The 44,986-nt window shown below is 72.5% G+C and carries 39 protein-coding genes and 1 pseudogene; 19 read left to right on the plus strand and 21 right to left on the minus strand.

Going from position 1 to position 44,986, the window contains the following annotated elements; translation table 11 throughout:
- The first annotated feature begins 365 nt into the window (after positions 1 to 365).
- Together ACFV20_RS31360 and ACFV20_RS31365 are read left to right on the plus strand one after the other, a co-directional pair.
- A complete protein-coding gene (locus ACFV20_RS31360) occupies positions 366 to 1,493 on the plus strand; it encodes an aminopeptidase P family protein (protein WP_385662826.1) in 1,128 nt (375 codons plus the stop codon).
- Positions 1,494 to 1,539: 46 nt separating this feature from the next.
- A complete protein-coding gene (locus tag ACFV20_RS31365; protein WP_385662943.1) occupies positions 1,540 to 2,511 on the plus strand; it encodes an aminoglycoside phosphotransferase family protein in 972 nt (323 codons plus the stop codon).
- 462 nt (positions 2,512 to 2,973) lie between these two features.
- Here the strand turns inward: ACFV20_RS31365 and treZ are convergent, their stop codons facing one another.
- Entirely contained in the window at positions 2,974 to 4,719 is a 1,746-nt protein-coding gene (gene treZ / locus ACFV20_RS31370; RefSeq protein ID WP_385662829.1) for a malto-oligosyltrehalose trehalohydrolase, read from the minus strand.
- A gap of 173 nt (positions 4,720 to 4,892) precedes the next feature.
- On the opposite strand from treZ, the gene ACFV20_RS31375 reads away from it, so the two are divergent.
- Both ACFV20_RS31375 and ACFV20_RS31380 read left to right on the plus strand, forming a co-directional pair.
- A complete protein-coding gene (locus ACFV20_RS31375) occupies positions 4,893 to 5,444 on the plus strand; it encodes an FHA domain-containing protein (RefSeq protein ID WP_385662832.1) in 552 nt (183 codons plus the stop codon).
- Between the two features lie 143 nt (positions 5,445 to 5,587).
- The gene (locus ACFV20_RS31380) at positions 5,588 to 6,952 is read left to right on the plus strand and encodes a M14 family zinc carboxypeptidase (protein ID WP_385662835.1); all 1,365 of its coding nucleotides are present in this window, start codon (positions 5,588 to 5,590) and stop codon (positions 6,950 to 6,952) included.
- A 184-nt stretch (positions 6,953 to 7,136) separates the two neighbouring features.
- Here the strand turns inward: ACFV20_RS31380 and ACFV20_RS31385 are convergent, their stop codons facing one another.
- Together ACFV20_RS31385 and lpdA are read right to left on the minus strand one after the other, a co-directional pair.
- The gene (locus ACFV20_RS31385) at positions 7,137 to 8,387 is read right to left on the minus strand and encodes a M14 family zinc carboxypeptidase (protein ID WP_385662838.1); all 1,251 of its coding nucleotides are present in this window, start codon (positions 8,385 to 8,387) and stop codon (positions 7,137 to 7,139) included.
- Positions 8,388 to 8,497: 110 nt separating this feature from the next.
- Complete coding sequence (gene lpdA, locus ACFV20_RS31390) at positions 8,498 to 9,943, minus strand: dihydrolipoyl dehydrogenase (RefSeq protein ID WP_385662841.1); 1,446 nt, start codon at positions 9,941 to 9,943, stop codon at positions 8,498 to 8,500.
- Positions 9,944 to 10,028: 85 nt separating this feature from the next.
- Between lpdA and ACFV20_RS31395 the strand changes: the two genes are divergently transcribed.
- Positions 10,029 to 10,967 carry a LysR substrate-binding domain-containing protein gene (locus ACFV20_RS31395; RefSeq protein ID WP_385662843.1) on the plus strand — a complete coding sequence of 313 codons (939 nt, stop codon included), beginning with the start codon at positions 10,029 to 10,031 and terminating at the stop codon, positions 10,965 to 10,967.
- Between the two features lie 2 nt (positions 10,968 to 10,969).
- Here ACFV20_RS31395 and treY read toward each other — a convergent pair whose 3' ends face one another.
- On the minus strand, positions 10,970 to 13,339 hold the full coding sequence (gene treY, locus ACFV20_RS31400; protein ID WP_385662845.1) for a malto-oligosyltrehalose synthase: 2,370 nt from the start codon (positions 13,337 to 13,339) through the stop codon (positions 10,970 to 10,972).
- A 102-nt stretch (positions 13,340 to 13,441) separates the two neighbouring features.
- The gene (gene glgX / locus ACFV20_RS31405) at positions 13,442 to 15,610 is read right to left on the minus strand and encodes a glycogen debranching protein GlgX (RefSeq protein WP_385662848.1); all 2,169 of its coding nucleotides are present in this window, start codon (positions 15,608 to 15,610) and stop codon (positions 13,442 to 13,444) included.
- A 180-nt stretch (positions 15,611 to 15,790) separates the two neighbouring features.
- Here glgX and ACFV20_RS31410 point away from each other — a divergent pair, with 180 nt between their 5' ends.
- The 4 genes from ACFV20_RS31410 (at position 15,791) to ACFV20_RS31425 (ending at position 20,244) form a co-directional block, all read left to right on the plus strand.
- On the plus strand, positions 15,791 to 16,615 hold the full coding sequence (locus ACFV20_RS31410; protein ID WP_385662851.1) for a Tat pathway signal sequence domain protein: 825 nt from the start codon (positions 15,791 to 15,793) through the stop codon (positions 16,613 to 16,615).
- A gap of 57 nt (positions 16,616 to 16,672) precedes the next feature.
- Positions 16,673 to 17,989, plus strand: a complete 1,317-nt coding sequence (locus ACFV20_RS31415) for a copper amine oxidase (RefSeq protein WP_385662854.1) — start codon at positions 16,673 to 16,675, stop codon at positions 17,987 to 17,989.
- A 72-nt stretch (positions 17,990 to 18,061) separates the two neighbouring features.
- Positions 18,062 to 19,333: an SAV2148 family HEPN domain-containing protein gene (locus tag ACFV20_RS31420; RefSeq protein ID WP_385662946.1), complete on the plus strand. Its 1,272-nt coding sequence runs from the start codon at positions 18,062 to 18,064 to the stop codon at positions 19,331 to 19,333.
- Between the two features lie 131 nt (positions 19,334 to 19,464).
- Complete coding sequence (locus tag ACFV20_RS31425) at positions 19,465 to 20,244, plus strand: 3'-5' exonuclease (protein WP_385662857.1); 780 nt, start codon at positions 19,465 to 19,467, stop codon at positions 20,242 to 20,244.
- Here ACFV20_RS31425 and ACFV20_RS31430 read toward each other — a convergent pair.
- Positions 20,204 to 21,067 (minus strand): phosphotransferase enzyme family protein, encoded by an 864-nt coding sequence (locus ACFV20_RS31430; protein WP_385662859.1) that lies wholly within the window; start codon positions 21,065 to 21,067, stop codon positions 20,204 to 20,206. The two genes, ACFV20_RS31425 and ACFV20_RS31430, sit on opposite strands and share 41 nt — an antisense overlap.
- Before the next feature lie 159 nt (positions 21,068 to 21,226).
- On the opposite strand from ACFV20_RS31430, the gene ACFV20_RS31435 reads away from it, so the two are divergent.
- The 4 genes from ACFV20_RS31435 to mgt are packed head-to-tail and all read left to right on the plus strand — an operon-like array spanning position 21,227 to position 25,550.
- Positions 21,227 to 22,186 carry a carbohydrate ABC transporter permease gene (locus ACFV20_RS31435; protein WP_385662861.1) on the plus strand — a complete coding sequence of 320 codons (960 nt, stop codon included), beginning with the start codon at positions 21,227 to 21,229 and terminating at the stop codon, positions 22,184 to 22,186.
- On the plus strand, positions 22,183 to 23,016 hold the full coding sequence (locus ACFV20_RS31440) for a carbohydrate ABC transporter permease (protein ID WP_385662864.1): 834 nt from the start codon (positions 22,183 to 22,185) through the stop codon (positions 23,014 to 23,016). The genes ACFV20_RS31435 and ACFV20_RS31440 overlap by 4 nt, the downstream gene beginning before the upstream one ends.
- On the plus strand, positions 23,016 to 24,290 hold the full coding sequence (locus ACFV20_RS31445; protein WP_385662867.1) for an ABC transporter substrate-binding protein: 1,275 nt from the start codon (positions 23,016 to 23,018) through the stop codon (positions 24,288 to 24,290). The genes ACFV20_RS31440 and ACFV20_RS31445 overlap by 1 nt, the downstream gene beginning before the upstream one ends.
- Before the next feature lie 57 nt (positions 24,291 to 24,347).
- A complete protein-coding gene (gene mgt, locus ACFV20_RS31450; protein ID WP_385662870.1) occupies positions 24,348 to 25,550 on the plus strand; it encodes a macrolide-inactivating glycosyltransferase in 1,203 nt (400 codons plus the stop codon).
- A 113-nt stretch (positions 25,551 to 25,663) separates the two neighbouring features.
- Here the strand turns inward: mgt and ACFV20_RS31455 are convergent, their stop codons facing one another.
- Complete coding sequence (locus ACFV20_RS31455) at positions 25,664 to 26,614, minus strand: zinc metalloprotease (protein WP_385662873.1); 951 nt, start codon at positions 26,612 to 26,614, stop codon at positions 25,664 to 25,666.
- Positions 26,615 to 26,814: 200 nt separating this feature from the next.
- On the opposite strand from ACFV20_RS31455, the gene ACFV20_RS31460 reads away from it, so the two are divergent.
- From ACFV20_RS31460 to ACFV20_RS31470, 3 genes are all read left to right on the plus strand, one after another.
- Positions 26,815 to 27,132 (plus strand): hypothetical protein, encoded by a 318-nt coding sequence (locus ACFV20_RS31460; RefSeq protein WP_385662875.1) that lies wholly within the window; start codon positions 26,815 to 26,817, stop codon positions 27,130 to 27,132.
- 186 nt (positions 27,133 to 27,318) lie between these two features.
- A complete protein-coding gene (locus ACFV20_RS31465) occupies positions 27,319 to 27,711 on the plus strand; it encodes a hypothetical protein (protein ID WP_385662877.1) in 393 nt (130 codons plus the stop codon).
- Complete coding sequence (locus ACFV20_RS31470) at positions 27,708 to 29,648, plus strand: caspase domain-containing protein (RefSeq protein WP_385662880.1); 1,941 nt, start codon at positions 27,708 to 27,710, stop codon at positions 29,646 to 29,648. Before ACFV20_RS31465 ends, ACFV20_RS31470 begins: the two co-directional genes overlap by 4 nt.
- Positions 29,649 to 29,764: 116 nt before the next feature.
- On the opposite strand, the gene ACFV20_RS31475 is transcribed toward ACFV20_RS31470, so the two are convergent.
- Positions 29,765 to 32,038, minus strand: a complete 2,274-nt coding sequence (locus ACFV20_RS31475) for an MMPL family transporter (RefSeq protein WP_385662883.1) — start codon at positions 32,036 to 32,038, stop codon at positions 29,765 to 29,767.
- Positions 32,039 to 32,376: 338 nt separating this feature from the next.
- Between ACFV20_RS31475 and ACFV20_RS31480 the strand changes: the two genes are divergently transcribed.
- The 3 genes from ACFV20_RS31480 to ACFV20_RS31490 all read left to right on the plus strand — a co-directional run bounded on the left by ACFV20_RS31480 (position 32,377) and on the right by ACFV20_RS31490 (position 34,334).
- Positions 32,377 to 32,925, plus strand: a complete 549-nt coding sequence (locus tag ACFV20_RS31480) for a DUF1697 domain-containing protein (protein ID WP_385662886.1) — start codon at positions 32,377 to 32,379, stop codon at positions 32,923 to 32,925.
- The gene (locus tag ACFV20_RS31485; RefSeq protein WP_385662889.1) at positions 32,918 to 33,292 is read left to right on the plus strand and encodes a DUF4440 domain-containing protein; all 375 of its coding nucleotides are present in this window, start codon (positions 32,918 to 32,920) and stop codon (positions 33,290 to 33,292) included. The genes ACFV20_RS31480 and ACFV20_RS31485 overlap by 8 nt, the downstream gene beginning before the upstream one ends.
- 214 nt (positions 33,293 to 33,506) lie before the next feature.
- A complete protein-coding gene (locus ACFV20_RS31490; protein ID WP_385662892.1) occupies positions 33,507 to 34,334 on the plus strand; it encodes a GvpL/GvpF family gas vesicle protein in 828 nt (275 codons plus the stop codon).
- Between the two features lie 21 nt (positions 34,335 to 34,355).
- On the opposite strand, the gene ACFV20_RS31495 is transcribed toward ACFV20_RS31490, so the two are convergent.
- The 13 genes and pseudogenes from ACFV20_RS31495 to ACFV20_RS31555 all read right to left on the minus strand — a co-directional run.
- Positions 34,356 to 35,108, minus strand: a complete 753-nt coding sequence (locus ACFV20_RS31495) for a sirohydrochlorin chelatase (RefSeq protein WP_385662894.1) — start codon at positions 35,106 to 35,108, stop codon at positions 34,356 to 34,358.
- 5 nt (positions 35,109 to 35,113) lie between these two features.
- A complete protein-coding gene (locus ACFV20_RS31500; protein ID WP_385662896.1) occupies positions 35,114 to 36,010 on the minus strand; it encodes an ABC transporter permease in 897 nt (298 codons plus the stop codon).
- Entirely contained in the window at positions 35,997 to 36,785 is a 789-nt protein-coding gene (locus ACFV20_RS31505) for an ABC transporter ATP-binding protein (RefSeq protein ID WP_385662949.1), read from the minus strand. The genes ACFV20_RS31500 and ACFV20_RS31505 overlap by 14 nt, the downstream gene beginning before the upstream one ends.
- Positions 36,786 to 36,831: 46 nt before the next feature.
- The gene (locus tag ACFV20_RS31510; RefSeq protein ID WP_385662899.1) at positions 36,832 to 37,935 is read right to left on the minus strand and encodes an aliphatic sulfonate ABC transporter substrate-binding protein; all 1,104 of its coding nucleotides are present in this window, start codon (positions 37,933 to 37,935) and stop codon (positions 36,832 to 36,834) included.
- Positions 37,936 to 38,158: 223 nt separating this feature from the next.
- On the minus strand, positions 38,159 to 39,493 hold the full coding sequence (locus tag ACFV20_RS31515) for a sulfate adenylyltransferase subunit 1 (RefSeq protein WP_385662902.1): 1,335 nt from the start codon (positions 39,491 to 39,493) through the stop codon (positions 38,159 to 38,161).
- 2 nt (positions 39,494 to 39,495) lie between these two features.
- Positions 39,496 to 40,434, minus strand: coding sequence for a sulfate adenylyltransferase subunit CysD (gene cysD, locus ACFV20_RS31520; RefSeq protein WP_385662905.1), 939 nt, complete (start codon positions 40,432 to 40,434; stop codon positions 39,496 to 39,498).
- Entirely contained in the window at positions 40,431 to 40,967 is a 537-nt protein-coding gene (gene cysC / locus ACFV20_RS31525; RefSeq protein ID WP_385662907.1) for an adenylyl-sulfate kinase, read from the minus strand. The genes cysD and cysC overlap by 4 nt, the downstream gene beginning before the upstream one ends.
- Positions 40,968 to 40,990: 23 nt before the next feature.
- Positions 40,991 to 41,701 (minus strand): phosphoadenylyl-sulfate reductase, encoded by a 711-nt coding sequence (locus tag ACFV20_RS31530; RefSeq protein ID WP_385662909.1) that lies wholly within the window; start codon positions 41,699 to 41,701, stop codon positions 40,991 to 40,993.
- The gene (locus ACFV20_RS31535) at positions 41,698 to 41,877 is read right to left on the minus strand and encodes a hypothetical protein (protein ID WP_385662911.1); all 180 of its coding nucleotides are present in this window, start codon (positions 41,875 to 41,877) and stop codon (positions 41,698 to 41,700) included. The genes ACFV20_RS31530 and ACFV20_RS31535 overlap by 4 nt, the downstream gene beginning before the upstream one ends.
- Positions 41,874 to 43,571: a nitrite/sulfite reductase gene (locus ACFV20_RS31540; RefSeq protein WP_385662914.1), complete on the minus strand. Its 1,698-nt coding sequence runs from the start codon at positions 43,569 to 43,571 to the stop codon at positions 41,874 to 41,876. Before ACFV20_RS31540 ends, ACFV20_RS31535 begins: the two co-directional genes overlap by 4 nt.
- A gap of 127 nt (positions 43,572 to 43,698) precedes the next feature.
- Positions 43,699 to 43,782 (minus strand): putative leader peptide, encoded by an 84-nt coding sequence (locus ACFV20_RS31545; protein WP_311241247.1) that lies wholly within the window; start codon positions 43,780 to 43,782, stop codon positions 43,699 to 43,701.
- A gap of 126 nt (positions 43,783 to 43,908) precedes the next feature.
- The gene (locus ACFV20_RS31550) at positions 43,909 to 44,481 is read right to left on the minus strand and encodes a GNAT family N-acetyltransferase (protein WP_385662917.1); all 573 of its coding nucleotides are present in this window, start codon (positions 44,479 to 44,481) and stop codon (positions 43,909 to 43,911) included.
- A gap of 66 nt (positions 44,482 to 44,547) precedes the next feature.
- Positions 44,548 to 44,986 (minus strand): annotated as a pseudogene (locus tag ACFV20_RS31555) (hypothetical protein); the annotation flags it as partial.

Consider the following 44,986-nt stretch of genomic DNA (forward strand, 5'->3'; position numbering starts at 1 on the left):
GTGAGACGCACCCGCACGGCACGACGCGATCACCGTGCCCTGCGCCCTCACGACGCCGCGGTCACGGTGCGCCGCACCCCGCTCCCGTCCGTGAGAGCAGGAGCGCGTCCGAGTGCGTGAGACGCACCCGCACGGCACGACGCGATCACCGTGCCCTGCGCCCTCACGACGCCGCGGTCACGGTGCGCCGCACCCCGCTCCCGTCCGTGAGGGCAGGAGCGCGTCCGAGTACGAGTTCTCATGCTCGGGTGATCCACTGGCGTTGCACAGGCCCGTCGGGGCGAATGACCGCAGACGGCTCGCGCCGCCCCCCTCGGCCGGGCAGGATGCTGCCCGTAGCCCTTCGTCCGTCCTGGGAGGCCCGGATGACCGGAAGCACGGCATCGCCCTTCACCGCCGACGACTACCGGGCCCGCATGGAGCGCGCCGCGCGGACGGCCGCCGAAGCCGGTCTCGCGGGCCTGCTGGTCGCCCCGGGGCCCGACCTGGTGTGGCTCACCGGCTACACACCCCCCGCGGTCACCGAGCGGCTCACCCTGCTGGTCCTCGCCGCCGGGCAGGACCCCGTCCTCGTCGTGCCCGCCCTGGAGGCCCCGGACGCGCACCGGGCGGCCGGCGCGGCCGCCCTGACCCTGCGCGACTGGACCGACGGCAAGGACCCCTACGCCGCCACCGCCGCCCTCCTCGACTCCTCCGGCCGGTTCGGCGTCAGTGACAACGCCTGGGCGCTGCACCTGCTGGCCCTCCAGCGGGCCGTGCCCGGCAGCTCCTACGTCTCGCTCACCGAGGCGCTGCCGATGCTGCGCGCCGTCAAGGACGCGGCCGAGCTGGACCTCATGGCGGCCGCGGGAGCCGCCGCCGACGCGACGTTCGAGGAGATCCGGAACCTCCCCTTCGCCGGACGCCGGGAAGCCGAGGTCGCCGCCGACCTCGACCGGCTGCTGCGTCGGCACGGTCACGAGCAGGTCGACTTCACCATCGTCGCCTCGGGGCCGAACGGCGCCGACCCGCACCACGAGGCCGGTGAGCGTGTCATCGCCCGCGGCGACATGGTCGTCCTCGACTTCGGAGGCCTGCGCGACGGCTACGGATCCGACACCTCCCGCACGGTCCACGTGGGCGAACCCACCGACGAGGAGCGCCGCGTGCACGACCTCGTCCGCGAGGCCCAGGAGGCAGGCTTCCGCGCGGTGCGGCCCGGGGCGGCCTGCCAGGACGTGGACCGCGCCGCCCGCCGGGTCATCGCCGACGCCGGTTACGGCGAGTACTTCATCCACCGCACCGGACACGGCATCGGCGTCACCACCCACGAGCCGCCGTACATGATCGAGGGCGAGGAACGGCCCCTCGTGCCCGGCATGTGCTTCTCCGTGGAACCCGGCATCTATCTGCCCGGCCGCTTCGGGGTCCGCATCGAGGACATCGTGACCGTCACCGAGGACGGCGGGCGGCGCCTGAACACCACCCCGCGCGAGCTGGTCATAGTGGAGTGAGGCCCCGATGTCCCCAGCACGCCTCCCGAACGGCAACGGCGCGACCATGACCCAGGCACCCACTCCCACCGCGGACGTCGTCCGACGGCTGGTCCAGTCCCTCCTCGACGACGCCAAGGAAGGCAAGAACGCCAAGAGCGGCAGAGGCGGCACGGGGAACCTGCGGGGCGGGGGCGGCCCCGACGTCCGGCCCGCCACCCCGGACGCCGAGCCCGTCACCTGGTGGGTCGGCACCCGCCACGTCCTGCGCCTCGCCCCCGACCGGGAGGCCACCGTGCGCCAGCGCCGCGAACTGCGCCTGCGCGACCTCGTCCGCCCGCACGTCCCGGTGACGGTGCCGGTCAGCGTCGCGCACGGCGAGTGGGCACCCGGGCTGAGCTTCACGCTGGACACCAAGGTGCCCGGCGGCTCGGGCGAGGATCACGACGTCTCCGCCGTCGGCGAGGCCGACCTCGCCGGGCTCCTCACGGGGCTGCGCGAGGTGCCGGTACGGCAGGCCGAGACGCTCGGGGCCCCGCGTGAGGCGCCGCGCTCCCTGGAGGCGCTGCGCCGCGCCGCCGTACGCGCCGCCGAACGCCTCGGCAGGGCCGACGAGTTCGACCCCGCGCGCCTGCACCAGCTGACCCCGCCCGCCGCGTCCCAGCTCGCCGCCCAGCCCGGCTCGGCGGTCCTCACCCACCACGCCCTCACGGGCGGCCACCTCGTGGTCAGCGCCGACGGCAGGGTGCGCGGTGTGCTGGGCTGGGCGGGGACGGTCGTCGGCGACCCGGCCGAGGACATCGCCGGTCTCGCGCTCGCCGTCGGCTCACCCGCCGCCGTACGCGCCGCCACCCTCGCCGGCTATGGCGCCCGCCCCTGCCTGCGCGGTCTGTGGCTCGCCCGCTGCGACACCGTCGTCCACCTCGCCGAGGACCTCGCCGGCCAGGACGCCACCCTGCTGCGGACGCGGCTGCGCCGCGCCTGGGAGCCGATCCTGCTGGAACGGGTGACGGACCTGGGGGACGCGGACGACGCGTAACCGGGGCCGCCCCGGGAGCGAGGGGGCGCGTGCCACGGGGCGCCGGTCGGTACCGCGCTCCGCCACGGCTACGTGCCGCCATGGGGACGAGGGGGCGCGTGCCGCCGAGGGGGTCGGTGGGCGCCGCGCTCCGTGGCACGGGTAGGTGCCGCCCCGGGGGGGCGAGGGAGCGTGTGCCGCGACAGACCCGTCGGCGCCGCACTCCGTCGCACGGGTACGTGCCGCCCCGGCGGCGAGGGCGTGTGTGCCGCGGGGGCCCCTCGGGGCGGTACGTCCTCGCACGGGTACGTGCCGCCCCGATCACGAAGCGGGCCAGTGCCGGGGCGGGCCCGTCCGCGCCGCGCACGCGGGCGGCTGTTCTCCGCCCGTCCAGCGCGCCTTCGCCGCGTTCTTCGGGCCCGTCCGAGCACCATGACCGGCCCACGACGGCGACGGGACGCGAAACCCCGCCGCCCCCGGGCCTCAGTCCTGCATGAGCACCACGGCCGACTCACCGGGAAGCCGTACCACGCCGTCCTCCCCGGGCTTGTCCACCGGCTCCCACGCGGCCAGCACCCGCGCGTGCGGCACGCCGAGCGGCAGGGCGGCCGGCTCGGCGGCCAGGTTCACCGCGACCAGGACGTCGCCGCGCCGGAAGGCGAGCCAGCGGCGCTCCTCGTCGTAGGCCACCTTGGTGTCGGCGAGGTCCGGGTCGGTCAGATCCGGCTGCTCGTGACGCAGGGCGAGGAGCTTTCGGTACCAGGCCAGCACGCGCGCGTGCGGCTCGCGTTCCGGCTCGGACCAGTCGAGGCAGGAGCGGTCCCGGGTCGCCGGGTCCTGCGGGTCGGGCACGTCCTCCTCCCTCCAGCCGTGCGCGGCGAACTCCCGCCGCCTGCCCCGGCGTACGGCGTCCGCGAGCTCCGGGTCGGTGTGGTCGGTGAAGAACTGCCAGGGTGTGCCCGCCGCCCACTCCTCGCCCATGAAGAGCATCGGTGTGAAGGGCGCCGTCAGGATCAGCGTGGCCGCGCACGCCAGCAGCCCGGGGGAGACGAGGGCCGAAAGCCGGTCGCCCTGGGCACGGTTGCCGACCTGGTCGTGGGTCTGGCCGTAGCCGAGCAGCCGGTGCCCGGCCACCCGCGTGCGGTCCAGCGGACGCCCGTGGTGCCGTTCCCGGAAGCTGGAGTACGACCCGTCGTGGAAGTAGCCGCCGGTCAGGGTCTTGGCGAGGCCGCCGAGCCCCGCGTGCGCGAAGTCGGCGTAGTAGCCCTGCGACTCGCCGGTCAGCGTGGTGTGCAGGGCGTGGTGGAAGTCGTCGTTCCACTGGGCGTGCAGCCCGAGGCCGCCCTCGGCGCGGGAGGTGATGAGCCGCGGGTCGTTCAGGTCCGACTCGGCGACCAGGAACAGCGGCCGGTCCGTCTCCGCGGCCAGGGCGTCCACGGCCTCCGACAGCTCCTCCAGGAAGTGGTGCGCGCGTGTGTCCACCAGCGCGTGCACCGCGTCCAGCCGCAGCCCGTCGATCCGGTAGTCGCGCAGCCACGCCAGCGCGCTGCCGATCAGATACGCGCGCACCTCGTCCGAGCCGGGCGCGTCCAGGTTGACCGCGGCGCCCCAGGGGGTGTGGTGGGTGTCCGTGAGGTACGGGCCGAAGACGGGCAGGTAGTTGCCGGACGGCCCGAAGTGGTTGTGCACCACGTCGAGCACCACGCCCAGGCCGAGTTCGTGGGCCCGGTCGACGAAGCGTTTCAGCGCCTCGGGCCCGCCGTACGGCTCGTGCACCGCCCACAGCGACACCCCCTCGTAGCCCCAGCCGTGCGTGCCCGGGAAGGGGCACAGCGGCATCAGCTGCACATGCGTGACGCCCAGTTCGGCGAGATGGCCGAGCCGCCCGGCGGCCGCGTCCAGGGTGCCCTCGGGGGTGTACGTCCCCACGTGCAGCTCGTAGAGCACCGCGCCGGGCAGCGGCCGCCCCCGCCACCGCGCGCGCCACGTGTACCGCTCGTGGTCGACGACCGCGCTCAGCCCGTCCGGGCCGTCCGGCTGCCGCCGCGACCGCGGATCGGGCAGCACGGGCCCGTCGTCGAGCGCGAATCCGTACCGGGACCCCTCGCGCGCCTCGGCCTCACCCCGCCACCACCCCGCCCGTTCCGGATCACGTTCCAACGCGTGTGTGACGTCGTCGCACCGGAGCGTCACCCGGCTGGCCAATGGTGCCCACACCTCGAACTGCACGGACGGTTCCCCTTCGTCTGCTCACCGTGATGTAGCCCGTCCATGGTGCGCCAAAAGAGATCAGTCCGCTGGAGCATCCACCCATTTGCGGCGGGTCCCACCGGGTACGCGCGCGGGGCGGACGATTTCCCGTTTTCTGGACAGCCCGCCCGTGCTGCCCGACAATCACCAGCGTGACGTCGTCCTTCGAGTTCAACACGTCCCCCGCGCGGCTCTCCGACGCGGAGCGCGACCGGGTGCTCAAGGTGCTCCGCGACGGCGTCGCCGTGGGCCGCCTCTCCCACGACACGTTCGTCCGCCGCATGGAGCTGGCGCTGGCCGCCCGCCGCCCCGACGAACTCGCCGTGCTCACCGCCGATCTGCGCGCCGAGGGCCGTCTGTCACGCGTGGTGTTCGGCACCGTCGAGGCGGTCTCCGGGTTCTCGCAGCGGCTGCGCGGGGCCTGGCGGGCCGAGCGGCTGCCCAAACTGCAGCTGCCCCACCCGTCGCACGCTCATCCGCTGCGCATAGGGCGCGACCCCGCCAGCGGACTGCGCCTCAACCACGAGACCGTCTCGCGCGTCCACGCCGAACTCCGTCACCAGGGCGGCCTGTGGGTGCTTCGGGACCTCGGCTCCACCAACGGCACGACGGTCAACGGCAGGCGCGTCGTCGGCGCGGCCGTCGTCCGCGCGGGCGACCAGGTGGGCTTCGGCCGGATGACGTTCCGGCTGTCGGCCGGCTGACCGGAAACGCCGGTCACACCTCACCCCTGGCCTGGCCCTTGCCGATGGCCGGTCCGGTGACCTTGGCCGAAAACCCGTTGCGGTCCACGGTGTTGACGCGCCCCCGAAGTCGTGACTGACTGTGTGTACGCCATCTACACCTGGTGAACCGACGGCACGCATCGGGGAGGTGTGCCCTGCCGCCCCTGCCGCGCTACCCGACCGTCGACGAACTGGGCACCCGGGCCGCCGCCCTCGTCGTCCGCCACCCCCGTGAAGCCCGGCTGCGCCGGATCGGCACCTCCCGCGCGGGCACTCCCATGTGGCTGCTCTCCGTGGGGCACGGCAGCCGTCAGGCCCTGGTCGTCGCCGGCCCCCACGCCAACGAACCGGTGGGCGGCGCCACCGTGCTGCGCCTGGCCGAGCGGGCCCTGGCCGACCCGCGGCTCACCGAGGGCGCGGACGCCACCTGGAACCTGCTGCTGTGCCTCGACCCGGACGGCTCGCGCCGCAACGAGGGCTGGCTGCCCGGCCCCTACACCCTCGGCCACTACGTCCGGAACTTCTTCCGGCCCGGCTTCCTCGAGCAGCCCGAGTGGCTGCCCGACGGCGCGGCCGGCGCAGCCCTGCCCGAGACCCGAGCCCTGCTCGGCCTCCAGGACGAGCTGCGCCCGTTCCTGCAGTGCTCCCTGCACGGCGTCGACGTCGGCGGGGGCTTCGTCGAGCTCACCCACGACCTGCCGGGCCTCGACCGGCGCCTCGCCCACATCGCCGCCCGGCTCGGCGTCCCCCGCGAACTCGGCGCGTACGACGCCCTGTACTGGCCCGGCCTCGGACCCGCCGTCTACCGGATCCCGCCGCCGCGCCGGGCCGATCTGGTCGCGGCCATGACCGAGGCCGCCGTCGAGTCCACGTGGTACCACCCCTGCCGGCACGGCACCGTCACCGCGGTCGTCGAGGCGCCCATGTGGGGCGTGACGGCCGTGGCGGACGGCTCACCACCCGCCGACCGGGACGCCGTGCTCCGGGCCGTCAGCCGCACCCTGCGCCACGACGCGGGCCTCCTGCGGCACCTGCTGACCCTGATCCGGCCGCACCTCGCCACGGTGCCCGACGCCGCCCGCCTGCTCGCCCCGGTCGACGACTACCTCCTGGTCTGTCCCGGCCTCGCCGACGCCTGGGATCCCGACACCGGCGACAGCCCGGAGCATCCCCTCCCGCCCCTGAGCACCGCCCACCTGGTCGCTCTGCGCATCTCCGGGCGGCGGCTCGCGCTGCGCACGGCGGGACTGCTGCACCAGCTCGTCCGGGCCGCCGGCCGCGACCCGGCCGGGGTGCTGCCGGACCTGGACCGGCTGATCGACCGGTGGTGCGCCGACTACCGCGACGGCTGCGGGGCGCGCTGGATCCCGGTCGCCCGCCAGGCGGAGTACCAGGCCCGCGTGGTGATCGCCGCGTTCGAACTCGCCGGCCGGCACGCGGACGCGTACCCGGGGCCGGGCGAGCCGGTGCGGATGCGGCGCGACTGAGTACGCGCGCGCGTACGCGGGGCCGGGCGAGCCGGTGCGGATGCAGCGCGACTGAGCCGCGCGTCCGGTGGCCGTCGTGCCGTCCACCGGCCCTGGTTCCACCGGCCCTGGTTCCACCGGCCCTGTTTTCAGCGGTCGGCCCACCCGCAGGCTGCGGCGGTGCCCTCCTGCCCCCCTGTGGGCCCTACCACGCCCTCTCACGGGCGTGCAGCGCCGCCGCGACGACCGTGCGGGACTGGTGCTCCACCTGGTGCTCCAAAGGCACCCAGCGGGCCCGGAAACGCTCCGCGAAGGCGTCGCTCCACGTCGACACGAGTTCTTCGAGCTGCTTCGCCGCCCGGTCGTCGGTCCCGCGCAGCACCCGCAGCAGCATGGCCGCAGCCCGCAGCGGCACCCGACGCGCGAACGCGTCCACACTGCCGACGTACGCCCGCGTGAGATCGGCGGGCGGGGTGTGCAGCAGGTCGGAGGCCAGCCCCGGCACCAGCTCCAGCCCCCAGCGGGCGGCCCGCAGCAACGGACCGTCCAGATCCGCCAGTCGTGGCAGCGCCTGGTCGAGCACGCGCGTCACCTCCAGCGCGTCACGCTGCAGCCGGCGGGCCAGCCGCCCGATCGCCGCCGCCGGAGCCGGATGCGGAGCCGGGTCGTCCACCAGGTCGCTCGCCCACATCGGCACCTCCACCACCGCGGTCAGCCCGCCGTAGCGATGGGCGTGGAACCAGGTGCTGTGCCGCGCGTCGTCCGGCAGGCTCGGGTACGCCGGCCCGATCCCCGGCGCCGGCATCACATGCACGCCCGGCCCGGACGCGGGCCAGCCGGCCGCGTCCGAGGCACCGGTCTCCACCGGGATGTGCAGCTCGGCCGCCGACTTCGCGAAGGGCTCGGCCAGCCCGGGCACGTCCCTCGTCAGCTGCACCCAGCTGCCGCCCAGGTCCGTGCCGTGCAGGGTGACCTGGAGGTAGGGGCGCAGCTCGTCGATGACGCCCGTCAGGGCCCGGGTCTCGGGCGGCAGCCGGTCCGGCGGCAGCACCGAGGGCGCCCACTCGGGCTGCTCCGGGCCGGCGGGCCGGAAGAACCCCAGGTGGTAGTCGAAGAGACTGCGCGGCGCCGGCGTCACGTGCAGGCTCGCCCCGTCGGGGTCCGCGCACAGCAGGAAGTGCCAGGAGACGCCGTCACGCAACTCCCGCTGCTCCAGGACCCGCCGGGCGAGGTCGAGCTGAGTGCAGGAGCCGGTCGGCTCGTTGGCGTGGGCGCCCGCGACCACCAGCACGGCACGGCGGGCGCGGCCCACGGACAGCAGGTGCAGGGGCCTGCCCGCGCGTGAGGCACCCACCTGCCGCAGGGTGCACACGCCGGGTCGCTGAGCGGTCAACGCCCGGGCAGCTGTGACCTGTTCGGTCACCGTCGGGTAGCGCAGCTCCGGCAGGACACTCACCCCCGTCACATCCGCCCGAGTTCGCCATCGCAGTACCCCACGGCCATGGTGCGGTGTCAAGGGCGCGACCGGGGAGCCCCCCGGGGGCGCCCGGAAGCACGGCCCGCCGTTCACTGCTGGTGCAGCCCCCGTCCCGCCAAGGTGAGGAACACCTCGCCGACGGCCTCGGACAGGGTCGGGTGCGGGTGGACGTGCCGGGCCACGTCGGACGGCTCGGCGTCCCAGCCGACGACCAGCTGGCTCTCGGCGATCATCTCCGACACGTGCGGACCCACCAGGTGCACGCCCAGCACCCGCCCGCCGGCCGCACGGACGACCTTCACCGTCCCGCCCTGCCCGTGCACCATCCCCTTCGCCACGGCCGTCAGCGGCATGGAGACGGTCTCCACCTCGTACCCCCGCGCGCGTGCCTCGGCCTCGCTCAGGCCCACGGCCGCCGTCTGCGGCGACGAGTACGTGACCCGGGGCACGGCCGCGTAGTCGACGGGCGGGGAGGGGACGCCCGCCAGCGTCTCGGCCACCAGCAGGCCCTCCGCGAACGACGCGTGGGCCAGTCCGAGCGACGGCGGCGGCAGCAGGTCGCCCACCACGTGGACACCGGGCACAGCCGTCTCCAGCCGGTCCCAGTCGGCCGGTACGACGAACCCGCGCGCGTCCGTGGCGAGCCCGGCGGCGGCCACGTCCAGGCCGTCGGTGACCGGGACCCGCCCGACCGCCACCAGCAGCCGCTCGGCCTCCACCGTGACGGTCTCGCCGCGGGCGCCGCGCACGCGGGCGCGCACCCCGTTACCGAGCACCTCCGCGTCCAGCAGCCGGGCGCCCGCCCGCACGTCGACGCCGCGCTTCTTGAGACCCCGGGTCAGATGACGGCTCACGTCCGCGTCCTCCAGCGGCACGATCCTGTCGGCCGCCTCCACCAGCGTGACCTCGGCGCCCAGGGAGCGGTGGAACGAGGCGTACTCCACGCCGATCGCGCCACCTCCGAGCACCAGCACGGACGCCGGGAGCCCGGGGGCGAAGAGGGCGTCGTCGCTCGTCACCACGCGCCGCCCGTCCGGTTCGAGCCCCGGGAGTGTGCGCGGCCGTGAGCCGGTGGCCAGAACCAGCCCACGGCGCGCGGTGAGTTCGCGCACGCCGGGTTCGCCGTGCGGGCCCGTGCGGCCGCCCCGGGTGTCCGTGTCCGTCACGCGTACCGAACGCGCCCCGGTGAGGTGCGCGTGCCCCGCGACCACCCGCACCCCCGCGTGCGCCAGATGCGCCTGGACGCCCCGGTGGTTGCGGGCCACGATGTCGTCGCGGGTGGCCACCAGGGCGGACCAGTCGACCGCCTCCAGGGTCGCCTTCACCCCCCAGCGTTCGCGGGCCTCGGCGATCCCGTCGACGAGTTCGGCGGCGTGCAGCATCGCCTTGCTCGGGACGCAGCCGCGGTGCAGGCACGTCCCGCCGACCTTGTCCCGTTCGACGAGCACGACCTCCAGACCGAGGGCCGCGGCGCGCAGGGCGGTGCTGTAGCCGCCCGTGCCGCCGCCGATGACGATGACGTCCGATGAGTCCATGCCCTCAGCCTCCGCCCGGCCCTTGCCATGCGTCCAAGGCAATGTTCTTGTGGGTTCGATGCAGGGTGTTTATGGGGGAGGGGCCGTGAGCCTGCGCCAGATGGAGTACTTCCTGACGGTCGTCGAGGAGGCGTCCTTCACCCGCGCGGCGGAGCTGCTGCACGTCTCGCAGCCCGCGCTCTCCCACCAGATCAAGGCCCTGGAACGGACCGTGGGCGGGGCCCTGTTGGAGCGTCTGCCGCGGGGCGTGCGCCTGACGGCCATGGGGCGGGCGTTCCGGCCGCACGCCGAGCTCGCGGTGCGCAGCGCCGAACAGGCCCGCCGCGCGGCCCGCGCCGCGGCCGGTGCCGAGGGCGGTGAACTCCACATCGCCGCCGTCCACTCCGTCGCGGTCGGCGTCCTCCCGGACGTCTTCGCCCGCTGGCGCGCCGCCCACCCCCGCGTGCTGCTGCACCTCCACGAGTACGCCACCTCCGCGGCGCTGGAGGAGCAGATCGCGCGCGGCACGGTCGATCTCGCCGTCGGCCCGGCCCCCGCCGCCCCGCCGGGCCCCGTCGTGCCGGTCGGCGAGGAGGAGATCGTGCTCGTGGTGCCCTTCGACGACCGCTTCGCGGGCCGGACGACGGTGACCCTGCCGGAGCTGGCCGACCGCCCCTGGATCCGCTGCGCCATGGAGCCGGTCGTCCACGGGGAGCGCTTCCTCGACTGGGCGTGCGGGCGCGCGGGCTTCACCCCGCGCACCGCCGTGTTCACCGAGCACACCTCGACGGCGGTGCGGATGGCCGCCGCCGGTGTCGGCGTCTGCGCCGCCCCCGCCCACCTGGTCCGCGACGCGGTCGGCGCGGGCTGCGTCGTCCTCACCCCCGACCCGGCCTGGCGGCGCACCCTCACGGTCTTCTCGCGCCTGCCGCCGACCGGCGCGGCGGAGCGGTTCGTCGACCTGCTGCGCACGGCCTGGCCGCGCCCGCGGGCCCCGCTGCCCGTCTTCGAGGACTGCCCCGAGAGCGGCCCCGCGGTCGCCTGACCTCAGTCACCCACCCGTTCCAGCAACGCCACCGGCAGCTCGGCGAACAGCTCCGCCACGCGCGCGTGCCCCGAGAACGCGCGCTCCGGCCGCAGCACGTCCGCCCAGCGGCCCGGCGGCAGCGGCAGCCGCGTGTCCCGCCAGCCGCCCGCCTCCGCCAGCCGCAGGGACAGCCGGGTCACGGCCGTCAGCACCGCACCGGAGCGGACGAAGGCCAGGCAGTGCGCCGCCGCCGGTCCCTCAGCCGGCAGCGGCATGTACGTCGCCGTGTCGCCGAAGGAGCCGGGCCGCCGGGCCCGCAGCCCGAGCGCCGCCCGCGTCAGCGCCGTCTTCTCCCCGGAGGTGCCGCCCGACTCACCGGGCGGGAAGTCCACCGCCCGCCGGTTGTCCGGGTCCACCAGCGCCCGGTACTCCGCCTCCGTGCCCTGGTAGACGTCCGGGACGCCCGGCATCGTCAGCTGCACCAGGGCCGTGCCCAGCACATTGGCCCGGATGTGCGGCGCCAGCGACGCGCGGAACTCGGCGATCCGCTCACCCGGCGCCCCGCACGGCCCGGCCGCCACGAACGCCTCCACCGCCTCCTCGTACGGCGGCTCCTGCTCGGTCCAGCTCGTATACAGGCCCGCCTCCCGCACGTGCTTCAGCAGCGCCCCCCGCACCCGCTCCAGCGCCTCCGGGGCCGGTCCCAGCCCGAACACCGTCTGCCAGGCCGCCCACGCCAGTTGCGCGTCCGGCGCACCCTCCCCGGTGCGGGTCACCTCCGTGAGCACGTCCGCCCAGCGGTCCGGGCACTCGGTGAGCACGTGCAGCGCCGCCCGGACGTCCGCGCTGCGCTTGGTGTCGTGGGTCGTCGCGACCGTGCCGGTGACCGGCCAGTCGCGCTGCACGCGCGCGCAGTACGCGTGGAACTCCTCCGGCGACAGGGCCGGAGCGCCCGGGTTCCCGCCCACCTCGGTCGCCGACAGCAGCGGCACGTACCGGTAGAACGCGGTGTCCTCCACGGACTTGGCCCGCAGCGCCGACGAGGTCTGCGCGAACCGCGTCCGGAACTCCACCTGCGCGGGTTCGTCGCCGTAGCGCCCGAGCACCAGGTCCCGCACCACGTCCACCGCCCCGGCCTCCTCGGGGACGGCGAAGGCGTGCCGGGCCTCGGCGGCGGCCTCCTCGGTGACCACGGACGCGGCGTCCACGGACTCGTAGGGCCGGTAGACCTCCATGCGGACCAGGAGCTCCTGGAGGGCGGTGCGCAGGGCCCAGGGGGCGCGGTCGCGCAGGGCCGGCTCCGGGGAGGTCGCGCACAGCCGGCTGACCACCCGGACGAGCCGGTCGGTCTCGGTCGCCAGCTCGTGGGTGAGGACCTTGTACGCCGCCCTGCGCACCGTCGCCTCCCACTGCCCGCCCCGGTCCGTCTGCGGGGCCGCGAAGCGCCGGTACCGCCCCAGCAGGTCCCCGAACCCGGCCGGGTCCGTGAACACCCCGTCCACGTGCCGCAGGGCGTCGTAGCCGGTGGTCCCCGCGACGGGCCAGGACGCCGGCAGGCGCTCGCCGTCGGCGAGGATCTTCTCCACGACCGTCCAGCGGCCCCCGGTCGCCTCGTGCAGCCGCCGCAGGTAGCCGTCGGGGTCGGCGAGTCCGTCGGGGTGGTCGACGCGCAGCCCGTCGATCACGCCCTCGTGCAGCAGCCCGAGGATCTTGTCGTGGGTGGCCTCGAACACCTCCGGGTCCTCCACCCGCACCCCGATGAGCTCCGAGATGCTGAAGAACCGCCGGTAGTTGAGCTCGGTCCGCGCCAGCCGCCACCACACCGGGCGGTACCACTGCGCGTCCAGCAGATGCGGCAGCGGCAGGTCCTCGGTGCCCTCCCGCAGCGGCAGGACGTGGTCGTAGTAGCGCAGCACGTCGCCGTCGACGCGCAGCTCGTCGAGCACCTCGGCCAGCGGCCCGCCGAGGACGGGCAGCAGCACCTGGCCGTCCTGCGCCTCCCAGTCGATGTCGAACCACCGCGCGTACGGCGACTTCGGGCCCTCCCGCAGCACCTCCCACAGGGCGCGGTTGTGCCGGGGGGCCATGGCCATGTGGTTCGGGACGATGTCCACCACGAGTCCGAGACCGTGCTCGCGCGCGGTGCGCGCCAGCGCCCGCAGCCCCTCCTCGCCGCCCAGCTCCGCGCGCACGCGCGCGTGGTCGACGACGTCGTAGCCGTGCGTCGAGCCCGGCACCGCCTCCAGCACGGGGGACAGGTGCAGGTGCGAGACGCCGAGCGAGGCCAGGTACGGCACGACGGCCGCGGCTGCTCCGAACGGGAACTCGGGCTGCAGCTGCAGCCGGTACGTGGCCGTGGGCACCACCGGGTCAAGACGCTCAGGTGTCATGGAAACGTACGTACCCGCCCTGCCGCCGTTCGTGTCATCCCCCGCGGCAGGTGCGCCGCGCGTCGCCCGGACGGGTGGTCTCCGGACGACGCGCGCGGGCGGTCAGACGGGCCGCTGGAGCACCGTCATGCTCCGGTCCGCCAGGGTCAGCCGGTCCCCGGCCTGCACCTTCGGGCCGGTGTCGGAGGGCACCCCGTCGGGGAGGGCGGTGTCGACCACGACCTCCCACTGCCGCCCGTGGTTGACCGGGACGACGAACTCCAGCGGCTTCGGCGAGGCGTTGAACATCAACAGGAACGAGTCGTCGGTGATGCGCTCCCCGCGCGCGCCCGGCTCGGAGATCGCGTTGCCGTTGAGGAACACCGTCAGCGCCGACGCCTGCGCCGAGTCCCAGTCCCGCTGGGTCATCTCCCGGCCGTCCGGGGTGAACCAGGCGATGTCGGACAGGTCGTCGTGCGTGCCCTCCACGGGCCGTCCGTGGAAGAAGCGCCGGCGGCGGAAGACGGGGTGGTCGCGGCGCAGCCACACCATCGCGCGGGTGAAGTCCAGCAGCCCGGTGCTCACACCGTCCTGCCCGCCCTGCCCGCCCTGCCCGTCCTGCTCGGCCCCCTCGCCCTCGGAGTCGTCCGGCCAGGCGACCCAGGAGATCTCGTTGTCCTGGCAGTAGGCGTTGTTGTTGCCGTGCTGGGTGCGGGCGAACTCGTCGCCGTGGCTGATCATGGGCACGCCCTGGGACAGCATCAGCGTCGCGATGAAGTTCCGCATCTGCCGGGCCCGCAGCTTCAGCACCTCGGGGTCGTCGGTCTCGCCCTCGACGCCGCAGTTCCATGACCGGTTGTGGCTCTCGCCGTCCCGGTTGTCCTCGCCGTTGGCCTCGTTGTGCTTGTCGTTGTAGGACACCAGGTCGTGCAGCGGGAAGCCGTCGTGGCAGGTGACGAAGTTGATCGAGGCCAGCGGCCGGCGCCCGTCGTCCTGGTACAGGTCCGAGGAGCCGGTCAGCCGGGAGGCGAACTCCGCGAGCGTGCGCTGCTCGCCCCGCCACAGGTCGCGCACGGTGTCCCGGTACTTGCCGTTCCACTCGGTCCACAGCGGCGGGAAGTTCCCCACCTGGTACCCGCCCTCGCCCACGTCCCACGGCTCGGCGATCAGTTTGACCTGGGAGACCACCGGGTCCTGCTGCACCAGGTCGAAGAACGACGACAGCCGGTCCACCTCGTGGAACTGCCGGGCCAGCGTCGCCGCCAGGTCGAAGCGGAACCCGTCGACGTGCATGTCCGTGACCCAGTACCGCAGCGAGTCCATGATCAGCTGGAGCACGTGCGGCGAGCGCATGAGCAGGGAGTTCCCGGTCCCTGTCGTGTCCATGTAGTAGCGGGGGTCGTCCGTCAGCCGGTAGTAGCGCGGGTTGTCCAGGCCCTTGAAGGACAGGGTCGGGCCCAGGTGGTTGCCCTCGGCGGTGTGGTTGTAGACCACGTCGAGGATCACCTCGATCCCCGCCTCGTGCAGCGCCTTCACCGCGGACTTGAACTCCAGCACCTGCTGACCCCGGTCGCCCCAGGACGCGTAGGCGTTGTGCGGGGCGAAGAAACCGATCGTGTTGTAGCCCCAGTAATTGTTCAGGCCCATGTCGACCAGCCGGTGATCGTTCACGAACTGGTGCACGGGCATCAGCTCCAGGGCCGTGACCCCGAGCTCCGTGAGGTGCTCGATGATCGCCGGGTGCGCGAGGGCCGCGTACGTGCCGCGCAGCTCCTCCGGGAGGCCCGGGTGCCGCATGGTGAGGCCCTTGACGTGGGCCTCGTAGATCACCGTGTGGTGGTACTCGGTGCGCGGGCGGCGGTCGTCACCCCAGTCGAAGTAGGGGTTGACCACGACCGACGTCATGGTGTGCGGCGCCGAGTCGAGATCGTTGCGCCGGTCGGGATCGTCGAAGTGGTAGCCGTAGACCTCCTCGCCCCAGCGGATCGAACCGCTGATCGCACGTGCGTACGGATCGAGCAACAGCTTCGCGGAGTTGCACCGCAGCCCGTGCTCCGGTGCGTACGGCCCGTGCACCCGGAACCCGTACCGCTGCCCGGGCATGATGCCGGGCACGTACGCGTGCCGGACGAACGCGTCGCTCTCGCGGAGCTCGATCGCCGTCTCCGAGCCGTCGTCGTGCAGCAGACACAGCTCTACTCGGTCCGCGGCCTCCGTGAAGACCGCGAAGTTGGTACCGGCGCCGTCGTACGTGGCACCGAGTGGATACGCCTCGCCAGGCCAGACCTGCATGTCTACGACTCTTTCAGGTGTGCGGCGCCGGTGGGGACGCCTTGGTCCCGAGTCTCCCCGAAAGTGAGGGAACCTCCCATGACTTATCTCCCTCTTACCGAGTGACCAGTGCATACGCGGTATGCCAAAACTTTTGGGGCAGACACATACTCCCGGGGCTTGGGGGAGTAGGGGGAAGACGTGCGCAACATAGTGCACCGCCACCTGGGCAAGATGGTCGCCGGTACGGCCATCGCGGTGGCCGGGACCGCCGTCATGGTGGCGGTGACCCTGCCCGGCACGGCGGGAGCGGACGACAGCGGGACTCCGGCGGGGCGGACCGCCGCGCAGGAGGCCGGCGCCGCGGGGGCGGGCGCGGGCGGCCGGGCCGTGGCACCGGGCGTCGTCGAGGCGGCCCCCGCCGAGGGGCAGAAGGGCGAGGGCAGCGATCCGCTGACCGACGACGAGCTGGAGCGGGCCGGGAAGATCGCCCTCAGCCGGCAGCTGTTCCGCGGCAGCGAGAGCGTCGACGGGGAACGCGGCCCGCAGCGCCTCGGCATCGACCTGGCCGAACCCGAGTCCGACGACGGGGCCGCCGGGACGCACGCGCCCCGGCGCGCCGACGTGACGTTCTACGACTACCGGGACGACACCCTCGTCACCCGGACCGTCGATCTCGGCACCGGCAAGGTGGTGCACACCGACACCCGGCACGGCGTCCAGCCGCCGCTGAGCCGCGCCGAGAAGGCCGAGGCGGCCGGCCTCCTGATCGCCGACCCGCTCGGCGCGGGCCTCAAGGCCGACTACCGGGACGCCACCGGCAAGGCGCTCACCTCGCCCGACCAGCTCCAGCTCAGCGGAGCCGTCTACCGTGCCGCGCCGGGCGCCCAGCCCGCCGTGCTCGACCGGTGCGGAGAGCACCGCTGCGTCCGGCTGTTCCCGAAGATCAAGAACGGGCCGTGGGTCGACGCCAGGTCGCTGGTGATCGACCTGAGCGCCCGCGAGGTCGCCCGGCTCGGCCGCTGAGCCGCCCGCCTCACCCGCCGTCCACGTCCCTCCTCCTCGTCCGGGAGTCATCTCGTCATGCGTGTGAACAGCAACACCAGGGCCCGCACCCGGGCGGCCGTGGGCCTGACCGTGGCCGCGCTGGCCGCGGGCGTCACGGCCGGGGCGGGACCCGCCACCGCCCGGCCGCAGGCCGCCCCCGCCCCGGCCGCCGACTGCAGCGCCGCCTACCGCATCGAGCAGAAGCTGTCCTCCGGCACCACCTGGCGGATGTGCTGGCGCTACGACGGCAAGGCCGGCCTCGTGCTGGACGACATCGCGTACCGGCCCAAGGGCGAGCCCAAGCCGATCAAGGTCCTCAACAGCGCCCGACTCGGCCAGATCCACGTCCCCTACGACGACGGCAACGTCGAGTACGACGACCTCACCGGCTTCGACTTCGCCCAGGGCCTGATGAACCTGGCGCCCGGCGAGTGCCCCGGTGGCACCATCAAGACGGTCAAGGTCCCCGACTCCTGGAACGAGGACCCGAACGTCAAGGGCCTGTGCACCACCACCCGCTCCCGCGGCCACGCCTACCGCATGCAGGGCGACACCGCGCACAAGGTCTACCAGGCCGAGGGCAAGGACCTGCTCGTCTACACCGTGAACCAGGTCGGCTGGTACGAGTACATGACCGAGTGGCGCTTCCAGGACGACGGCACGATCACCATGAACGTCGGCGCGACCGGCAGTCTGTCCTGGGACGACTACGACGCCGGCGACGGCCGGGGCTGGCCCATCGGCAAGGGCGCCGGCGCCAAGGCCACCAGCCACAGCCACAACGTCTTCTGGCGACTCGACTTCGCCCTGGACGGCTCCACCAGGAACAAGGTCGAGCAGTACGACTCCACCGTTGCCGCGCCCACCCGCGGTCAGCGCGCGCCCACGGTCAGGACGACCCGCACCAAGGTCACCAAGGAGCTGGCCGGAGACAGCAAGAGCTACCGGTGGTGGCGCATGGTCAGCGCCACCGGCAAGAACAAGGACGGACACGCGCGCTCCTACGAGATCGTCCCCGGACCCACCACCAGGTACCCGGGACGGGGCTACACCAAGCACGACGTGTACGTCACGCAGTACAACAGGTGCGAACTCTTCGCCAGCAACAACCCGGGGGGCTGCGGTGCGGGCGCCGGGAAGTCCGTCGACACGTGGGTGAACGGGCAGACCCTGACCCACCCGGTCCTCTGGACGAACATCGGCTTCCATCACATCGCCCGGGACGAGGACCAGCAGCCCATGCCCGTCCACTGGCAGGGATTCTCCATCGTCCCGCGCGACGTCACGGCCATGAATCCGCTCACTCCGGCCGAGCTCGGATGGCAGAACGGGCACTGGCGGCCCAGGGGTTGAGAATCAGCCTGCCCATCCGGCTGCACCGCCGACCGCTCCCGGAGTACCCTTCCTTGATCGTTGACAAGGGCAGTGTGCGGGGGAGCGGAAGGCGGTGCGCGGGTGGGCTCGGGAGGGCTGGAGCTGCCCCCTGGTGACGAGGGTCACGAGGGGAACTCCACAGACGTCCCGACCGGAGCCGTGTCCCTGGCGCGGCCGATGGACGCGACGGGCTCGATCGGCCCGGAACTGGACTGGAACGCCGACGCCTGGCGTGAGGTGCGCACCCGCGCCCAGCGGGCCGGCCGCGCCTACATCTGGCTGAACCTCGTCGAGCAGCGGCTGCGCGCGGTCGTCGCCGCGGTGCTGCGGCCCGTGTACGAGCCCGTGCACGGCGAGGACTGGGTGGTGGCCGCCGCCGGGCCGGCCGGTCAGGAGTGGGTGCAGCGCGCGGTGGCGGTCCGCGAGGTCAGCCGCCGCAAGGGCTATCTGCTCGACCCGGCCGACGACAACGTCCTCTCCTTCCTCACCCTGCCGCAGCTGCGCGAGCTGATGGTGCAGCACTGGCCCTGCTTCGAGCCGTACTTCGACGACCGCCGGGACGTCGAACTCGCCCTGGACGAGCTGGAGGTCACCCGCAACGTCGTCTCCCGCAACCGGGCCCTGTCCGAGGCCGTGCTGAACCAGGCCGAGCGGGCCTCCGCCCGGCTGCTGGAGATGCTCGGCGCGGGCGGTGACGTGCCCTCGGCGCGACGGCTGCCGATCGACGCGGTCGAGGACCTGGTCGGTGACCGGTACGCCGACGTCGTCGCCGTCCATCCGGACCGGGTACGGCTGATGCGGCAGTTCCCGGCCGAGGACATCTTCGGCGGCGCACGCCGTCTCGACGCGATCGGCATCGGCCTCAACCTGCTCGTGCAGAACTTCTCCGGCCGGCGCCTGGTGCGGCTGGCCGAATCCGGCTGCCGGGTCAGGCTGCTGTTCCTCAACCCGGCCTCCAGCGCGGTCAAGCGCCGCGAGCGCGAACTGGGCATCAAACGCGGCGAACTCAGCCGGGCCGTCGAGATGAACATCCTGCACATGCGCCGGGTGCGGGCCCGGCTGCGCGACCCCGGCGCCTTCGAGATCCAGGTCTTCGACGAGACGCCCCGCTTCACGGCGTACCTGGTGGACGGCGACGGCGCGGACGGCATCGCGGTCGTCCAGAACTATCTGCGCCGCACCCGGGGCATGGAGGCACCGGTGTTCGTGCTGCGCAACGGCAGCAAGGTGGTGAAGTCGGGCGAGGCGGACGAAAGCGGCCTCTTCCCCACCTATCGCGAAGAGTTCGAGGTGATGTGGGCGGATTCGCGGCCGGTGTCCTGAACCGCGCCCCGGTGGACGGTGGTTCTCCGGTCCGCGGCCGGGGGGGAGCGGAACGCGATCCTCTGATTGTCAGTGGTGCGTGCGAAGGTGGGGACCACTGGGGGAACGAACCACAAGAAGGGGGACCGCCCATGGGCTGGCACCGGGAGCTGCTGGTCGGCTTCGACCTGGAGACGACGGGTACGGATCCGCGCGAGGCGCGCATCGTCACGGGGGCCGTGATCGAGGTCAGGGGCGGAGAGCCGATGGGGCGCCGCGCGTGGCTGGCCGACCCGGGAGTGCCGATCCCCGAGGACGCGGTGGCGGTGCACGGCATCAGCAACGAGCGGGCGGCGGCCGAGGGCAGACCGGCCGACCAGGTGGCGGACGCCCTGGCGGACGTCCTCACCTCCTACTGGACGTCGGGCGTACCGGTCGTCGCCTACAACGCCACGTTCGATCTCACCCTGCTCGCCGCGGAGTTGCGGCGCCACGGGCTGCCGTCCCTGCGGGACCGTCTGGGCGGCGTGGACCCGGCACCCGTGATCGACCCGTACACCATCGACCGCCAGGTCGACCGCTACCGCCGCGGCAAACGCAACCTGGAAGCGGTCTGCGCCGAGTACGGCGTCGTCCTCGACACCGCGCATGACGCCATGGCCGACGCCCTCGCCGCGGCCCGACTGGCCGGTGCAATAGCCGACCGCCACCCCAAGATCGCCATGCTCGGGCCGGCGGCCCTGCACCACCGTCAGATCGAGTGGTACGCGCAGTGGGCGGCGGACTTCCAGAGCTTCCTGCGCGGCAAGGGCGACCCCACCGCCTCGGTCGACGGGACCTGGCCCCTGCGGGAGCCGGCCGGCGAACCGGTCCGGGAGGGCTCGCCTGCCGTCAGAACGGGTACCACCGCACCGTCTCGTCCCCGTCCCTGAGGGACCGCACCCGCCGCTCGAACTCGGCCAGCGCCTTCGGGTTGCCCGGCGCGTGCTGAGCCACCCACGCGCAACTGGCCGTCTCCCGGGCCCCCCGCAGCACACCGCAGCCCTCCCAGCCGCGCACGTCCCAGCCGTAGGCCTCCGTGAACGACGCGTACGCCTCGTCCGGCATCCCGTACCGGTCGTGGGACAGCGCCATCACCACGAGATCGTGCTCCCGCAGATCCGCGGACACCGTCTCCAGATCCACCAGCACGGGCCCGTCGGGTCCGATGTGCACATTGCGCGGCAGCGCGTCCCCGTGGATCGGCCCCGGCGGCAGATGCGGTGTGAGCGCGGCGGCCCGGGCGGCGAACCCGTCCCGCCGCCGGCGCAGATACGCAGCGTCCGCGGGGTCGATCGCGTCCCCCGCGAGCCGCAGCCACCGCTCCACACCGCCCAGCAGATCGCGGGCCGGGAGCTCGAAGGGAGGAAGCGGCGTGGCGTGCACGACCCGCAGCAGTTCGGCCAGATCCCGCGGCTCGGCGGGCCGTACGGCATCCGGCAGCCGGTGCCACACCGTCACCGGATGCCCGTCGACCAGCAGCGCCTCCGGCTCGGCCGCCCGCACCGCCGGCACCCCGGCCCCGGCGAGCCACCGCGCCACCTCCAGTTCGTGGCGCGCCCGGTCGAGGAGTACGGCGTCCCGGCCGACCTTGACGACCAGGTCACCGGCGGCGAACACCGCGTTCTCGCCCAGGGCGAGCAGCCGCGCCTCGTGGACCGCACCGGGCAGCACCCCCGCCGCGTCCAGTACGTCCCGTGCGCGCGCCTCGTCCATCGTCAGCCTCCGTCGTCCACGCCCCGGCCGTCAGGTTCCGGCCATCCACCGGCCAGTGTCGCATCGGCACAGGTCGGACGGTGTACGCGGTGTCTTGACGATGCAGAAGGCCTGCACGAGCATGACCGGGCCGGCGAGCCGTGCAGAGGGGCTGATTCCGTGACATCGGTGACCGAGGCCGCACCCCCCACGCCGCCCTCGCCGCCGGGGCGGGCCCGACGCGGACCCGGCCCCGACCGGCCCGGGCCGGCCGTCGACCACGGTGCCTGGTTCCTGGTGCTGCCCGCCCTGATCCCCATCCTCGTCCTCAGCGTCGGGCCGCTGCTGTACGGCATCCTGCTGGCCTTCACCGACGCCCAGTCGGGCCGCACCGAGCCCACACAGTGGATCGGCGCCCTCAACTTCCAAGACCTGCTGCACGACACGCTGTTCTGGGAGTCGTTCCGGGTCGGACTGGTGTGGGCGGTGGGCGTGACCGTGCCGCAGTTCCTGCTCGCGCTGGGCCTCGCGCTGCTGCTCGACCAGGACCTGCGGCTGCGCTGGCCGGCCCGCGCCCTCGCGATCGTCCCCTGGGCGATGCCCGAGGTCGTCGTCGGCGTGATGTGGCGGCTCGTCTACCACCCCGACGCCGGCATCCTCAACGAGACCCTGCGCGACCTCGGCCTGGGCGAGGGCCGGGACTGGCTCAGCGGACTGGCGACCGCGCTGCCCGCGGTGATCGTGGTCGGCGTCTGGGCGGGCATGCCGCAGACGACGGTCGCGCTGCTCGCCGGACTGCAGAACACCCCGCGCGAACTGCACGAGGCGGCGGCGGTCGACGGCGCCGGCGCCTGGCGCCGCTTCCGCACGGTCACCTGGCCCTCCCTCAGGCCCATCGCCCTCGCCGTCACCGCCCTGAACCTCATCTGGAACCTCAACTCCTTCGCCCTGGTCTACGTGCTGACCAGCGGCGGCCCCGGCGGCCGGACCCGGCTGCCGATGCTCTTCGCCTACGAAGAGGCCTTCCGGTACGGGCAGTTCGGCTACGCGGCGGCGATGGGATGCGTGATGGTGGCCGTGATCTCGATCGCCCTGGCCGTCTTCCTCGCCGGCCGCCTCAGGGGAGGTGACGACGCGTGAGGACCCGCACACCGGCCCGCGTCGGCCAGTACACCGCGCTGCTCGCCTACCTCGTCTTCCTCGCCTTCCCGTTCCTCTGGCTGCTCTCCACCGCGTTCAAGCCGCCGCGCGAGCTCGGCAGCCTGCACCCGTCGTGGATCCCCGAGGACCCCACCCTCGCCAACTTCCGGCAGGCCTTCGACGAACAGCCGCTGCTGCACGCCGCCGTCAACTCGCTGGTCACCGCGCTCGCGGCGGCGGTCGTCGCCGTGCTGATCGCGACGCCGATGGCCTACGTCCTCGCCCGGCGCCGCGCCCGGCTCGCGAAGGCGGTGACGGGCTGGGTCGTCGTCAGCCAGGCGTTCCCCTTCGTCCTGCTGATCATCCCGCTCTTCCTCGTCCTGAAGAACCTCCGCCTGATCGACTCCGTGCCGGGACTGGTGCTGGTGTACGTGGTGTGGGCGCTGCCCTTCGCGCTGTGGATGCTCGCCGGCTACGTACGGGCCGTGCCGGCCGAACTGGAGGAGGCCGCGGCGGTCGACGGGGCGGGCCGGGTGCGCACGCTGGTGTCGGTGACCGCGCCGCTGCTCGCGCCGGGCATCGTGGCGACCGGACTGTTCGCGTTCATCACCGCGTGGAACGAGTTCTTCTTCGCGCTCGTGCTCCTCAAGACCCCGGAGAAACAGACCCTTCCGGTGGTCCTCACGCACTTCATCGGCGCCGAGGGCGTGGCCGACCTGGGTCCGCTCGCGGCGGCCGCGTTCCTCGCGACCCTGCCCTCCCTGATCGTCTTCGCGCTCATCCAGCGGCGGATCACCGGCGGCATGCTCACCGGGGCGGTGAAGAGCTGATGCGCACCCGTCTGCTGGCCCTGGTCCTGCTGTTGCTGCTCGGCGGCTGCTCCGCCGGCGGCACCCGCGACGACGGCCGGATCACCCTGCGCTTCCAGTCCCTGGCCTGGCAGGAGGAGTCCGTCGAGGTCAACAAGCAGCTGGTGAGGGAGTGGAACGCCACCCATCCCGACGTCCGGGTCGAGTACGTCCAGGGCTCCTGGGACAGCGTCCACGACCAGCTCCTCACCGCGTTCGAGGGCGGCGAGGCACCCGACATCGTCCACGACGCCTCCGACGACCTGGCGGACTTCGCCCACGGCGGCTACCTGGCCGACCTCACCGGGCTGCTGTCCGCGCGACTCAGGTCCGACATCCCGCGGCGCGGCTGGGAGACGACCACCTTCGGGGACGGCGTCTACGGCGTCCCGTTCCTCCAGGAACCCCGCGTGCTGATCGCCAACGCCACGTGGCTGCGACGGTCCGGGGTGCGGATACCGACTCCCGAAGAGCCGTGGAGCTGGACCGAGTTCCGCAGCGTCACCGAACGGCTCAGCGGCCCGGGCAGGTTCGGTGTCGCCTGGCCCCTGAAGGAACCCGTCTCCGCCACGCTCAACCTCTCCCTGTCGGCGGGCGGACAGCTCTTCCACCGCGGTGGGGACGGCAAGGTGACGGTCCGGTTCGGGGCGGCGGACGAAGTGGTGCCGCGCACCGTCCACGCCCAGGCGAACACCGACGGCAGCGCCTCGCCGACGACCCTGGGCAGCGGTGGCTCCGACACCCTGCCCGGCTTCTTCGCGGGCCGGTACGCGATGGTCCCGCTCGGATTCTCCTACCGCCAGCAGATCGCGCAGCAGGCCCCGGAAGGCTTCGCATGGCAGGTGCTGCCGGCCCCGGCGGGCGCGGGCGGGCTCACCCAGGGCGTCAGCCCGCAGACCCTCTCGATCGCCGAGGACTGCCCGTACAAGAAGGAAGCCGCGCGGTTCCTCGACTTCTTCCTCAGGCCGCCGAACATGGTCCGGCTCGCCCTCGGCGACTGGATGCTGCCCACCGGCCGGCAGGCCCTGAAGGACCCGGCCCTGCACCGGAGGAAGGACGGCTGGGACATCGGCACGGCCCTCGCCGGGCACCTGCGACCGGCACCGGCCCAGTCCGTACGCGGCTACCCGGAGTGGAAGGACAAGGTCGCCACGCCCGCCTTCCAGGAGTACTACAGCGGGGCGATCGGCCTCGGAGAACTGCGCCGACGTCTGGAGGAGGACGGCAATCTCGTGCTGGCGCGCTACCAGCGCTGACCCCCTGGCCCGACAAGCCGGTTGCACGAGACGTCTCGTCTCGTTTAAGGTCGGCGCATGACCCGTCGCGCCCACATCGCCATGTTCTCCATCGCCGCCCACGGCCACGTGAACCCGAGTCTGGAGGTGATCCGCGAGCTCGTGGCACGCGGCCACCGGGTGACCTACGCGATCCCGCCCGTCTTCGCCGGCAAGGTCGCCGAGACCGGCGCCGAGGTGAAGCCCTGGAACTCGATCCTGCCCTCGCCCGACGACGACCCGGAGGCGTGGGGGAACACCCTGCTGGACAACGTCGAGCCGTTCCTGGACGACGCCGTCCAGGCCCTCCCGCAGCTGATCGAGGCCTACGAGGGTGACGAGCCGGACCTCGTCCTGCACGACATCGCCTCCTACCCGGGCCGCGTGCTCGCCCACCGCTGGGGCGTGCCCGCGGTCTCCCTCTCACCGGCCATGGTCGCCTGGGAGGGGTACGAGGAGGAGGTCGCCCGGCCCCTGTGGGAGGAGCCGAAGAAGACCGCACGGGGGCAGGCCTACTACGCCCGCTTCCAGGCCTGGCTGGTGGCCAACGGCATCACGCTGCACCCCGACGACTTCGGGGGCCGGCCCGACCGTTCGATCGTGCTGCTCCCGAAGGCGCTCCAGCCCCACGCGGACCGCGTCGACCGGAGCGTGTACTCCTTCGTCGGCGCCTGCCAGGGCGACCGCGCCGCCGAGGGCGGCTGGCAGCGGCCGGCCGACGCGGAGAAGGTCGTGCTCGTCTCCCTCGGGTCCGCCTTCACCAAGCAGCCCGGTTTCTACCGGGAGTGCGTCAAGGCGTTCGGTGATCTGCCCGGCTGGCACCTGGTGCTCTCGATCGGCAAGCACCTCGACCCGGCCGAGTTCGCGGACGTCCCGGCCGACGTCGAGGTGCGCACCTGGGTGCCGCAGTTGGCGATCCTGAAGCAGGCCGACCTGTTCGTCACGCACGCGGGCATGGGCGGCAGCCAGGAGGGCCTCGTCACCGCCACGCCGATGATCGCCGTGCCGCAGGCCGCGGACCAGTTCGGCAACGCCGAGACGCTGCAGGGCCTCGGCGTCGCCCGCTGCGTCCCCACCGAGGAGGCGACCGGGGAGACGCTGCGCGCGGCGGCCCTCGCCCTGCTCGACGACCCGGAGGTGGCCCGGCGCCTGAAGGAACTGCAGGCAGAGGCAGCCCAGGAGGGCGGCACCCAGCACGCGGCCGACCTCATCGAGGCCGAACTGGCCGCCGTACGGCGCTAGTCGGCCCACAGACGCACAGACGCACGGACGCACGGACGCACAGGCACACAAGCGCACAGGCGCACGCAGGGGTGCGTCGGGGAGGGTTTCCACCCGGTCGCGTCAGCCGGTCGTCACACCGCGACGGCCTGACGGGTCAGGGTCAGGCGGGCGTTGTCGAGCGTGGCGTCCATGCGTGCCGACTGGCCCTTGGTGAACATGAACATCGCGGCGTCGTCCGTGTAGTCCATGTAGTTCATGAACATGTCGCCGTCCGGCCCGTTGGTGCACGTCACGTGAGGGAAGGTGGGTGTACCGGTGTTCGCCCCGGCCTGGTTGGGGGTGTCCGAGACGAAGTCGCTGCCGCTGCAGCCCTCGTCGTCGTCACCCCAGATGTGCCGCAGGTTCAGCCAGTGCCCGATCTCGTGGACGGCCGTGCGGCCGCCGCCGAAGGGCGCCGTCGCGGTACCGGTGGTCCCGAGGGCGGTGTGGGTGACGACCACACCGTCCGTGGAGGCGGCGCCCCCGGGGAACTGGGCGTAACCCAGCAGCCCGCGGCGCAACTGGCAGACCCAGAGGTTCAGGTAGATGTCCGCGGGCCAGGCGTCCTGGCCGCCGCTCAGGCTGAACTTGACCAGGTCGTCGGTGTCCCAGTCGTCGACCGCGCTCTCGGTGCGGGTGATGCCGTCCGTGGGGCGGCCCAGCGGGTCGGTCCGGGCGAGGTGGAACTGCAGGCGCGCGTCGGCCACCAGGTCCTGCCAGACCGCGGGCACCTTGCTCACGTCCGGGTTGCTCGCTCGGAAGTCCTGGTTGAGCACGTCGATCTGACTGTGGATCTGGGCGTCGCTCACGTTCTGCTCGGGGTTGCTGTGCACGACGTGCACGACGACGGGGATGTCGATCAGGCCCTGCCGGGGGGTGACCTGATCCATCGACTCGTAGGCGAACGCGGTGTTCTCGATCAGGGCCCGGTTCTCGGCGTACTCCGGGTTCAGGGTGAGGAGTCTGCGGTGGACCTCCATGGCGCCGCACCAGCGGCTGTAGTCGGGCGAAGTGGCGCGAAGGAATGCCTGTGCATCGGACATGGCGTGTCCCTCGGGGGGAGCTGGGGGTGCCGCGCACGCGGCTGCGGACCTGCGCGTCTGACACGCGCCGCGAGGGCCGGGCGACGCCGGGCGGAGCGGTCGGTTGCCCGTTCCCTCCGAACCCATACACTGATAATTCTAGTCATTTACGTGCGAGAGCGACAGTACGGATGCCGTCGGGTGAGCGAGGGGGCCGGGCCATGGGAGAGCCCTCACCGGACCTGTTCCGCTCCTGGTTCCACTCCTACGAGGAGGACCACGAGGACGTGCGGGTCTACCGGCCGGACGACTTCCCCTTCCCGCCCGCGCGGGGGCGCCGCGGCATGGAGTTCGCCCCGGACGGCACCGTCGTCGACCATCCGCTGGGCCGCGGTGACGCCCCCGGCGCCGTGCCGGGCCGCTGGCGGCTGGTGTCGGACCGTCACCTCGTCCTGAGCTTCTGGGGCGCGCGTCCGGACCGGGAGCTGGAGATCGTGCACTGCGACGACCGGATGCTTCAGGTGCGCCGGCCGGCGTAGTGCCGGTACGCGGACCATGACCTCGTCAGTTGAACGCGCAACCGTGCGGTTGAGCCGTCAATTTCATTCGTCCCCGGGTGACTTGTCGCCCTGCTCCGGGCGGCGGAGACTGGACATGATGACGTGGAGCCCACCGACCCTCCGACTCCGCGCCACCCCGACGACCACGGACGAAGGGGTGAACCGGTGGAGAACGAACTGCACATCCTCCTCACCGAAGAGGACGCGGAAGCCGAACGCGTCGCGGAGCTGACCGGCTACCTGCGTGAGGAACTGCTCGATCTCGACGTGGACGACGTCACCGCCCTGCCCGGCGGGGAGGTCCCGCCCGGAGCACGGGCCGTTGACGTCACCCAGATCGGCGCCCTGCTGGTCACCCTGGGCAGCTCGGCGACCGCCCTGAACCAGGTGATCACCGTGATCCGGTCGTGGATGGGCCGTCGCCACGACACCCGCCAGACCGTGCACCTGCGGATGGGCGACGACGTCCTGGAGGTGTCCGAGGCGACCGACGATCAGGTCGCCCAGGCGTTCGAGATCTTCCTCGCGCGTCATTCCCCGGCCGGAGCAGAGCCATGACCGACACCCGCCACGCCCTGATCATCGCCAACGACCGGTACGCCGACCAGGGCCTCAAGAAGCTCAGGGCGCCCGCCGAGGACGCCGCCGCTCTCGAGCGGGTGCTGCACGACCCGCAGATCGGCGACTTCGAGGTGGAGGTCGTGCACAACGCCTCGGCCGACGTCATGCGCCGGCGCATCCAGGGCTTCTTCAACGACCGCCGCCGCGCCGACACCCTCCTGCTGCACTTCTCCTGCCACGGCCTCAAGAGCGAGTCGGGCGAGCTGTACTTCGCGGCGAGCGACACCGAGCCCCCGCTGCTGGCCGCCACCGCCGTCCCCTCCCAGTTCGTCCGCGGTTGCCTGTCCGCCACCCGGGCGGGCCGCAGCGTCCTGTTCCTCGACTGCTGCTACGGCGGCGCCTTCTCCCGGGGCTCGGCCTCCGTGCGTGCCGCGGGAGAGGTCAACGTCCTCGAGTCGTTCGCGAAGGACGAGCCGGTCAGCGGGCGGGGCTGGGCCGTCATCACCGCGTCCGACTCCATGGAGTACTCCTTCGAGGGCGACGAGCTCGCCGAGAACTCCGCCGCCCGGCCCTCGGTGTTCACGCACGCGGTGGTCGAAGGCCTGGAGACCGGCGAGGCCGACCTCGACGCGGACGGGAACGTCTCGCTCGACGACCTGTACGAGTACGTCTACCGGCACGTACGGGAGCAGAACCCCCATCAGACGCCGAAGAAGTCGGCGGAGCTGCAGGGGGAACTGCACCTGGCACACAGCCGGCGCGGCCGCATCAAGATCGTCGCCATTCCCTCGCCGCCCGCCTTGCGGGCCGCCCTGGCCAGTGACGAGGTCCTCACCCGGCAGGGCGCCGTGCTGGAACTGCGCAAACGGCTGCGGCACACGGAGCTGCCCGTCGCCGAAGGGGCGCGTCAGCACCTGGAGGACGTCGCCCGCAACGACATCCAGCAGATCGCCGACCTGGCGTCGGAGGCCCTGAGCGAGATCCGCCTGGCCCCGTCCCCGGACCGCCTGGACTTCGGCCAGGTGCCCAGGGGAGCGACGCCCGAGAAGCGGTCCGTGACCCTGCACGGCCCACCGCTCGCCCGGCACTGCGTGGCCCAGCCCGGCCAGTCGTGGCTGAGGGTGGATCCGACCCGCGAGGGTCTGGCGATCCGGGTCGACACGGCCGCGGAGGGACGCCTGTCCGGCGACGTCGTCCTCAAGGGCGTGGCCGACGAGGCGGTGATCCACGTCGAGGCGGACGTGGCACCGGCCCGGACGCCCGGCCGCGACGGACCCGAACCCGGCTCCTCCGGTCCCTCCACCCCCTCCGGCGGCTCCGGTGATGCCGGCGGCTCCGGTGATGCCGGCGGTGCCGTCGGCTCCGGTGGTGCCGGCGGTCCCCCGAGGCCGGCGCCCGGACCGGCCGACAAGCGGGACACCGTGATCATCGAGCCTCCCCGCGTTCCACCCCGGCCCGGGAAGCCGCCCCCGGCCCCCGCCGACCGGCCGCAGCCCCGGAAGCCGCCGTCCCGGCCCGCCGCGCACGAGGAGGTGACGGACCGGCCGCCCCCGTCCCGACGCGCTCCCGCCCTGGCCGGTGCCGCCCTCGCCCTCGCCGTCACGGCCGTCGCCACGCTCGTACTGTCCCTCCAGAGGGCGGTGGTGGCCCTCGTGGAGCGGGGCGACGCGGGGGTGAACGGCAACGTCGAGAACAACCTCCGCGAGCAGGGAGCGCTCACCCCGCTCATCGTGTGCCTGATCACCGGCGCGGCGGCGCCGGCCGTCGGCGCGTTCGCCCGGCACGAACTGGGCGCACGGGGCGAGCACTACACGAAGCGGGCGGTGAGCGGTGTGCGCACCCTGACCGCCGTCGCGAAGGGCCTGGCGATCCCGGTGCTGGTCCTGGCCGTCCTCGCGGGCATCACCTACCTGGTGGGCAGCAGTCATTGGTGACCGACCGCCGTCGTGGGGCGGCCGGTCCGGTGCTCCGGACCGCCTGCCGGGCGTGACGCACACGGAAGGGCCCGCCGGCTTCCCCCGAAACCGACGGGCCCCTTCGCACGCGGGGATCAGACCTTGAGGGGCTCGCCCTCACCCTCGCGTGCCGACGCTGCGGCGACCGCCTGCGGCGTCTCGTCGTGCGTGAGGTCCGGCAGCCGGTGCAGCCACTTCGGCAGGTACCAGTTGCGCTCGCCGAGCAGCGCCATCACGGCCGGCAGCAGCACGCCCCGGATGATCGTCGCGTCGATGAGCACCGCGGCCGCCAGGCCCACGCCCATCTGCTTCATGGACTGCATGGACAGCGTCCCGAAGATCGCGAACACGGCGACCATGATGACCGCGGCGCTGGTGACCACTCCCGCCGTGGTGACCACGCCGTGCCGGATCGCGTCGTTCGTCGTCAGGCCCCGCAGCCGCGCCTCCCGGATCCGGGACACCACGAACACGTGGTAGTCCATCGACAGGCCGAACAGGATCACGAAGAGGAACAGCGGCAGCCAGGTGATGATCGCGCCGACGCCCTCCGCGCCCACCAGGGACGCGCCCCAGCCGTGCTGGAAGACGGCGACGAGAATGCCGTACGCGGCCCCCACCGACAGCAGGTTCAGCACGATCGAGGTGATCGCGATGGTCAGGGAGCGGAACGACAGCAGCATCAGCGCGAAGGCGAAGACCACGACGAACGCGAACACCGGGACCACGGCGCCGGCCAGCTGGTCGTTGAAGTCCTGGGAACCGGCCACCTGCCCGGTGATCGGCGCCTCCACCCCGTCGACCTTGCCGAGCGTGGCCGGCCGCACCTCGTCGCGCAGCTTGTCCAGGCTCGCGCCCGCCTTGTCCAGGTCGGAGCCGCCGACGAGCGGGACGTAGACGAAGGCCACGTTCTGCGCGTCGTGCAGCTTGATCTCCACCGGGCCGCGCGAGGCACCCGAACTGATCGCCCGGTCACGGAAGTCGGCGAGCGCGGACTTCACCTCCGGCGCGTTGATGTCCCGCGCCTTGACGACCACCTCCGCGGGCTCGGAACCTCCCGGGAAGGCGTCGTTGAGCCGGTTGTACGTCTGCACGATGGGCAGCGAGTCGCCGAACTCCTGGTCCAGGGTCAGCTGCTGGGTCTTCATGCCGAGCGCGGGAGCCGTGATGGCCAGCAGCGCACCGGCCGCCACGACCACGGCGACCACCGGCTTGGCGAGGACCCGCCGCAGCACGGCCGTCCAGAACCGGCTGTCCTGACCGCCGCCAGTGCCGCCCCCGTTGCCGCCGCCCCGCTTGCGCCGCCGCAGGAACGGAATGCGGCCCTTCTCGACACGGCCGCCCAGCAGCGACAGCAGCGCCGGCAGCACGGTCACGGACCCCACCATCGCCACGGCCACCACCATCAGCGAGGCCAGGCCCATCGCCTCGAACTCGGCGAGACCCGTGAAGAGCATGCCCGCCATGGCCACGCACACCGTGACACCCGAGACCACGATCGCCCGGCCACTGGTCGCCGCGGCGATCCGCAGGGCCGTCTGCGCGTCCCGGCCGGCCTCCCGCTCCTCACGCTCCCGGCGCAGGTAGAACAGGCAGTAGTCGACACCGACCGCCATGCCGACCAGCAGCATCACGGAGTTGGCCGTCTCACTCATCGGCTGGAAGTGGCTGACGACACCCATCAGACCCATCGTCGCCATGATCGCGGTGATCGCCAGCGCCACCGGCAGCAGCGCCGCGACCAGCGCGCCGAACGCGATGAGCAGGATGCCGAACGCCACCGGCACCGCGGAGTACTCGGCCTTCTTGAAGTCGTCGCCGAACGCGTCGTCGAACGTCTTCATCATGCTGGCGCCGCCGATCTCCTCGATCCGCAGCGCCTCGTGGTCCTGCTGGACGCCCTCGACGGCCTTCAGCACCGGCTCGATCCGCTCACCGGCGGTGTCCGGCTCGCCGCGCACGTCGAACTGCACGAGCGCGCTGCGGCCGTCCCTCGAGATCGTCTTCGTGTCGTACGGTGAGGTCACCTCGGTGACCCGGCCGGTCTCCCGGACCGCTCGCACGACGGCGTCGACGGCGTCCCGGAACTCGCCGTCCGTCGCCTTCAGTTCACCGCCCCTGGCCTGGATCAGCACCGTCTCACCGGCCGGCTCGTCGATCCCGGCGTCCTCGATGATCCGCGCGGCGGTGTGCGTCTCGCCCTTCAGCTGGTCGCTGTCCTTGACGTCGACCCGGCCCGCCGCCGAACCGAGCCCCATCGCCAGGACGACGAACAGCACCCAGATCCCGACGGCAGCCCATCGGTGCCGGGCGCTCCAGCCGCCGGCCCGGGCGGCGAGTCCCCGCACCCGTATGTCTCCGTTCCCCATGACGGGCTTGCCCCCTCGTGATGCGGCGACGGCCCCCTGCCGCCCCCTTCCGCTTCGAAGGTAGGGGCCGGATAAAGCCATCTCGTCGTGCTGTCCGGTGAAGTGAGGGGGCCGGAACTCATCCCCATGGAGCGCCCCTCTCCCCACTGGGGAGGACCCCGGGGGACCGTGGCCCCTTACACCTATCGCCCGGCATGCCGGCGCCCCGGGTGTGTGGATCCTGAGCAGACGGTTGTGCCCCGCAACGACCGGTGAGTAATTTACGGGGCCGGGCACCTGCCCGCAGCGGCCGTCGTGCCCACCCCCACGGGGCACGACGGCCGCCTTATCGTGTGCGGATGACGACGAGATACGCGGCCCTGCTGCGCGGCATCAACGTGGGCGGCAGCAGGAAGGTCCCCATGGCCGACCTGCGCACACTCCTGACGGACCTCGGCCACGACGACGTCCGCACCTACCTGCAGAGCGGCCAGGCCGTGTTCTCCTGCGGCCGCGGCGGCGAGGACGCGCTGGCCGCCGAGATCGCGCGGGCCCTCGAGAAGCGCTTCGGCTTCGGCGTCGACGTGATCGTGCGCGACCACGCCTACCTCAGGGCGATCGCCGACGCCTGCCCCTTCCCGGCCGCCGACCTGGAGCCCAAGCAGCTCCACGTCACCTACTTCTCCGCCCCCGTCACCCCCGACCGCTTCGCGGAGATCGACCAGGAGGCCTACCGCCCCGAGGAGTTCCGCCTCGGCGACCGGGCCCTGTACCTGTACGCCCCGAACGGCCTGGGCCGCTCGAAGCTGGCCGAACACCTGTCGAAACCACGCGTCACCAAGGGCGTGATCGCCACGACCCGCAACTGGAACACCGTCGTCAAGCTCGTGGAGATGACGGATGCCTGAGCACAACCCGGCCGTCGAGTCCGCGATGGAGGGTGAACTCGCGCTGCTCACCCCGGAGATCCGCTGCTCGCCCGAGCGGGTCGGGGCGCTGCTCCACCCCGAGTTCCACGAGTTCGGCGCGTCGGGCCGGCACTGGGGCCGGGCGGCCATCATCGCCTCCCTGGCCGCCACCGCCGAGCAGGGAGCCCGCCCCGTGGCCGTCTCCGCCCTGCGCGGCGTCCAGCTCGCCCCGGACCTCGTGCACCTCACGTACGACACGGAGTACGACGGCAGCCGGGCGCACCGCAGTTCGCTGTGGCGGTGCACGGAGGGCCGCTGGCTGCTCTGGTTCCACCAGGCGACCCCGTTCAGCGAACGGCCGACCTGAGGACCGGCCCGGCCCGGCTCCGACGCTGACGGGCCCGGCTCCCCGCGGCGCATCCGGCGGGCCGAACGGCGTACCGGGCCCGCTCCCGGGGCCGGCCGAACCGCCGCGGCTTCACGTGAACACCACCGACGCCCTCTGCGTACCTAGGGACGCACGGCACGAGAACGGAGTCTCGCGAGAGGAATCGCACGGTCACCGACAGGAGCCCGCAGTCATGAGCGACACGAACCTCGTCTACGCCTACGCGGTCCTGCGCCGCACCCCCGAAGCCGCGGCGGCCGCGGCCCACCTGCGCGGCGTCGCCGGAGAACCGATCCACCTGGTCGCCCCCGCGGTCTCCGGCCCCCAGCTCGCCTTCGCCATCGGGCACGTCCCGCCCGGGGACTACGACGACATCCCTCTCCAGGCCCATCTGCACGACGTGGACTGGCTGGAGTCCACGGTCCGCTCCCACCACGCCGTGGTGGCCGCCCTGGTCGCCTCGGGCGCCCCCGTGCTGCCCCTGCGCATGGCCACCGTCTACCCCGACGAGGACCGTGCCCGCCAGGCTCTGGACACCCGCCGCGGCTACTTCCTCTCCCTGCTCGACCGCCTCACGGGCCACGTCGAGATCGGCGTCAAGCTCTACGCCACCCCGGACATCACCCCGCCCGACACCGACACGGAGTCCGCCCCGGACCCGGTCACGGGCCTCGGAGTCGGCCGTGCCTACCAGGTCGTCCGCCGCCGCAGACAACGCAGGAACGAGGAGGCCTGGCGCACGGTCGTGCAGGCCGCCGCCCGCCTCACCGACACGGCCGGCACACTCGCGGTGGGCCGGGTCACCCACACCCCCGAACGCGGCAGCCTGGCGGGCTCGGCCCCCGGCACCAACATCGGCAACGACGCCTACCTCGTCCCGGCCGACCGCGTCCAGGCCTTCCGCACGGGCATCCTCGCGACCGCGGAGGGCATTCCCGGCCTCCGCGTGGAGATCAGCGGCCCCTGGGCCCCGTACTCCTTCGCCCTCCAGCCGGAACCCCATCAGGAACCGGCGGCGTGAGGCTCACCGCGTTCCGCTGAGTCAGGCGCTCGCCGCCGCGGGCAGGGGCAGGCGGGCCGCCTCGTACCGCTCCAGCACCACCCGTGCCACCTCCGGCGCCGCCCCCAGGACGTCGGCCAGGACGTCCGCCTGCGCCGCGCCGCGGGCGATGCGGTCCGGGAGGAAGCCGGGGGCCAGGACGTACGGGGCGACGGCGACCCGGGAGCAGCCGAGGGCGCGCAGTTCGCGGACGGCGTCCTCGGTGCGGGGGAACCCCGCGGGAGAACCAGCGGAGGCGAACGCAGGCCGCACGGCGCACCAACCGGTGTGCCGCCACTCCCGCGCGATTTCTGCGATCACTGCGATCGCCTCCGGGTCCGTGGACCCCGCCGAGGCCAGGACGACCCCGGTCGAGGACTTGTCGGCGGGCGTCAGGCCCGCCTCGTACAGGCGCCGTTCCAGCGCCGCCATGAGCAGCGGGGAGGGGCCCAGGACGTCCGCCTGGTGGATGCGCAACTGCGGGGGCGCGTCCGCGAGGACCGCGGGGATGTCCGCCTTCGCGTGGAACGCCCGGGTGAGGAGGAGGGGCAGGGCGACGACGTCGCGCACGCCCTGCACCGCCAGGGACTCCAGGACCCCCTGCACCGAGGGGACGTTGAAGTCCAGGAAGCCCGTCTCCACCCGTACGTCGGGGCGCGTCGCGCGCACCCGGCGTACCAGGGCGTGCACCGTCGCGGCATGGCGCGGGTCGCGGCTGCCGTGGGCGATGACCAGGAGGACGGGCTTGTTCGTCATGGGACTCAGCTCTTCACCAGCAGGCCGCGGCTGCGCAGCACCCACCGCTCCAGCGGGCTGAAGATCAGCAGGTCGATGGCGATGCCGACGATCAGGATCAGGAGGATGGCCTCGAACACCATGGCCATGTCGCTGGCGTTGCGGCCGTTCTCCAGCAGCTGGCCGAGGCCCACGCCGAGGTCGGGGAAGGACGCGATGATCTCGGCGGCCATCAGGGAGCGCCAGGAGAAGGCCCAGCCCTGCTTCAGGCCCGCCACGTAACCGGGCAGGGCGGCGGGCAGGACGATGTGCCAGGTGCCCTTCAGGCCCGTGGCGCCGAGCGTGCGGCCCGCGCGCAGGAACAGCGGCGGCACCTGGTCGACACCGGAGACCAGGCCGTTGGCGATCGAGGGGACCGCGCCGAGCAGGATCACCGCGTACATCATCGAGTTGTTCAGGCCCAGCCAGATCACCGCGGGCGGCACCCAGGCGACCGACGGCAGGGACTGCAGGCCCGACAGGATCGGGCCGATCGCCGCCCGGATGAACTTCACCCGGGCCACGATCAGGCCGAGCGGTGTGCCGATCAGCAGGGCGAAGAGGAACCCGAGCAGTCCGCGCGAGACGCTGGTCCAGATGTAGCCGAGCAACTCGCCCTGGAGCCACGCGGTCTGGACGACGTCCCACACCGCGGACGGTGCGGGCAGCTTGCTCGGGTCGTCGACGACCTTGAACGAGACGAGCGCCTGCCAGACGGCCACGACCAGCGCGACGGCGAGGACGGGCGGCAGGATCTTCTCGGTGAAGGTCTGCCGGAACGGGGTCCGGCTCGTCTGCCGCGTCTCCAGCGCGTCGAGGCCCGCCTCCAGTCCGGCGAGATCGTTGCCGTCCTTGGCGACGGTCGTCGAATCAGTGCTGGCCATGACGGCGGATCTCCCCACGCAGTTCTTCGGTGATCTCGACGGACAGTTCCGCCACGGCGGTGTCCTCGATGCGGCGCGGTTGCGGGATGCCGACGGTCCACTCCCGGGCGATCCGCCCGGGGCGGGACGACAGCAGCACCACACGCTGTGCGAGCCGGACCGCCTCGCGCACGTTGTGCGTGACGAACAGGACGGACACCTGCGTCTCGCGCCAGATGCGGGTCAGCTCGTCGTGCAGCACGTCCCGCGTGATGGCGTCCAGCGCCGCGAACGGCTCGTCCATCAGCAGCAGTTTGCTCTCCTGGGCGAGGGCACGGGCCAGCGCGACGCGCTGGCGCATGCCGCCCGACAGCTCGTGCACCCGCTTGCCGTGCGCGCCCTTCAGCCGCACCAGTTCGAGCAGTTCCTCGGCCCGCTCCCGGCGCTCTGCCTTCGCAACGCCCCGCAGTTTCAGGGCGAGTTCGATGTTCTTGCCCGCGGTCAGCCACGGGAACAGCGCGTGCTCCTGGAACATCAGCGCCGGCCGGCCGTCCGTGGTGATCTCGCCGGCGGTGGGCCGGTCCAGGCCGGCCACCAGGTTGAGCAGGGTGGACTTGCCGCAGCCCGAGGCCCCCAGGAGGGTGACGAACTCTCCGGGCGCGACATCGAGGGTGATGTCGTCCAGGACGAGCTGCTGCCGGGCGGGCCCTGCGAACGACTTCGACACGTGCTCGATCCGGGCGGCGTGCGTGACCGACGCGGTGTCGTCGGCGGCCTTGGCGAGGGTCGTGGCCATGGTCGTCACCTCCTGGGAACTCTTCATGCGGCTTCGGGATGCGGGCTTACTTCGCGCCGAGACCGGCGTCGTCGACCGCGGGCTCGCCCTCGGCCTTGAGGACCTTGTTCAGCGGCGCGAGGTCGTAGATGCCCTTCAGGTCCGGCTTCTCCAGCAGTCCCGCCTTGACCGCGTGCTCCGCCTCGGTGTTGAGGGTGGCGGCCAGCGGGTCGTCGGTGAACCGGATCGACTTCCACGCCGGGTCGAGCACATCGGCCGGCAGTGCCTTGCCGGTTTCCTGCTCCAGCAGCTTGTTCGCCGCTTCCTTCGCCGCGTCCGGGTTGGCGTTGATCCACTTGTTGGTCTCGACCGAGCCCTTGAGCACGGCCTCGACGACCTTCGGGTGCTCCTTCAGGAAGTCCTGCCGCACGATGATGTTCGTGATCACGAACTTCTTGTCCGGCCACAGCGTCGACTCGTCGAGCAGCACCTTGCCGCCCTCGGCGACCAGCTTCGACGCGGTCGGCTCCGGCACCCACGCGCCGTCGATCGACCCGGCCTTGTAGGCGTCCGGGGTGACCTTGTTGTCGCTGCGGACGACCGTGACATCGCCCTTGCCGCTCTGCGGGTCGACCTTCCAGCCCTGCTCCGCGGCCCAGTTGAGGAAGGCCACGTCCTGCGTGTTGCCGAGCTGCGGGGTGGCGATCCGCTTGCCCTTGACGTCCTTCAGCGACGTGACCTTGTCCGGGTTGACGACGAGCTTCACGCCGCCGGAGGCCGAACCGCCGATGATGCGCAGGTTCTTGCCGGCGGACTTGGTGTAGCCGTTGATCGCCGGGGACGGGCCGATCCAGCCGATGTCGATGGACTTGGAGTTGAGCGCCTCGATCTCCGAGGGCCCGGCGTTGAAGACGGCCGGCTTGACCTCGGTGGCGCCCAGGGCCTTCTGGAAGATGCCCTTCTGCAGGCCCACCAGCGCGGTGCCGTGCGTGAGGTTGCCGAAGTAACCGATCTTGACGCTGTCGAGACCCTCGATCTTCTTCGCCCCGGCGGCGACCTTGGCGGCGCCGTCTTCCTTGGCCTGGGAGCCGTAACCGCAGGCGGCCAGCGTCAGCAGGGGAAGTGCGGCGATGACCGCGAGGCCGCGGCGATAAACGGATGAAGCAGGCACGGGAGGTGGTCCTCTCACCAGGCCCGGCGGTCACGGTCTTTCAGGTCGTGGCCGGGAGGTCGGCAGGTTTTCGTCTACGGCGGTGGGGGGTGAGGGCGCGCTGGCAGTGCGCGTACGTCAGCGCACACATCGCGCCACTCCGCCCTGCCCGCTGCCGAGAACACCGCTGCCGACGCGGCCGCCCTCCTTGGCGAACGTGGAGTAGATGTCGGGGGAGGTCATGTCAGAAGTCCCACCCGTCGTCCTCGGACTCGTCCTTGACCGGCTCCGGGGCCGCGAAGGACTCGCCGACCATGCCGGCGGTGAGGGTCTGGCCGTCGTGCGGGTCGATCAGGATGAAGGAGCCGGTGCGGCGCGAGTCGGCGTAGGAGTCGACCGGCAGCGGCTCGGCGGTGCGGATCTTCACCCGGCCGATGTCGTTGGCGACGAGCCGGCCCGGGTGCGGGTGCAGGGACAGGTCGTCGAGCGTGAGGCGGGACGGGATGTCCTTGACGATCGCCTTGACCGTGCGGGTGCCGTGCTTGAGCAGCACCCGGTGCCCGACCGTCAGCGGCGCGTCGGCGACGTGGCAGACCGTGGCCTCGATGTCCTGCGTGGTCGCGGGCGCGTCCTTGCTCGGCACGATCAGGTCGCCGCGCGAGATGTCGATGTCATCCTCCAGCAGGAGGGTCACCGACTGCGTCGTCCACGCCACGTCGACCGGCTCGCCGAGCAGGTCGATGCCGGAGATCTTCGAGGCCCGGCCCGAGGGCAGCACCGTGACGGACTCGCCGACGCGGAACGAGCCCGCCGCGATCTGACCGGCGTATCCCCGGTAGTCCGGGTGTTCGGGGCCCTGGGGGCGAATCACGTACTGCACGGGCAGCCGGGCGTGGCAGTGGCTCAGGTCGTGGCTGACCGGCACCGTCTCCAGGTGTTCCAGCACGGTCGGGCCGCCGTACCAGTCCATGTTCGCGGAGGGCTCCACCACGTTGTCGCCGACGAGCGCCGAGATCGGGATCGCGGTGACCTCGGGGACGCCCAGCTCGGTCGCGTACGCCGTGAACTCCTCGGCGATGGCGGCGAACACCGTCTCCTGGTACCCGACGAGGTCCATCTTGTTGACGGCGAGCACGACGTGCGGCACGCGCAGCAGGGCGGCGATGGCCGCGTGCCGGCGGGTCTGCTCGACCACGCCGTTGCGGGCGTCGACCAGGATCACCGTCAGCTCGGCGGTGGAGGCACCGGTGACCATGTTGCGGGTGTACTGCACGTGGCCGGGGGTGTCGGCGAGGATGAACCGCCGCCGGGGCGTGGCGAAGTAGCGGTACGCCACGTCGATGGTGATGCCCTGCTCGCGCTCGGCCCGCAGGCCGTCGGTGAGCAGCGCGAGGTCCGGCGCCTCCTGGCCGCGGCTCGCGGAGACGCGCTCCACGGCCTCCAGCTGGTCGGTGAGGACCGACTTGGAGTCGTGCAGCAGCCGTCCGACGAGGGTGGACTTGCCGTCGTCGACGGAGCCGGCGGTGGCGAACCGCAGGAGCGTGGTCTCCGCGAGTTCCTCGGTGGTGATGGTGCTCATCTCTAGAAGTACCCCTCGCGCTTGCGGTCTTCCATCGCGGCCTCGGACATCTTGTCGTCGGCGCGGGTGGCGCCGCGCTCGGTGAGCCGGGAGGCGGCGATCTCCACGATCACCTTCTCGATGGTGTCGGCGTCGGAGTCCACCGCGCCGGTGCAGGACATGTCACCCACGGTCCGGTAGCGCACCAGCCGCTTCTCGACGGTCTCGCCGTCCTTCGGCCCGCCCCACTCGCCGGCGGTCAGCCACATGCCGCTGCGGGAGAACACCTCGCGCTCGTGCGCGTAGTAGATCTCGGGCAGTTCGATGCCCTCGCGGGCGATGTACTGCCACACGTCCAGCTCGGTCCAGTTGGACAGCGGGAACACGCGGACGTGCTCGCCGGGCGCGTGCCGGCCGTTGTACAGGTTCCACAGCTCCGGGCGCTGCCGGCGCGGGTCCCACTGGGAGAACTCGTCACGCAGGGAGAACACCCGCTCCTTGGCCCGGGCCTTCTCCTCGTCGCGGCGGCCGCCGCCGAAGACCGCGTCGAACTTCTCCGCCTGGATCTTCTCCGTCAGCGGCAGGGTCTGCAGCGGGTTGCGGGTGCCGTCCGGGCGCTCCTTGAGGACACTGCGGTCGATGTAGTCCTGCACGGAGGCGATGTGCAGCCGCAGCCCGTGCCTTTCGACCGTGCGGTCGCGGTAGTCGAGGACCTCCGGGAAGTTGTGCCCGGTGTCCACGTGCAGCAGCGAGAACGGCACCGACGCCGGCCGGAAGGCCTTCAGCGCCAGGTGCAGCATGACGATGGAGTCCTTGCCGCCGGAGAACAGGATCACCGGCCGCTCGAACTCGCCCGCCACCTCGCGGAAGATGTGCACCGCCTCGGACTCCAGTGCGTCGAGGTGGGAGAGCGCGTACGGGCTTTCGGTCCCCTCGGAAACGGTGGCGACGGTCGTCGTCATGCCAGTCCCCTTTCGCTGAGCAGGGCGTACACGGACGCCGCGGACTCCTGCACGGTCTGGTGCTGCGACTCGATGCGCAGGTCGGGCGACTCGGGTGCCTCGTACGGGTCGTCGACGCCGGTGAGCCCCGTGAGCTCGCCCGCGGCCTGCTTGGCGTACAGGCCCTTCACGTCCCGCTCGCTGCACACCTCGACCGGCGTGGCCACGTGCACCTCGACGTAGGCGGTGCCGTTCGCCTGGTGGCGCTTGCGCACCGCCTCCCGGCTGTCCTGATACGGCGCGATGACCGGGACGAGGGCCAGCACGCCGTTGCGCGCGAGCAGTTCGGCGACGAAGCCGATGCGCTGCACGTTGGTGTGCCGGTCCTCGCGGCTGAAGCCGAGGCCCGCCGAGATGAACTCGCGGATCTCGTCGCCGTCGAGCACCTCGACCCGGTGGCCCTCCTCGCGGAGCCGGCCGGCCAGTTCGTGGGCGATCGTGGTCTTGCCGGCGCTCGGCAGACCCGTGAGCCAGACGGTGGCTCCGGTCGTCACGTCACTCTCCTGAATCGTCGTCGTCATCCGTGCAGCCCGCACTCGGTCTTGCTGCGGCCCGCCCAGCGGCCGGCGCGCGCGTCCTCGCCCTGAAGGACCCGGCGGGTGCAGGGGGCGCAGCCGACGGAGGCGTAGCCGTCCGTCAGCAGCGGGTTGGTGAGCACCCCGTGTTCGGTGACGTAGGCGTCCACGTCGTCCTGGGTCCAGCGGGCGATGGGGGAGATCTTGACCTTCTGCCGCTTCTCGTCCCAGCCGACCACCGGGGTGTTCGCCCGGGTCGGGGACTCGTCGCGGCGCAGTCCGGTCGCCCAGGCCCGGTAGTCCTTCAGGCCCTCTTCCAGCGGCTGCACCTTGCGCAGCTTGCAGCACAGGTCGGGGTCGCGGTCGTGCAGCTTCGGGCCGTACTCGGCGTCCTGCTCGGCGACCGTCTGACGCGGGGTGAGCGTGATGACGTTGACGTCCATCACGGCGTCGACCGCGTCACGGGTGCCGATGGTCTCCTCGAAGTGGTAGCCGGTGTCGAGGAAGACCACGTCGACGCCGGGCATCGCCCGGGAGGCGAGGTGGGCGACCACCGCGTCCTCCATCGACGAGGTGACGCAGAAGCGCTTGCCGAACGTCTCGGCCGCCCATGTGAGGATCTCCAGCGCGGAGGCGTCCTCCAGGTCGCGGCCCGCCTGCTCGGCGAGGGCCTTCAGGTCCTCGGCGGTGCGCTCTTCCTGCGTGGTCGTCATATCTGTGCCCCTCCGGAGTCGGATCGCTTCAGTCCCTCGGCCAGCAGCCCGAGGAACTTCAGCGAGAAGGCCCGGCTGCACGCCGCGCATTCCCAGGCGCCGTGCCCCTCCTCGCTGGGGCGCAGATCCTCGTCCCCGCAGTAGGGGCAGTAGAACGGGGCCATCCGCTCGCTCACGACAGCGCCTCCTCGCCGGCCCGCGCCGCCCAGGTGGCGAACCGCTCGCCGTCCTCGCGCTCGGCCTGGAACCGCTTCAGGACGCGCTCGATGTAGTCCGGCAGTTCGTCGGAGGTGACCTTCAGACCGCGCACCTTGCGGCCGAAGCCGGCCTCCAGGCCCAACGCGCCGCCGAGGTGCACCTGGTAGCCCTCGACCTGCTCGCCCTGGTCGTTGAGCATGAGCTGGCCCTTGAGACCGATGTCCGCGACCTGGATGCGGGCGCAGGCGTTCGGGCAGCCGTTGAGGTTGATGGTGAGCGGCTCGTCGAAGTCCGGCAGACGGCGCTCCAGTTCGTCGATCAGCTGCGCACCGCGCTGCTTGGTCTCGACGATGGCGAGCTTGCAGAACTCGATGCCGGTGCAGGCCATGGTGCCGCGCCGGAACGAGGAGGGCCGGGCGGTCAGGTCGAGCGCCTCCAGGCCCTCGACGAGCGACTCGACCTTGTCCTCCTCGACGTCGAGGACGATCATCTTCTGCTCGACGGTGGTGCGCACCCGGCCCGAGCCGTGGGCCTCGGCGAGGTCGGCGATCTTCGTGAGCGTCGCGCCGTCGACACGGCCCACGCGCGGCGCGAAGCCGACGTAGAAGCGGCCGTCCTTCTGCCGGTGCACGCCGATGTGGTCGCGCCACTGCTGCGACGGCTGGGCGGGGGCCGGGCCGTCGGTGAGCTTGCGCTGGAGGTACTCGTCCTCCAGGACCTGCCGGAACTTCTCCGCGCCCCAGTCGGCGACGAGGAACTTCAGGCGGGCGCGGTTGCGCAGCCGGCGGTAGCCGTAGTCGCGGAAGATCGAGATGACGCCCTCGTAGACGTCCGGGACGTCGTCGATCGACACCCAGGTGCCGAGCCGCACGCCCAGCTTGGGGTTGGTGGACAGGCCGCCGCCGACCCACACGTCGAAGCCGGGGCCGTGCTCGGGGTGCTCGACGCCGACGAACGCGACGTCGTTGATCTCGTGCACCACGTCCAGCAGCGGCGAACCCGAGATGGCCGTCTTGAACTTCCGGGGCAGGTTCGAGTACGCCGGGTTGTTCAGGACCCGGCGCTTCATCTCCTCCAGGGCCGGGGTGGCGTCGATGATCTCGTCCTCGGCGATGCCCGCCACCGGCGAGCCGATCATCACACGCGGGGTGTCACCGCAGGCGGTGACGGTGGACAGGCCCACGCCCTCGAGACGGTTCCAGATCTCGGGCACGTCCTCGATCCGGATCCAGTGGTACTGGACGTTCTGCCGGTCCGTGATGTCGGCGGTGCCGCGCGCGAACTCCTGCGAGACCTCGCCGATGACCCGCAGCTGCCGCGTGGTCAGCGCCCCGCCGTCGATCCGGACGCGCAGCATGAAGTACTCGTCGTCCAGCTCCTCCGGCTCCAGGACGGCCGTCTTGCCGCCGTCGATGCCGGGCTTGCGCTGGGTGTACAGACCCCACCAGCGCATGCGGCCGCGCAGGTCGTTGGGGTCGATGGAGTCGAAGCCCCGCTTGGAGTAGATCGTCTCAATGCGTGTCCGCACATTGAGACCGTCGTCGTCCTTCTTGAACTGCTCGTTGCCGTTCAGTGGGGTGTGGTGCCCCGCGGCCCACTGACCCTCACCGCGGTGACGGCTCACCTTGCGGCGCGGAGTCGCGGCGGCAGGGTTCTGCGGGGTGGCGGCCATGGCTGATACGTCCTTCGGACAGGCGGGAATGCGGCTCTGACCTGCGCGCGTGGACGCAGGGCGGAAGGCGCGTCATTGCGCGGGAGCGAGACTGGAAAGAGAGATGTCGGGCGCGGGCTGAGTACGCTCAGTGCGCCGGACAGATGGCGCTGGACATGCGGCCGAGGTCGACGTGCCGCCGACTCACCAAGGCAATTCCAGTTCCAGACATGACGGAAGCGTGTCACGGCGATCTGGACACAGTCCAGCTTCGTCCAAAATGCGGACACCCTTGTCTCGCAGAGCAAGACAAGGGTGTCCTGGGTCACATCTGGTGTCCCCGAGGTGTCCGTCCAGGTCAGACGGGGAACGCCCCAGGCCACGGTCCCGGAGTGGCGACCTCCGCCTCCTCCTCGACCTTGGTGTCGAACAGGGTGAAGCCCCGTCGCTGGTAGTTGGCCAGCGCGTGCTCGCCGTCCTTGCTGCAGGTGTGCAGCCAGACCCGCTTCGTCGGGGTCAGTCCCGCCCAGCGGTCCGCGAGGTCCCAGGCCCGGGCCGTGCCGTACGACAGCAGGTGCCCGCCGATGCGCCGGCCGCGGAAGGCGGGCAGCAGGCCGAAGTAGACGATCTCCACGACGGCGTCGTCCTGGGCCTCCAGCTCCACGAACCCGGCGGGCGTGCCCCGGTCGTACGCCACCCACGTCTCCACGCCGGGCCGCTGGAGGTGCTCCACCCACTGCGCGTAGGACCAGCCGAGCCGGTCCGTCCAGCGGATGTCGCCGCCCACCGACGCGTACAGGAACCGGCTGAACTCGGGCGAGGGCACCTCGGAGCGGACGACCCGGACGTCCCCGTCCGGCGCGACCGCCGGCAGCAGGTCGGTCGGCGCGGTCTGCTCCAGGGACCAGGTGGTCACGGCGATGGTGGTCATACGGGTCAGAAAATCATCTGACCCACTCGTCTGTCGATCGACGGCCCGCTCCGTGGACAGTGCCGGTCAGCGCAGCGCCCGGTCGACCGACGCCAGCGGCAGCGCGAACAGCATCCGCCCCGACTGCGACCAGACCTCGCCGGTCTCCTCCCAGTAGGACAGGGAACCCGACCCGCCGCTCCAGCACTGCCGCGTCTCGTCCGTGCCGCACTCCGCGGCCCGCGCCCCCTCGGTGTCCTGGCGCCACAGCGTCCCGTGCCCGCCCTCGGTGCCCGCGGCCCGGTCCAGGTACCAGCCCGAGCGGTACGCCAGTACGCCCCGCACCTCGGCCGTCTTCGTGTCGTACGCCTCCACCGGGGCCGCCCTCCCGGAGGAGTCGGTGGCGAGCAGGCCGGAACGGGCCGGGTCCCGGCTCAGCGCGTAGCGCCACAACCGGGTGCGGCGGTCGTCGTCCGCGGGGGCCCACGCGGACGCGACCAGACCCTGTCTCTTATAAACATATGAA

The organism is Streptomyces sp. NPDC059696 (assembly GCF_042733745.1).
Lineage (GTDB): Bacteria > Actinomycetota > Actinomycetes > Streptomycetales > Streptomycetaceae > Streptomyces.

Coding starts and splice junctions, on each gene's coding strand:
- ACFV20_RS31445 (WP_385662867.1), top strand. CDS start 23,016: ATGCGCACCCGTCTGCTGGCCCTGGTCCTGCTGTTGCTGCTCGGCGGC.
- ACFV20_RS31530 (WP_385662909.1), bottom strand. CDS start 41,701: ATGACGACCACGCAGGAAGAGCGCACCGCCGAGGACCTGAAGGCCCTC.
- treY (WP_385662845.1), bottom strand. CDS start 13,339: ATGACACCTGAGCGTCTTGACCCGGTGGTGCCCACGGCCACGTACCGG.
- cysD (WP_385662905.1), bottom strand. CDS start 40,434: ATGACGACGACCGTCGCCACCGTTTCCGAGGGGACCGAAAGCCCGTAC.
- ACFV20_RS31480 (WP_385662886.1), top strand. CDS start 32,377: ATGACGACGAGATACGCGGCCCTGCTGCGCGGCATCAACGTGGGCGGC.
- glgX (WP_385662848.1), bottom strand. CDS start 15,610: ATGCAGGTCTGGCCTGGCGAGGCGTATCCACTCGGTGCCACGTACGAC.
- ACFV20_RS31550 (WP_385662917.1), bottom strand. CDS start 44,481: ATGACCACCATCGCCGTGACCACCTGGTCCCTGGAGCAGACCGCGCCG.
- ACFV20_RS31485 (WP_385662889.1), top strand. CDS start 32,918: ATGCCTGAGCACAACCCGGCCGTCGAGTCCGCGATGGAGGGTGAACTC.
- ACFV20_RS31475 (WP_385662883.1), bottom strand. CDS start 32,038: ATGGGGAACGGAGACATACGGGTGCGGGGACTCGCCGCCCGGGCCGGC.
- ACFV20_RS31360 (WP_385662826.1), top strand. CDS start 366: ATGACCGGAAGCACGGCATCGCCCTTCACCGCCGACGACTACCGGGCC.
- ACFV20_RS31455 (WP_385662873.1), bottom strand. CDS start 26,614: ATGTCCGATGCACAGGCATTCCTTCGCGCCACTTCGCCCGACTACAGC.
- ACFV20_RS31540 (WP_385662914.1), bottom strand. CDS start 43,571: ATGGCCGCCACCCCGCAGAACCCTGCCGCCGCGACTCCGCGCCGCAAG.
- ACFV20_RS31460 (WP_385662875.1), top strand. CDS start 26,815: ATGGGAGAGCCCTCACCGGACCTGTTCCGCTCCTGGTTCCACTCCTAC.
- ACFV20_RS31505 (WP_385662949.1), bottom strand. CDS start 36,785: ATGGCCACGACCCTCGCCAAGGCCGCCGACGACACCGCGTCGGTCACG.
- lpdA (WP_385662841.1), bottom strand. CDS start 9,943: ATGGACTCATCGGACGTCATCGTCATCGGCGGCGGCACGGGCGGCTAC.
- ACFV20_RS31515 (WP_385662902.1), bottom strand. CDS start 39,493: ATGAGCACCATCACCACCGAGGAACTCGCGGAGACCACGCTCCTGCGG.
- mgt (WP_385662870.1), top strand. CDS start 24,348: ATGACCCGTCGCGCCCACATCGCCATGTTCTCCATCGCCGCCCACGGC.
- ACFV20_RS31500 (WP_385662896.1), bottom strand. CDS start 36,010: ATGGCCAGCACTGATTCGACGACCGTCGCCAAGGACGGCAACGATCTC.
- ACFV20_RS31430 (WP_385662859.1), bottom strand. CDS start 21,067: ATGGACGAGGCGCGCGCACGGGACGTACTGGACGCGGCGGGGGTGCTG.
- ACFV20_RS31495 (WP_385662894.1), bottom strand. CDS start 35,108: ATGACGAACAAGCCCGTCCTCCTGGTCATCGCCCACGGCAGCCGCGAC.
- ACFV20_RS31365 (WP_385662943.1), top strand. CDS start 1,540: ATGACCCAGGCACCCACTCCCACCGCGGACGTCGTCCGACGGCTGGTC.
- ACFV20_RS31415 (WP_385662854.1), top strand. CDS start 16,673: ATGCGTGTGAACAGCAACACCAGGGCCCGCACCCGGGCGGCCGTGGGC.
- ACFV20_RS31470 (WP_385662880.1), top strand. CDS start 27,708: ATGACCGACACCCGCCACGCCCTGATCATCGCCAACGACCGGTACGCC.
- ACFV20_RS31490 (WP_385662892.1), top strand. CDS start 33,507: ATGAGCGACACGAACCTCGTCTACGCCTACGCGGTCCTGCGCCGCACC.
- ACFV20_RS31545 (WP_311241247.1), bottom strand. CDS start 43,782: ATGTCTGGAACTGGAATTGCCTTGGTGAGTCGGCGGCACGTCGACCTC.
- ACFV20_RS31425 (WP_385662857.1), top strand. CDS start 19,465: ATGGGCTGGCACCGGGAGCTGCTGGTCGGCTTCGACCTGGAGACGACG.